This window comes from Streptomyces sp. NPDC048383, assembly GCF_040651775.1.
Lineage (GTDB): Bacteria > Actinomycetota > Actinomycetes > Streptomycetales > Streptomycetaceae > Streptomyces.
Window position 1 is genome coordinate 1 of sequence record NZ_JBEZKS010000053.1, and the last position, 56,480, is coordinate 56,480.

The 56,480-nt window shown below is 71.3% G+C and carries 55 protein-coding genes and 1 pseudogene; 24 read left to right on the forward strand and 32 right to left on the reverse strand.

Annotation, left to right across the window (positions count from 1 at the left end):
- Positions 1 to 185 (forward strand): annotated as a pseudogene (locus AB0D46_RS29380) (2-oxoacid:ferredoxin oxidoreductase subunit beta); the annotation flags it as partial.
- 76 nt (positions 186 to 261) lie between these two features.
- On the opposite strand, the gene AB0D46_RS29385 reads toward AB0D46_RS29380, so the two are convergent.
- Complete coding sequence (locus AB0D46_RS29385; protein ID WP_362881892.1) at positions 262 to 711, reverse strand: helix-turn-helix domain-containing protein; 450 nt, start codon at positions 709 to 711, stop codon at positions 262 to 264.
- 92 nt (positions 712 to 803) lie between these two features.
- On the opposite strand from AB0D46_RS29385, the gene AB0D46_RS29390 reads away from it, so the two are divergent.
- The 3 genes from AB0D46_RS29390 (at position 804) to AB0D46_RS29400 (ending at position 4,384) form a co-directional block, all read left to right on the forward strand.
- Positions 804 to 1,658 carry an SDR family oxidoreductase gene (locus AB0D46_RS29390; protein WP_362881894.1) on the forward strand — a complete coding sequence of 285 codons (855 nt, stop codon included), beginning with the start codon at positions 804 to 806 and terminating at the stop codon, positions 1,656 to 1,658.
- A 161-nt stretch (positions 1,659 to 1,819) separates the two neighbouring features.
- Positions 1,820 to 2,860, forward strand: a complete 1,041-nt coding sequence (gene rarD / locus AB0D46_RS29395) for an EamA family transporter RarD (RefSeq protein WP_362881896.1) — start codon at positions 1,820 to 1,822, stop codon at positions 2,858 to 2,860.
- 207 nt (positions 2,861 to 3,067) lie between these two features.
- Complete coding sequence (locus AB0D46_RS29400) at positions 3,068 to 4,384, forward strand: M28 family metallopeptidase (RefSeq protein ID WP_362881897.1); 1,317 nt, start codon at positions 3,068 to 3,070, stop codon at positions 4,382 to 4,384.
- A 40-nt stretch (positions 4,385 to 4,424) separates the two neighbouring features.
- On the opposite strand, the gene AB0D46_RS29405 is transcribed toward AB0D46_RS29400, so the two are convergent.
- From AB0D46_RS29405 to AB0D46_RS29420, 4 genes are all read right to left on the reverse strand, one after another.
- Positions 4,425 to 4,841: a hypothetical protein gene (locus tag AB0D46_RS29405; protein ID WP_362881899.1), complete on the reverse strand. Its 417-nt coding sequence runs from the start codon at positions 4,839 to 4,841 to the stop codon at positions 4,425 to 4,427.
- Positions 4,838 to 5,041 carry a hypothetical protein gene (locus AB0D46_RS29410; protein ID WP_362881901.1) on the reverse strand — a complete coding sequence of 68 codons (204 nt, stop codon included), beginning with the start codon at positions 5,039 to 5,041 and terminating at the stop codon, positions 4,838 to 4,840. The genes AB0D46_RS29405 and AB0D46_RS29410 overlap by 4 nt, the downstream gene beginning before the upstream one ends.
- Positions 5,042 to 5,161: 120 nt before the next feature.
- Positions 5,162 to 6,352, reverse strand: a complete 1,191-nt coding sequence (locus AB0D46_RS29415; protein WP_362881903.1) for a DUF2092 domain-containing protein — start codon at positions 6,350 to 6,352, stop codon at positions 5,162 to 5,164.
- A 248-nt stretch (positions 6,353 to 6,600) separates the two neighbouring features.
- Positions 6,601 to 7,611: a polyprenyl synthetase family protein gene (locus AB0D46_RS29420; RefSeq protein ID WP_362881905.1), complete on the reverse strand. Its 1,011-nt coding sequence runs from the start codon at positions 7,609 to 7,611 to the stop codon at positions 6,601 to 6,603.
- 211 nt (positions 7,612 to 7,822) lie between these two features.
- Here AB0D46_RS29420 and AB0D46_RS29425 point away from each other — a divergent pair, with 211 nt between their 5' ends.
- Positions 7,823 to 9,316: a peptide MFS transporter gene (locus AB0D46_RS29425; RefSeq protein WP_362881965.1), complete on the forward strand. Its 1,494-nt coding sequence runs from the start codon at positions 7,823 to 7,825 to the stop codon at positions 9,314 to 9,316.
- A gap of 39 nt (positions 9,317 to 9,355) precedes the next feature.
- Positions 9,356 to 11,362, forward strand: coding sequence for a CocE/NonD family hydrolase (locus AB0D46_RS29430; RefSeq protein WP_362881906.1), 2,007 nt, complete (start codon positions 9,356 to 9,358; stop codon positions 11,360 to 11,362).
- A gap of 48 nt (positions 11,363 to 11,410) precedes the next feature.
- Here AB0D46_RS29430 and AB0D46_RS29435 read toward each other — a convergent pair whose 3' ends face one another.
- On the reverse strand, positions 11,411 to 11,605 hold the full coding sequence (locus tag AB0D46_RS29435; RefSeq protein WP_362881908.1) for a DUF397 domain-containing protein: 195 nt from the start codon (positions 11,603 to 11,605) through the stop codon (positions 11,411 to 11,413).
- Positions 11,602 to 12,438: a helix-turn-helix transcriptional regulator gene (locus tag AB0D46_RS29440; protein ID WP_362881909.1), complete on the reverse strand. Its 837-nt coding sequence runs from the start codon at positions 12,436 to 12,438 to the stop codon at positions 11,602 to 11,604. Before AB0D46_RS29440 ends, AB0D46_RS29435 begins: the two co-directional genes overlap by 4 nt.
- Before the next feature lie 108 nt (positions 12,439 to 12,546).
- Between AB0D46_RS29440 and AB0D46_RS29445 the strand changes: the two genes are divergently transcribed.
- The 3 genes from AB0D46_RS29445 to AB0D46_RS29455 are packed head-to-tail and all read left to right on the forward strand — an operon-like array spanning position 12,547 to position 13,477.
- The gene (locus tag AB0D46_RS29445) at positions 12,547 to 12,786 is read left to right on the forward strand and encodes a hypothetical protein (protein ID WP_362881911.1); all 240 of its coding nucleotides are present in this window, start codon (positions 12,547 to 12,549) and stop codon (positions 12,784 to 12,786) included.
- Entirely contained in the window at positions 12,783 to 13,094 is a 312-nt protein-coding gene (locus AB0D46_RS29450) for a hypothetical protein (protein ID WP_362881913.1), read from the forward strand. The genes AB0D46_RS29445 and AB0D46_RS29450 overlap by 4 nt, the downstream gene beginning before the upstream one ends.
- Positions 13,091 to 13,477 carry a hypothetical protein gene (locus AB0D46_RS29455; protein WP_362881914.1) on the forward strand — a complete coding sequence of 129 codons (387 nt, stop codon included), beginning with the start codon at positions 13,091 to 13,093 and terminating at the stop codon, positions 13,475 to 13,477. The genes AB0D46_RS29450 and AB0D46_RS29455 overlap by 4 nt, the downstream gene beginning before the upstream one ends.
- Positions 13,478 to 14,160: 683 nt before the next feature.
- Here AB0D46_RS29455 and AB0D46_RS29460 read toward each other — a convergent pair.
- Positions 14,161 to 14,967, reverse strand: coding sequence for an HAD family hydrolase (locus AB0D46_RS29460; RefSeq protein ID WP_362881916.1), 807 nt, complete (start codon positions 14,965 to 14,967; stop codon positions 14,161 to 14,163).
- Positions 14,968 to 15,108: 141 nt separating this feature from the next.
- On the opposite strand from AB0D46_RS29460, the gene fahA reads away from it, so the two are divergent.
- The 3 genes from fahA (at position 15,109) to AB0D46_RS29475 (ending at position 17,864) form a co-directional block, all read left to right on the forward strand.
- Positions 15,109 to 16,332: a fumarylacetoacetase gene (gene fahA / locus AB0D46_RS29465; protein WP_362881918.1), complete on the forward strand. Its 1,224-nt coding sequence runs from the start codon at positions 15,109 to 15,111 to the stop codon at positions 16,330 to 16,332.
- 193 nt (positions 16,333 to 16,525) lie between these two features.
- A complete protein-coding gene (locus AB0D46_RS29470; RefSeq protein ID WP_362881920.1) occupies positions 16,526 to 17,122 on the forward strand; it encodes a hypothetical protein in 597 nt (198 codons plus the stop codon).
- Positions 17,123 to 17,243: 121 nt separating this feature from the next.
- Positions 17,244 to 17,864, forward strand: a complete 621-nt coding sequence (locus tag AB0D46_RS29475; RefSeq protein WP_362881921.1) for a Uma2 family endonuclease — start codon at positions 17,244 to 17,246, stop codon at positions 17,862 to 17,864.
- Positions 17,865 to 17,917: 53 nt separating this feature from the next.
- Here AB0D46_RS29475 and nuoN read toward each other — a convergent pair whose 3' ends face one another.
- Genes nuoN through AB0D46_RS29545 form a run of 14 tightly spaced genes read right to left on the reverse strand, consistent with a single transcriptional unit; the run spans position 17,918 to position 33,809 of the window.
- Positions 17,918 to 19,564, reverse strand: a complete 1,647-nt coding sequence (gene nuoN, locus AB0D46_RS29480; RefSeq protein WP_362881923.1) for an NADH-quinone oxidoreductase subunit NuoN — start codon at positions 19,562 to 19,564, stop codon at positions 17,918 to 17,920.
- Entirely contained in the window at positions 19,561 to 21,156 is a 1,596-nt protein-coding gene (locus AB0D46_RS29485; RefSeq protein ID WP_362881925.1) for an NADH-quinone oxidoreductase subunit M, read from the reverse strand. The genes nuoN and AB0D46_RS29485 overlap by 4 nt, the downstream gene beginning before the upstream one ends.
- A gap of 1 nt (position 21,157) precedes the next feature.
- Complete coding sequence (nuoL, locus tag AB0D46_RS29490) at positions 21,158 to 23,077, reverse strand: NADH-quinone oxidoreductase subunit L (RefSeq protein WP_362881926.1); 1,920 nt, start codon at positions 23,075 to 23,077, stop codon at positions 21,158 to 21,160.
- A 14-nt stretch (positions 23,078 to 23,091) separates the two neighbouring features.
- Entirely contained in the window at positions 23,092 to 23,391 is a 300-nt protein-coding gene (gene nuoK / locus AB0D46_RS29495) for an NADH-quinone oxidoreductase subunit NuoK (protein WP_362881928.1), read from the reverse strand.
- Positions 23,388 to 24,215, reverse strand: a complete 828-nt coding sequence (locus AB0D46_RS29500) for an NADH-quinone oxidoreductase subunit J (RefSeq protein WP_362881929.1) — start codon at positions 24,213 to 24,215, stop codon at positions 23,388 to 23,390. The genes nuoK and AB0D46_RS29500 overlap by 4 nt, the downstream gene beginning before the upstream one ends.
- Positions 24,212 to 24,799, reverse strand: a complete 588-nt coding sequence (nuoI, locus tag AB0D46_RS29505; RefSeq protein ID WP_362881931.1) for an NADH-quinone oxidoreductase subunit NuoI — start codon at positions 24,797 to 24,799, stop codon at positions 24,212 to 24,214. Before nuoI ends, AB0D46_RS29500 begins: the two co-directional genes overlap by 4 nt.
- Complete coding sequence (nuoH, locus tag AB0D46_RS29510) at positions 24,792 to 26,177, reverse strand: NADH-quinone oxidoreductase subunit NuoH (protein WP_362881932.1); 1,386 nt, start codon at positions 26,175 to 26,177, stop codon at positions 24,792 to 24,794. Before nuoH ends, nuoI begins: the two co-directional genes overlap by 8 nt.
- The gene (locus AB0D46_RS29515; RefSeq protein ID WP_362881933.1) at positions 26,174 to 28,684 is read right to left on the reverse strand and encodes an NADH-quinone oxidoreductase subunit G; all 2,511 of its coding nucleotides are present in this window, start codon (positions 28,682 to 28,684) and stop codon (positions 26,174 to 26,176) included. The genes nuoH and AB0D46_RS29515 overlap by 4 nt, the downstream gene beginning before the upstream one ends.
- A complete protein-coding gene (nuoF, locus tag AB0D46_RS29520) occupies positions 28,681 to 30,060 on the reverse strand; it encodes an NADH-quinone oxidoreductase subunit NuoF (protein ID WP_362881935.1) in 1,380 nt (459 codons plus the stop codon). The genes AB0D46_RS29515 and nuoF overlap by 4 nt, the downstream gene beginning before the upstream one ends.
- Complete coding sequence (gene nuoE, locus AB0D46_RS29525; RefSeq protein ID WP_362881937.1) at positions 30,060 to 30,833, reverse strand: NADH-quinone oxidoreductase subunit NuoE; 774 nt, start codon at positions 30,831 to 30,833, stop codon at positions 30,060 to 30,062. The genes nuoF and nuoE overlap by 1 nt, the downstream gene beginning before the upstream one ends.
- Complete coding sequence (locus AB0D46_RS29530) at positions 30,830 to 32,152, reverse strand: NADH-quinone oxidoreductase subunit D (RefSeq protein ID WP_362881938.1); 1,323 nt, start codon at positions 32,150 to 32,152, stop codon at positions 30,830 to 30,832. The genes nuoE and AB0D46_RS29530 overlap by 4 nt, the downstream gene beginning before the upstream one ends.
- Positions 32,152 to 32,883, reverse strand: a complete 732-nt coding sequence (locus tag AB0D46_RS29535; protein ID WP_362881939.1) for an NADH-quinone oxidoreductase subunit C — start codon at positions 32,881 to 32,883, stop codon at positions 32,152 to 32,154. The genes AB0D46_RS29530 and AB0D46_RS29535 overlap by 1 nt, the downstream gene beginning before the upstream one ends.
- Entirely contained in the window at positions 32,880 to 33,434 is a 555-nt protein-coding gene (locus AB0D46_RS29540; protein WP_266381642.1) for an NADH-quinone oxidoreductase subunit B, read from the reverse strand. Before AB0D46_RS29540 ends, AB0D46_RS29535 begins: the two co-directional genes overlap by 4 nt.
- 15 nt (positions 33,435 to 33,449) lie before the next feature.
- Positions 33,450 to 33,809, reverse strand: coding sequence for an NADH-quinone oxidoreductase subunit A (locus tag AB0D46_RS29545; protein WP_030773548.1), 360 nt, complete (start codon positions 33,807 to 33,809; stop codon positions 33,450 to 33,452).
- Between the two features lie 849 nt (positions 33,810 to 34,658).
- Here AB0D46_RS29545 and AB0D46_RS29550 point away from each other — a divergent pair.
- Complete coding sequence (locus tag AB0D46_RS29550; RefSeq protein WP_362881940.1) at positions 34,659 to 35,573, forward strand: NlpC/P60 family protein; 915 nt, start codon at positions 34,659 to 34,661, stop codon at positions 35,571 to 35,573.
- A gap of 209 nt (positions 35,574 to 35,782) precedes the next feature.
- Complete coding sequence (locus tag AB0D46_RS29555) at positions 35,783 to 36,046, forward strand: hypothetical protein (protein WP_362881941.1); 264 nt, start codon at positions 35,783 to 35,785, stop codon at positions 36,044 to 36,046.
- Between the two features lie 43 nt (positions 36,047 to 36,089).
- Here the strand turns inward: AB0D46_RS29555 and AB0D46_RS29560 are convergent, their stop codons facing one another.
- A complete protein-coding gene (locus AB0D46_RS29560) occupies positions 36,090 to 36,377 on the reverse strand; it encodes a hypothetical protein (protein WP_362881942.1) in 288 nt (95 codons plus the stop codon).
- Positions 36,374 to 36,958, reverse strand: coding sequence for an ATP-binding protein (locus tag AB0D46_RS29565; protein ID WP_362881943.1), 585 nt, complete (start codon positions 36,956 to 36,958; stop codon positions 36,374 to 36,376). Before AB0D46_RS29565 ends, AB0D46_RS29560 begins: the two co-directional genes overlap by 4 nt.
- A 256-nt stretch (positions 36,959 to 37,214) precedes the next feature.
- Between AB0D46_RS29565 and AB0D46_RS29570 the strand changes: the two genes are divergently transcribed.
- From AB0D46_RS29570 to AB0D46_RS29585, 4 genes are all read left to right on the forward strand, one after another.
- Complete coding sequence (locus tag AB0D46_RS29570) at positions 37,215 to 38,066, forward strand: helix-turn-helix transcriptional regulator (protein ID WP_362881966.1); 852 nt, start codon at positions 37,215 to 37,217, stop codon at positions 38,064 to 38,066.
- Between the two features lie 12 nt (positions 38,067 to 38,078).
- Positions 38,079 to 38,288, forward strand: coding sequence for a DUF397 domain-containing protein (locus AB0D46_RS29575; RefSeq protein WP_362881944.1), 210 nt, complete (start codon positions 38,079 to 38,081; stop codon positions 38,286 to 38,288).
- A gap of 302 nt (positions 38,289 to 38,590) precedes the next feature.
- The gene (locus AB0D46_RS29580) at positions 38,591 to 39,040 is read left to right on the forward strand and encodes a hypothetical protein (RefSeq protein WP_362881945.1); all 450 of its coding nucleotides are present in this window, start codon (positions 38,591 to 38,593) and stop codon (positions 39,038 to 39,040) included.
- Between the two features lie 69 nt (positions 39,041 to 39,109).
- On the forward strand, positions 39,110 to 39,619 hold the full coding sequence (locus tag AB0D46_RS29585; protein WP_362881946.1) for a DNA-binding protein: 510 nt from the start codon (positions 39,110 to 39,112) through the stop codon (positions 39,617 to 39,619).
- Here the strand turns inward: AB0D46_RS29585 and AB0D46_RS29590 are convergent, their stop codons facing one another.
- Positions 39,620 to 40,903, reverse strand: a complete 1,284-nt coding sequence (locus AB0D46_RS29590) for a geranylgeranyl reductase family protein (protein ID WP_362881947.1) — start codon at positions 40,901 to 40,903, stop codon at positions 39,620 to 39,622.
- Positions 40,904 to 41,001: 98 nt separating this feature from the next.
- Between AB0D46_RS29590 and AB0D46_RS29595 the strand changes: the two genes are divergently transcribed.
- Positions 41,002 to 41,532, forward strand: a complete 531-nt coding sequence (locus tag AB0D46_RS29595; protein WP_362881948.1) for a GNAT family N-acetyltransferase — start codon at positions 41,002 to 41,004, stop codon at positions 41,530 to 41,532.
- A gap of 231 nt (positions 41,533 to 41,763) precedes the next feature.
- Here the strand turns inward: AB0D46_RS29595 and AB0D46_RS29600 are convergent, their stop codons facing one another.
- Both AB0D46_RS29600 and AB0D46_RS29605 read right to left on the reverse strand, forming a co-directional pair.
- The gene (locus tag AB0D46_RS29600) at positions 41,764 to 42,708 is read right to left on the reverse strand and encodes a glutaminase (protein ID WP_362881949.1); all 945 of its coding nucleotides are present in this window, start codon (positions 42,706 to 42,708) and stop codon (positions 41,764 to 41,766) included.
- 6 nt (positions 42,709 to 42,714) lie between these two features.
- Positions 42,715 to 43,407 (reverse strand): demethylmenaquinone methyltransferase, encoded by a 693-nt coding sequence (locus AB0D46_RS29605; RefSeq protein ID WP_362881950.1) that lies wholly within the window; start codon positions 43,405 to 43,407, stop codon positions 42,715 to 42,717.
- A 244-nt stretch (positions 43,408 to 43,651) separates the two neighbouring features.
- On the opposite strand from AB0D46_RS29605, the gene AB0D46_RS29610 reads away from it, so the two are divergent.
- Together AB0D46_RS29610 and AB0D46_RS29615 are read left to right on the forward strand one after the other, a co-directional pair.
- On the forward strand, positions 43,652 to 44,569 hold the full coding sequence (locus AB0D46_RS29610) for a DUF3152 domain-containing protein (protein ID WP_362881951.1): 918 nt from the start codon (positions 43,652 to 43,654) through the stop codon (positions 44,567 to 44,569).
- Between the two features lie 101 nt (positions 44,570 to 44,670).
- Positions 44,671 to 45,012, forward strand: a complete 342-nt coding sequence (locus tag AB0D46_RS29615) for a helix-turn-helix transcriptional regulator (protein WP_362881952.1) — start codon at positions 44,671 to 44,673, stop codon at positions 45,010 to 45,012.
- On the opposite strand, the gene AB0D46_RS29620 is transcribed toward AB0D46_RS29615, so the two are convergent.
- The 4 genes from AB0D46_RS29620 to AB0D46_RS29635 all read right to left on the reverse strand — a co-directional run bounded on the left by AB0D46_RS29620 (position 44,978) and on the right by AB0D46_RS29635 (position 49,827).
- The gene (locus AB0D46_RS29620; RefSeq protein ID WP_362881953.1) at positions 44,978 to 45,622 is read right to left on the reverse strand and encodes a hypothetical protein; all 645 of its coding nucleotides are present in this window, start codon (positions 45,620 to 45,622) and stop codon (positions 44,978 to 44,980) included. The genes AB0D46_RS29615 and AB0D46_RS29620 overlap by 35 nt on opposite strands.
- Before the next feature lie 19 nt (positions 45,623 to 45,641).
- Positions 45,642 to 46,841, reverse strand: coding sequence for a cyclic dehypoxanthinyl futalosine synthase (gene mqnC / locus AB0D46_RS29625; protein ID WP_362881954.1), 1,200 nt, complete (start codon positions 46,839 to 46,841; stop codon positions 45,642 to 45,644).
- Positions 46,842 to 46,947: 106 nt separating this feature from the next.
- A complete protein-coding gene (locus AB0D46_RS29630) occupies positions 46,948 to 48,735 on the reverse strand; it encodes a serine/threonine-protein kinase (protein ID WP_362881967.1) in 1,788 nt (595 codons plus the stop codon).
- Positions 48,736 to 48,963: 228 nt separating this feature from the next.
- Positions 48,964 to 49,827 carry a menaquinone biosynthesis protein gene (locus AB0D46_RS29635; RefSeq protein WP_362881955.1) on the reverse strand — a complete coding sequence of 288 codons (864 nt, stop codon included), beginning with the start codon at positions 49,825 to 49,827 and terminating at the stop codon, positions 48,964 to 48,966.
- A 237-nt stretch (positions 49,828 to 50,064) separates the two neighbouring features.
- Between AB0D46_RS29635 and AB0D46_RS29640 the strand changes: the two genes are divergently transcribed.
- A complete protein-coding gene (locus AB0D46_RS29640) occupies positions 50,065 to 50,268 on the forward strand; it encodes a cold-shock protein (RefSeq protein WP_015610594.1) in 204 nt (67 codons plus the stop codon).
- A 182-nt stretch (positions 50,269 to 50,450) separates the two neighbouring features.
- On the opposite strand, the gene AB0D46_RS29645 is transcribed toward AB0D46_RS29640, so the two are convergent.
- Complete coding sequence (locus AB0D46_RS29645; protein WP_362881956.1) at positions 50,451 to 52,238, reverse strand: lytic transglycosylase domain-containing protein; 1,788 nt, start codon at positions 52,236 to 52,238, stop codon at positions 50,451 to 50,453.
- A 440-nt stretch (positions 52,239 to 52,678) separates the two neighbouring features.
- On the opposite strand from AB0D46_RS29645, the gene AB0D46_RS29650 reads away from it, so the two are divergent.
- Entirely contained in the window at positions 52,679 to 53,461 is a 783-nt protein-coding gene (locus AB0D46_RS29650; RefSeq protein WP_362881957.1) for an SDR family oxidoreductase, read from the forward strand.
- 40 nt (positions 53,462 to 53,501) lie between these two features.
- On the forward strand, positions 53,502 to 56,093 hold the full coding sequence (locus tag AB0D46_RS29655) for a bifunctional FO biosynthesis protein CofGH (RefSeq protein WP_362881958.1): 2,592 nt from the start codon (positions 53,502 to 53,504) through the stop codon (positions 56,091 to 56,093).
- Positions 56,094 to 56,480 lie beyond the last annotated feature (387 nt).

Below are 56,480 nucleotides of genomic sequence, written 5' to 3' on the forward strand. Positions count from 1 at the left end.
CCCTCTCCCGCCTCGCCGACCCCGACACCCTCCACCACACCCCCATCGGCGTCCTGCGCAGCGTCGAACGCCCCGTCTACGACACCCTCATGGCCGAGCAGTTGGAGACCGCCGTCGACCAGCGGGGCAAGGGCGATCTGGCGACGCTGCTGGCGGGCGCCGACACCTGGACCGTCACCGACTAGGCATCGGACGGCGTCATCCGGCCGGCCTGGTACCGGCCGCGAACCGGCAGCGAGGCACGACGAGGCCCGGAACCCGTTACGACGGGGGCCGGGCCTCGTCGCGTGCGGCCCGGGCCGCGTCCTGCGCGGCACGGCCCTCGTCCTGCGCCGCGCGGGCGGCGTCGTAGGCCGCGCGGGCGCCCTGGACCTCGGCCGTGCGGCGTTCCGTCCAGCGCGCCAGGGCCCACACCTGCTCGGCGGCCTCGCGGCCCAGTTCCGTGAGGGTGTAGTCGACGTGCGGCGGGATCACCGGGTGCGCGTGGCGCAGGACGAAGCCGTCGCGCTCCAGCGTCCGCAGGGTCTGGGCGAGCATCTTCTCGCTGACGCCGCCCACTTCCCGGCGCAGTTCGCTGAAGCGGTGGGAGCGCTCGATCAGGGCGGCGAGGACGAGCACGCCCCACCGGCTGGTGACGTGCTCCAGGATCCCGCGCGAGGGGCACATCGGGGCCCGGATGTCGGCGGGCTTACCGGGGCTACTTACTTCCATGCCAGTACCTTACTTTCAAGTGGGTACTTTCCAATAGTTAGCGCTCTCCGTAGGATGGTGTCATCCACCTGGTCATCGCACTGGAGCGCATCATGAGCATCGTCGTCACCGGAGCCACCGGATCCCTGGGCCGCCTCGTCATCGAGGAGCTGCTGAACCTGGTCCCCGCCGAGCGGGTGGCCGCCGTCGTGCGCGACGAGGCGAAGGCCGCCGACCTCGCCGCGCGGGGCGTCGAGGTACGGGTCGCCGACTACGACGACCCCGCGAGCCTGGCCCCTGCCTTCCGGGCCGGCGACCGGGTGCTGTTGATCTCCGGCAGCGAGGTCGGCCGGCGCGTCCCGCAGCACACCGCCGTGATCAAGGCCGCCGAGGCGGCCGGGGTCGCCCAGCTGGCGTACACCGGGATCCTCGGCGGCCCCGAGGCCGACTTCGACCTGGCGGCCGAGCACAAGGTCACCGAGCAGGCGATCCTCGACTCCGGGCTCCCCCACACCTTCCTGCGCAACGGCTGGTACCACGAGAACTACACCGCCCAGCTGCCCGGCGTCCTGGCGCACGGCGCCGTCGTCGGCAGCGCCGGCGAGGGCCGGATCGCCTCCGCGGCGCGGGCCGACTACGCGGCTGCCGCCGCGACCGTCCTGACCGGCGACGGGCACCTGAACCGGGTCTACGAGCTCTCCGGCGACACCGCGTGGGGCCTGGCCGAGTACGCCGCCGAGGTCGCCCGGCAGGCCGGCAAGGAAGTCGCGTACGCCTCGGTGACCGCCGACGAGCACCTGGCGATCCTGACCGGCGCCGGCGTGCCCGAGGGGTTCGCCGCGATCCTGGTCGACGTCGACGCGGCCATCGCGCGCGGCCGGCTGGCCGGTACGAGCGGAGACCTGGCCCGGCTGATCGGCCGGCCGACCACTCCGCTCGCCGCCGCGGTCACCGCCGCCCTGGCCTGATCCGGATCACCCACCGCGACCGGCCGGGGCGACCCGGCCGACCGGTCGTCCCACCCACCGAGATGTCATGAGTATCTCGCTCGAACGGGCATGACATCGGACGCCTGCGGCGCTACGGTCATTGCGTTGTGAGATTGGCCGGAAGTAGCACTGGAGGACCCGTGAAGGCCGAGAACGAGCAGCGCACGGGATTGCTCTCCGGATTCGGCGCGTACGGGCTGTGGGGGCTCGTACCCCTCTTCTGGCCCCTGCTCAAGCCCTCGGGCGCGATCGAGATCCTGGCCCACCGGATGGTGTGGTCCCTGGCCGTCGTCGGGATCGCGCTGCTGGCGCTGCGCCGCTGGAGCTGGATCCGTGAGCTGGCCCGGCAGCCCCGCAAGCTCGGGCTGACGGCGCTCGCCGCGTCCGTGATCAGCGTGAACTGGGGCCTGTACATCTGGGCGGTGAACAACGGGCAGGTCGTCGAGGCCAGCCTCGGCTACTTCATCAACCCGCTGGTCACCATCGCGATCGGCGTACTGGTGCTCGGGGAGCGGCTGCGCCGGGCCCAGTGGGTGGCCGTCGCCATCGGGTTCGCGGCCGTGGTGGTGCTCGCCGTGGGGTACGGGCGGCCGCCGTGGATCTCGCTGATCCTGGCCTTCTCCTTCGCCGCGTACGGACTGATCAAGAAGAAGCTCGACATGGGCGGCCTGGAGTCACTGACGGCGGAGACGGCCCTGCTGTTCCCGCCGGCCCTCGCCTACCTGCTGTGGCTGGCGGTCCAGGGCGACTCGACGTTCGCCACGGAGGGCCTCGGGCACTCCCTGCTGCTGGCCGCGACGGGCCTGGTCACCGCGATCCCGCTGGTGCTCTTCGGGGCGGCCGCGATCCGGGTGCCGCTGTCCACCCTCGGGCTGCTCCAGTACATGGCCCCGGTGTTCCAGTTCGGGCTCGGCGTCCTGTACTTCCACGAGGCGATGCCGCCCGAGCGTTGGGCGGGCTTCTCCCTGGTGTGGGCCGCCCTCGCGATCCTGACCTGGGACGCGCTGCGCACTTCCCGCAGGTCGCGGGCCCGACTCGCCGCCGCCGCGGCGACCGCGCTCGGTGCGGGCCCGCAGGAACTCCCGCAGGCGAGCGCCCGGGAGGCCGCCCGCGAGACCCCCGACGCGGCCCTCACCGACGGGCCCGCCGCTCCTCCCGCACAGACCCGCGAACCGGCGTAACACCGCCCCCTTTCGCCCACCCGATCCCCGGTACGGAACATCTGTACCGGGGATCGTCCGTTTTCCGAACCGCCCTGACCGGATTGTGGTCTTGACGGATTGTCATGCTCTCGCTGAACATCAGGCTCGCACTGACGCACTACAAGCTCACCTGCTCTATCCCCGCACGTTCCGTCTCATCCCCATACGGAATCCCGGAGCCCCCACATGAGCCTGTCCGTCTCCCGGCGCCTCGCCGCCGTGGCCGCGATCGCGGTCACCGGTCTGCTGGGCGCCACCGCCCCCGTCGCGCTCGCCGCACCCACGGCGGTCGCCGCGGCCCCCACCCCGCCCGACATCCCGCTGGCCAACGTCAAGGCCCATCTCACGCAGCTGTCGACGATCGCCGCGAACAACGGTGGCAACCGCGCGCACGGCCGGGCCGGCTACAAGGCCTCGATCGACTACGTGAAGGCCAAGCTGGACGCGGCCGGGTTCACCACCACGCTCCAGACCTTCACCTCCAGCGGTGCCACCGGCTACAACCTGATCGCCGACTGGCCGGGCGGTGACCCCAACTCGGTGCTGATGTCCGGCGCGCACCTGGACTCGGTGACCTCGGGCGCGGGCATCAACGACAACGGCTCGGGCAGCGCGGCGGTCCTGGAGACCGCTCTCGCCGTGTCGCGGGCGGGCCTCCAGCCGACGAAGCACCTGCGCTTCGGCTGGTGGGGCGCGGAGGAGCTGGGCCTGGTCGGCTCGAAGTACTACGTCAACAACCTGCCGACCGCCGAGCGCGCCAAGTTCGCCGGGTACCTGAACTTCGACATGATCGGCTCGCCGAACCCGGGCTACTTCGTCTACGACGACGACCCGACCATCGAGCAGACGTTCAAGAACTACTACGCCGGTCTCGGCGTCCCGACGGAGATCGAGACCGAGGGCGACGGCCGCTCGGACCACGCGTCCTTCAAGAACGTCGGCATACCCGTCGGCGGTCTGTTCAGCGGTGCCAGCAACAGCAAGTCCTCGGCGCAGGCGCAGAAGTGGGGCGGCACCGCCGGTCAGTCCTTCGACCGCTGCTACCACTCCTCCTGCGACAACACCGCGAACATCAACGACACCGCCCTGGACCGCAACGCGGACGCCATCGCCTACGCGATCTGGAACCTCGGGGCGTCCACCCCGGTCCCGCCGGGCCAGTCCTTCGAGAACACGACGGACGTGAACATCCCGGACTCCCCCGCCGCCGGGGTCAACTCCCCGATCACGGTGTCCGGCGTCACGGGCAACGCGCCCGCCACCACCAAGGTCGACGTGAACATCGTCCACACCTACCGCGGTGACCTCCAGATCGACCTGATCGCCCCCGACGGGACGGCGTACCGGCTGAAGAACTCCGGCTCGGACTCCGCCGACAACGTCATCGCCTCGTACACGGTGAACGCGTCGAGCGAGGTGGCGAACGGCGTCTGGAAGCTCCAGGTCAAGGACGTGGCGGCGCAGGACGTCGGCTACATCAACAGCTGGAAGATCACCTTCTAGTGACGGGTCCGGCGTCGCTCCGTACGGGGCGGCGCCGGCCTCACTCGTCCTCGGGTCCCGACCGGAGCGAAGCGGACAACGGTTCCTGGATCCGGGCGCGCAACTCCTCGGCGACGGCCGCGATGTCGGCGCGGCCGAGCTTCGCGGCCTCCACGAGGTCGCCGAGCTCCTCCGGCGTCGGAAGTTGTCTGGCCCCGGCCACCCGCAGGTACGAGCGGGTGGCCGCGGCCGCGTAGAACTCGTTCATCGGGGATTCCAGCGCGGGACAGACGGCCAGCGTGTGCAGGAACGCGGCGGCCCGCCAGGCGGTGTCGGGGGCCGGCTGTTCGGGCACCAGCACCAGGTCGTTCTGGTGCCGGGCGACGGCGGCGGCCACCCCGGAGGGGTCCCATACGGCGGGATCCGACGGCAGGTGGTGGGCGAGGGCAGTCCAGGCCCACTCCATGGTGATCTTCAATTGCCGAACCGCTCCTGGAAGTAGCCCCAGTGGTCGGCGAACTCCTCGATGCCGGTGAGGAACGTCTTCCGGTCCTCGTCGAGTTCGCGCTCCGTCACCTCGGTGATCAGTGCGGTGACCGTCGTGCCAAGCGCCGCCGCGCGTACCTTGAGGCGCTCGTGGAACTCTTCGTCCAGGCGAATGGTGACGTGTCTCGACATGGCCAACACGGTACAGCGGGTGTGCTGTACGCAGGAGGGGAACGGCAGAAGGGTGGCCCGGGACACAGGTCCCGGGCCACCCTTCGCGTGGTCACCGCGGCTACGCGGCGCCGCTCGCGACTACTTGGCGGCGTCGGCGGCCTTGATCAGCGCGTCCTTGGTGACGGCGCCGACGTAGACCTTGCCGTCGTCCGTGATCAGGGCGTTGACCAGGCGGGTCGACAGGACCCGGCCCTCGCCGAACTTCCCGGTGACCTTGTCACCGAGGGAGTTCAGGAACTGCTGCGCCTCCTTGGGGGCGTTCTTGTCCTTCTCCAGCTCCTTGAGGCCCTGGCCGGCGCCGGTGTCGATGCGGGCGACGGTGGCCCAGCCCTCGCCGAGGACCTTCACGTCCCCGTTGCCGCCGCCGGTCAGCGCGTCGAGCCCGGGGAAGGACTCCAGGGCCTTGAGGTCCTTGCCGTGCTCCTTGCCCTCGCCCTCCAGGCCCTCGGTCACCTTGGCGCCCTTGGGCGGGGTGAACGCGAAGGTGTCGGCGGCGGGCTTGGCGAAGTCGACCTTGGTGAAGCCCGCGTCGACGATCGGCTTGCCGCCCTGGCTGGAGAGCAGCTGGACGCGCAGCGGGACGCCGTTCTTGGCGTCGACCGCGATCTGCACCGAGCCGACCGTGGAGCCGCTCTGCTTGGGCTTGAGGACCAGCTGGTAGGCGTCCCGCCCGGCGACCTGCGCCGTGTCACCGACGCTGATGGCCGTGGTCGGGCCGGCGGCCTTGAGGATCTCCTGGGCCATCTGCTGCGGGGAGCCCGGCATCCGGTCGGGCGTCCCGTGCTCGGTGCCCTTGCCGGCGCCCTCGGGGTTCTTCTCGTGGAAGACCTCGTTGGACTTCGAGTCGTAGCCCCAGACGTCGGCGCCGTTGTGGATCAGGCTGTACTCGTCCTTCCCGTCGAGGAAGGTGAGCTTCTGGCGGTCCGGGCCGTCCGCGGCGACGCGGAAGGTGTGCGAGCCGTTCGCCAGCTGCGCGATCTTGTCCTCCGGGTTGGCCGAGCCGCCGGTGACGCCACCGCCGCCGAGGAGGCCGGAGGCGATCTTCGGCAGGCCCAGGTCGGTGGTCAGCCGCGCGGTGCCGGAGAGCTGCTCGACGTCGGACGCGGCGACCTTCTCGATCAGCTGCTGCGCCGTGACGTCGGGAAGATCGGGTCCGCCGGCGTTGGCGAAGGCGGGGACCATCGCGACGGTCGCCACCGCGATGCCCACCACCGCGACCGGTACGGCGTACCGTGCGGCCTTCCGCGAGGTCTTCGTGTTCGCTGCCATGTCAGTGCCCTGCCCTCTGTGTCGTCGGCGGCGACCCCCGTGTCGCCGCGCTCACCCGGTCCGCTGGGGTTCGATGTCTCCATCTGACCAAATCGCGGCCCCCGGGGCGTCAGCCCCCGGAGCCAACTCCGCGTACGACCGTGGGATGACACCGCGGCGGCCCGCCTCCCCCGACCCGTAGGGGTCGCCCGGGGGGAGGCAGTCATTTCGCCGGCGTGGGGCGCGGGGCACCCCGGGGCGGGACGGCGTCAGCCGGCGCGGTGGACCACCGCGTCGCACAGTTCCTCCAGCGCGGACTTCGCGAAGCACTCCGGCAGCGGGGCCAGGGTGGCGCGCGCGTCCTCCGCGTAGCGGATGGTGTCGCGGCGGGCCCGCTCCAGCGCGGGGTGGACCCGCAGCCGGGCCAGGACCTCGGCGTGCCGGGCGTCGTCCGTGAGGTCGCCGTCGAGCAGCGTGACGAGTTCCAGGTCCTCGGGGCGGCCGTCGCGCTCGGCCATCTCGCGCAGCCGCAGCACGGGCAGGGTGGGGATGCCCTCGCGCAGGTCGGTGCCGGGGGTCTTGCCGGACTCGTGGGAGTCGGAGGCGATGTCGAGGACGTCGTCGGCGAGCTGGAAGGCGGTGCCGAGCCGCTCGCCGTACTGGGTCAGGATGTTGACGACGGCCTCGTCGGCGCCGGCCATCAGCGCGCCGAACCGGCCGGAGACCGCGATCAGCGAGCCGGTCTTGCCGGCGATGACGTCGAGGTAGTGCGCGACCGGGTCGCGCCCGTCGCGCGGGCCGGCCGTCTCCAGGATCTGGCCGGTGACGAGCCGCTCGAAGGCCTCGGCCTGGATGCGGACGGCCTCCGGCCCGAGGTCGGCCAGGATGTGGGAGGCGCGGGCGAAGAGGAAGTCACCCGTCAGGACGGCGACGGAGTTGCCCCAGCGGGCGTTGGCGCTCTCCACGCCGCGGCGCACGTCGGCCTCGTCCATGACGTCGTCGTGGTAGAGCGTGGCCAGGTGCGTGAGCTCCACGACCACCGCGGACGGCACGATCCCGGGGGCGTAGGGATCGCCGAAGCGGGACGCGAGCATCACCAGCAGTGGGCGGAAGCGCTTGCCCCCGGCCTTCACCAGGTGTTGCGCGGCCTCGGTGATGAAGGGGACTTCGCTCTTGGTGGCCTCCAGCAGACCCGCCTCGACGGCGGCCAGTCCGGCCTGGACATCGGTCTCAAGAGCCTGGTCCCGCACGCTCAGTCCGAACGGCCCGACGACGGTCACGAGGGGTACTCCTGTCTGCTGACGATCACCTTGACGATCACATGGATTGTCGATGTGTCGCTGCCATCACTCAAGCCAGCGTATCCGGTCCGTTTTCGATCACCCAGAGCGCCTGTCCGGCCGCCACGCGCGCAGCGCCCGATACACCCCGGTATGTTCAGTGGAAGTCGAAACGACCGGAGAATCTGTGGTGTCCAGAACCATGACCGATATGGACGGGCCCGACCCGGAGGCGGACCAGCCGCCGCCCGGTGACGACCACGCCTTCCTGGGGCATCCCAGGGGCCTGGCCACCCTGTCCGGGCTGGAAGTCTGGGAGCGGTTCTCCTTCCTCGGCATGCAGGCCATCCTCGTCCTCTACTTCGCGGACGCGGTGGCGAGCGGCGGCCTGGGCATGGACCCGGGCAGCGCGGCGTCCGTCGCGGCGGCGTACGGGACCATGGTCTACCTCGTCTCGGTGGCCGGCGGGTGGCTCGCCGACCGGATCCTCGGTTCCTACCGGGCGGTGCTCTACGGCGGCGTCCTGATCGCCTGCGGGCATTACGCCATGGCCGTGCCCACCGCCGCGATGACCTGGGTCGGACTCGGCCTGATCAGCGCCGGCACCGGCCTGCTCAAGCCCAACGTGGCCAGCATGGTCGGCAAGCTGTACCGCACGGACGACGAACGGCGCGACGCCGGGTTCGCCCTCTACTACATGGGCATCAACATCGGCGCCTTCGCCGGCCCGCTGATCACCGCCTGGCTCGGCGAGCGCGAGGGCTGGCACTGGGGCTTCTCCGCCGCCGCCATCGGCATGACCGCCGGGCTCGTCCAGTACGTGCTGGGACGCCGCCATCTGGCCGGACGGAAACACTCGGCCGAGTACGCCCTCGCCCCCGACGCGATGCGCGCCGCCATCCGGAAGATCGTCGGCGGTTGCCTCGCGTTCGCCGTCATCGCCACCCTCCTGGCCGCCATCGGCTGGTTGACGATGGCCCGTTTCGTCGACGTCCTGACCCTCGTCTCGGTGATCGCGCCGATCGTCTACTTCGCGGTCATGTTCCGCAGCCCCCGCGTCACGGCCGAGGAACGCGGCCGGCTGCGCCCGTACGTGGTGCTCTTCCTGGCCTCGGTCGCCTTCAACTTCATCCTCTTCCAGGCCTACTCGACGATGATGCTGCTGGCCTCGACCAACGCCCGCACCACCATCCTCGGCTTCGACTTCCCCGCCGGCTGGTACGCCTCCGCGCTCGGCGCCTTCGAGGTGGCGCTGGCGCCCGTGGTGGCCGCGCTGTGGGTCCGGATGGGCCGCCGCCAGCCGCACGCCTCCAACAAGATCGCCATCGGGGTGATCCTGGGCGGCCTGTCCTTCCTGCTGATGGTCGTCCCCACCTCGGGCCACGCCGACGAGACGTACAAGATGGCCGCCTGGTGGATCGTCGGCTCGTACCTGCTGCTCGGCCTCGGCGACGTGCTGTTGGAGACCTCCGGCATGTCCGCCACCACGAAGCTCGCCCCCAAGGCGTACGCGAGCCAGACCATGGCCCTGTGGTTCCTCTCGCTGGCCCTGGCCAACGGCATCCAGGCCCAGGTCGTGAAGCTCTACGACCGGGTCTCCCACCCCGTCTACTTCGGCGTCAACGGCGCCATCGCCGTCGCGGCGGGCCTGGTCGTGGTCGCGCTGGCGCCCTGGCTGCGCCGCACCATGCACCCCGTCCACTGAGGCACCGCACCCCGTCCACCGAAAGGGGCCCGACCACCGATGATCATCCGTACCGAGTTCCCGTACGGGACCACCCACGAGGACGTCCGGATCCCGCTGCCGGACGGGGTGGAGCTGTACGCGCGGATCTGGCGCCCGGTGACGGACGAGCCCGTCCCCGCCCTGCTGGAGTACCTCCCCTACCGGCTCACCGACTGGACCGCGCCCCGCGACCGCCAGCGCCACCCCTGGTACGCCGGGCACGGCTACGCCTCGGTCCGCGTCGACGTGCGCGGCCACGGGTGCAGCGGCGGCCTGCCGGGCGACGAGTACGACGCGCGGGAGCTCGCCGACGGGGTCGCCGTGGTGGAGTGGCTGGCGGCGCAGCCCTGGTGCACGGGCGCGGTCGGCATGTTCGGGATCTCCTGGGGCGGCTTCAACAGCCTCCAGATCGCGGCGCTGGCCCCGCCGGCCCTGAAGGCGGTGGTCACCGTCTGCTCGACCGACGACCGCTACGACAACGACGTGCACTACATGGGCGGCTCCGTGCTGGCCGTGGACATGCACGCCTGGGCGGCGACCATGCTGGCCTTCGCCGCCCGGCCGCCGGACCCGCTGTTCGTCGGCGACGGCTGGCGCGAGCAGTGGCTGGACCGGCTCACCGCCGTCGAGCCGCTCGTCCACACCTGGCTGGCCCACCAGACCCGCGACGACTACTGGCGCCACGGCAGCGTCTGCGAGGACTACGGGGCCGTGAAGGCCGCCGTGCTGGCCGTCGGCGGCTGGCACGACCCGTACCGGGACACCGTCCTGCGGCTCGTCGAGCACCTCCCGACCGGGCGCGTACGGGGCCTCATCGGTCCCTGGTCGCACCAGTACCCGGACCGCGGGCTGCCGCCGGGCCCGGCGATCGGCTTCCTCCAGGAGACCCTGCGCTGGTGGGACCACTGGCTGCGCGGCGACGACAACGGCGTCATGGACGAACCCCTGCTGCGCGCCTGGATCAGCGACTCGCACCCGCCGGCGACCGTCTACGAGCGGCTGCCGGGCCGCTGGGTGGGCGAACGGGCCTGGCCGTCCCCGACGGTCGTCCCCGTCTCGTACGGGCTCCAGGGCCCCCCTGTGGTCGTCGCCTCGCCACAGCACACCGGGCTGGACGCGGGCCGCTTCTTCCCCTTCGGCAACGACGCCGACCTGCCGCCGGACCAGCGCGAGGAGGACGCCAAGTCGGCCTGCTTCGAGTTCCCCGTCGGGGCGGGCGAACCGGTGGAGATCCTCGGCCGGCCGTCGGTGACGCTGCGGCTGCGCATGGAGGTCCCGTACGGGCAGGTCGTGGCCCGGCTGTGCGACGTCGCCCCCGACGGCTCCTCGACGCTGGTCACCCGGGGCGCGCTGAACCTGTCGGCGCGCCACGGCCGGGACCGGGCGGCGCCGTGGCGGCCGGGCGCGACCGAGGACGTCACCTTCGAACTGAACGGCATCGGGCACGCGTTCCCGCCCGGGCACCGGATCCGGCTCGCGGTGTCCTCCGCGTACTGGCCCTGGATCTGGCCGCGGGCCGGCTCGGAGGCCGGCTGGACCCTCGACCCGGCGGGCAGCACCCTGGAACTCCCCGTCCGACCGCCCTCCCCGCGCGCGGACGAGACGATCGTCTTCGAGGCCCCGGAACAGGCCGCGCCCCTCGCGGTGGCCTACCCGGACACCCTGGAGGGCCCGCGCCCGGAACGCCTGGTCGTACGGGACGTCGCGGCCGGCACCTGGCGCCTGGAGGTGGACCCCCGCTACGGGGGCACCCGGGTGTACCCGGACGGCCTGGAGTTCAGCGAGGACGCGCGGGAGGTGTACGAGATCCAGGAGTCGGACCCGCTGTCGGCCCGCACCCGCTCGGAGTGGAACATCCGACTGCGCCGGCCGGAACTGGGCTGGGACGCACGGGTGGAGACCCGCTCGGAGATCTCCTGCGACGAGGGCGGCTTCCTGACGTCCAACGAGGTGGTCTGCAGGGAGGGCGACGAGGTCGTCTTCCACCGCACCTGGGAACGCCGCCTCCCGCGCGCGGCGGGCTGACGGATCGGACCCCGGGGGCGGCGCACGCCTCCGGGGCCGGACCGACGCTCAGACCGCCTTGACGCCGTCCACGAAGGTGGCGAACGCGGTGGCGGTGAAGCCGAGCACGGGGCTGTCGTCACGCTTGGAGTCCCGGACGGGAACCACACCCCGAGAGGCGACGAGGTTCGTGGCGACCTCGACACACTGGCCGCCGTTGTCGCTGTAGGAGGACGTGAACCAGCGGGGGGATTCGGTCATCACGAGGTGCCCTTTCGTAGCTGATCGATCATGGCCACAGAAGCCGCCTGCGTGGGTGCTTCGGCCTGGAGTTGATGGTAGGCCGTCAGCATGGGCACTACCGAGTTGTTGTCCCGCTCCAGATGGCCCCGTTGAGCAGATTCCGCGTAGGACATGATCGAGCGATCCGGCAGCGTTAGCACGGTGACGGGCAGGTTGAACGGACGCCGCTCTCCCAACTCGAACGGGACGACCTGGAGCACCGTGTTCGGCAGTTCGGCGAATTCCAGCAGTCGCGTGAACTGGTCCCGCATCAGGGCGGCTCCGCCGAGGGGCCGACGGATACAGCTCTCGTCGAGCATCGCGAGGATCAGCGGCGGAGGAGTGCGCAGCAATACCGTCTGTCGGTCCGCGACGACGGCGATCCGCTCGGCCGCGTGATCGGCAGTGATGGCCCCTCGTTTGACGGCACTCTCGGCGAGCACCGTCGCGTACTCCGGCGTCTGGAGCAGTCCAGGTATGACGCCCACCTCGTACAGGCGGATTTCCACCGCGCGGCTCTCGTAGCCCAGGAACTCCGGGAAGCCCTCCAGCAGTACGCCGTGCCGGATCTCGCGCCACTCGCGCTCGAACGACTTTTCGCCCTGGCCGGTGCCGAAGACCTCGTCGGCACTGCGCGAGAACCGCAAGGTCGGCACTTTCCGTCCGGTTTCGACCGCTGACACGTGCGTACTGGAGTACCCGAGCCGCCCGCCCAGGAACTCCTGCGTCCAACCACGCTCCTCCCGCCAGCTGCGCACACGCGCGCCGAAGGCGGCCTGCGGTCCGCGTTCGGGATTCAACTCCTTGCGGTTCAAGGGCCCCTGACCAATCTTCCGTTCCAATTCGACAAGTTGAAGCCTCCCCTGGCCCGGGTCATCCTGAACCCGTTGGGTAGCGAATTGGCTACGGAGAGGAACGGTGTCATGTGTGAAACACAACCGCCTCAACCCCCGTCCCCCGGCACGCTCGTGGTGGACACCGCGCAGGGTGACCGCGTCGGGGAGTTCCGCGGGGTCGCCGGCCCGTACTGGGCCCTGCGGCCCGTGCACGGCGGGGCCGAGTGGGAGGCGGAGCCGCAGCACGTGCGGCCCGCCGAGCCCATGGAGCGCCTGCGCGCCGAGAACGCGCGGCGCAACGCACAGAGCGCGAAGGGGTTGCTTTGAGCGCCCCGCCGCCCGAAGGGGACGGCACCGGGGCCGAGTTGCGGCGCATGGAGTCGGACCCGGCCTACCGGGCGCTGTTCCTCACGCTGCTGGACGCGGCGCTGGTCCGTCGGGACGCGGAGCGCGGCGCGTTCGCGCTGGGCGCCCTGGCGGCGGCCGAGCGGCTGCGGGGCCTGGTCCGGCCCGATCCCGACCCGGCGGTCCGCCGGGCCCGCGCCGACCGGCGGACCGCGGTGGCCGTGACGGTCGGGGCGATCGCCTGGACCTGCTGCGTGGCCGGCATCGTCGCCCGGGGGTGGCTCGCGTGAGCGGCGGGCCGACGCCTCCCCCGCGCCCGGTGTGCGCCGCGTCCGGCGCCCTCTCGGCGGCGCACCTGGAAGCGCTGGCGCGCCTCCTGCCCGCGCGGGCCCTCCGGGAGGTCCTCGCGGCCGGCCCCGAGCTGCGTTGCGCCTTGGAGCGCCACGCCGGCCCGCACCTGGACGTCGTCCACGACCCCGCCTCCGGCGACACCCTGTGGGCCCGCTGGTCCGACGCGAACGGGCCCGACGCGGAACCCGACGCCGTCCTCCCCCTCCCGGACTGCCCGGCGACCACCGGCCCCATCGCCTGCGCCCACCCCCTCGGCCACCCCGGCGGCCACAGCCGGAACCTCACGGCCCCCGCGCCCGCAGGCTCGTCGATGCCGACATAGCGTCATGTGCAGACGACGGTTCATGCACGAACCGTTCGAGCACCCAGCGATCCCCTGACCGACGCCGAGAAGAACGATCTGGACGAGCCCTCAGTGCTGTCCCGCCAACGCCTACCGGGCGGGCGATCCGGACTCGCAGGAGAGGACCGAAGCCGCATGAGTACCGCGCCCCAGCCGTCGGCCACCCCTCAGCCTCCCACTCAGCCCGAGGCGATCCGCGCCACCCTCGCCCGGGTCGCCCCTCATCTCCTCGCCGACTTCGACCGCGACCGGGCGGCCAGCACCGCCCGCGCCCGTACCGAGGTGTCCGCCGCTCCCCTGCGCACCTTCACCGAGGCATGGGCCGTCGAGGTCGCCATCGCCCGGCATCCCGAGACCGCTGCCCGGCTTCGCGCGTTGGAGGCCCGTGCCGGAGAGGTGACCGACCTCGGCGAGGCCCGGGACATCGCCGCCGAGATCAGCCTCATCCGTCGTGCGGCCTCGGCGTCGACCCGGCCGAACTCGGCGATCCCACGCCCGGTACGGCCCGTCGGCACATGCTCGGTTCCGGAGGATGGTTCGAGACCCAGCCCTCCCCCGGATGAGGCCGCGCCTCCTCGCGGTGGTCCTCGTCGTGCTACCGCCGCACCTGCTCTGACACCCGCCCGCCGGAGGCGCACCGCCCCCACGGAGCCGGGGCCCCGTCAGGCGTACAGCCGCTCCAGGACCACCGCGATGCCGTCTTCCTCATTCGAGAGGGTGACCTCGTCGGCGACGGCGAGGAGTTCGCGGTGGGAGTTGGCCATGGCGACCCCGTGGGCCGCCCACGCGAACATCGGGACGTCGTTCGGCATGTCGCCGAAGGCGATCGTGCACGAGCCCGGGATGCCGAGCACCTCGGCGGCGCGGGCCAGGCCGGCGGCCTTGTCCACGTCCAGGGGCTGGAGTTCCACGGTGTGCTCCCCGGCCATGGTGACGTTCACCAGGTCGCCGACGACCGAGCGCGCGACCCGGGTCAGTTCGTCGTCGTCGAGCCGGGGGTGCTGGAGGAGGACCTTGTTGATCGGGGCCGACCACAGGTCGGCGCGGCGCGGTACCCGGACGGTCGGCAGGTGCGGGTGCCACATCCGGTAGCCGGGCCCTATCAGCATCTCCGCGTCGAGACCTTCCTGGTTCACCGCCGCCCAGACCTCGCCGATCTCCGCCTCGATCTTGCCGAGGGCGACCTCGGCGAGCCCCCGGTCCATGGAGACGGAGTGCAGCAGGATGCCGCGCGCCGTGTCGTACACCTGCGCGCCTTGCCCGCACACCGCGAGCCCCTGGTATCCGAGGTCGTCCAGGACGTGTCGAACCTGGGGAACGGGCCGTCCGGTGACGACGATGTGCTGGGCGCCGACGGCCCGGGCCGTCGCGAGAGCCTTGTGGGAGCGGGCCGAGACGGTGTCTCCGGCGCACAGCAGAGTCCCGTCCAGGTCGGTGGCGATCAAGGCGGGGGGGAGAGCGGAAGTCACGGCGTCAAGGATACGGACCCCGTTGGACAAGTCCTACAAATAGCGCCCGAATCCGGCCTCCCACAGACCCCACCTGGCACGTAACGTGTCAACAAGCCCCCGGGACACCCCCGGCCCGCGTCGAAAGCGAGGCAGCACCCCATGCCCCAGCAGAGCCCCCTCGATGTTCCCGAGGGCGACCCGTTCGGGCCGCACAACCTCCCCTACGGCGTCTTCTCGACCGCCGGGGAGGACCGTCGCCGGATCGGCGTGCGGATCGGCGGGCACGTGCTCGACGCGGGAGCGGCCGCCCTCGCGCTCGGCTCCCCGTACGCCGGACTGCTCGGGCAGTCCTCGCTGAACCCGCTGCTCGCCGCCGGCCGCACCGCCTGGCGCGACGTGCGCCGCGCGCTGACCGCGTGGGTCACCGACCCCGGCCACCGCCCCACCGTGGAGCCGCACCTGCTGCCGCTGGACGCGGTCACGCTGCACCTGCCGTACGAGGTCGCCGACTACGTCGACTTCTACGCGAGCGAGCACCACGCCACCAACGTCGGGCAGATGTTCCGCCCCGACGGGGACGCGCTGACGCCCAACTGGAAGCACCTGCCGATCGGTTACCACGGCCGCTCCGGCACCATCGTGGTCTCCGGCACGGACGTCGTGCGCCCCTCCGGGCAGCGCAAGGCACCCACCGACGCGGCGCCCGTCTTCGGGCCGTCCGTGAAGCTCGACATCGAGGCCGAGGTCGGCTTCGTCGTCGGCGCCCCGTCCGAGCTGGGCCGGCCGGTGCCGCTGGCCGACTTCGAGGACCACGTCTTCGGGCTGTTCCTGCTCAACGACTGGTCGGCGCGCGACGTACAGGCCTGGGAGTACGTCCCCCTCGGTCCGTTCCTCGGCAAGTCGTTCGCCACCTCCGTCTCCGCCTGGGTGACCCCCCTGGAGGCCCTGGACGCGGCCCGCGTCGCCCCGCCCGCCCGGGACTTCCCGCTGCTGCCCTACCTCGACGACGCCGACAGCGACCGCCCCGGCGGCTTCGACCTGCACATCGCGGTCTCCATCAACGGGCAGGAGGTGGCCCGGCCGCCGTTCGCGACGATGTACTGGACCGCCGCCCAGCAGCTCGCCCACATGACCGTCAACGGCGCCTCCCTGCGCACCGGCGACGTGTTCGGCTCCGGCACCGTCAGCGGTCCCGAGGTCGACCAGCGCGGCTCCCTGCTGGAACTCACCTGGAACGGCCGCGACGCCATCGAGCTGGCCGACGGCAAGCGCACCTTCCTGGAGGACGGCGACACCGTCACCCTGACCGCCTGGGCGCCCGGCGCCGACGGCACCCGCGTCGGCCTCGGCGAAGTCACCGGCCGGATCGTGGGATCCCGCTAGTCCGTCCGCCGGCGCCGGTCCGGGGACGGGGCGGCGCCCCGCCACGCCGTCCCATCGCCAGTGCGCGGAAGTCCGCGTACGCCGGACGGGCCCTCTGGCTCACCCGTCCGGCCCGCCCGCGTGGCGGGCCGGCCCGGGGCCCGCGCATGCTGCTCGGACAGGCCGAAGTCCCCGCAGCGCAGGAGGCCCTGCCATGCTCGTGTCCACCCGTACCCTGGCCCTCGCCGCCGCCGCGGCGGTGGCGCTCGCCCTCGCCCCGACGGCCTCGGCCGTGGAGGGTCCGGCGCCGGACCCCCGCAACAAGAAGGCGATGCGCGACATGGCCACGGCCATCGCGGTGACCGCCAAGTACGTGGACGAGCGGCAGGCCGTCAAGGACGGGTACGTGAAGCACGGCGAGTGCATGAACAACCCGTTCGGCGTCGGCTCCATGGGCTTCCACTACGTCAAGGACGCCTACTGGGGCTCGACGGACCCCAGCAAGCCCACCGCGCTCGTGTACAGCGCCGAGACGGACAAGCACGGGCGGCGCAAGCTCCAGGCGGTGGAGTGGATGGTCACCGACCGGGACCAGGACCTGAAGACGGCCGACGACCGGCCGTCGATGTTCGGCCTCCCCTTCGACGGCCCGATGCCGGGCCACTGGGCGGGCATGCCGAAGCACTACGACCTGCACATGTGGGCGTACAAGCACAACCCGGCGGGTCGCTTCCACAACTGGAACACCGCCCTGACGTGCCCGAAGAAGACCCCGGCCGCGGGCGGCTCCGGACACGCGCACGGGCGCTAGCCCGCGCCGGCCGATGCCGTCAAGTGCCGCCCGCATATGACTCATCCGAAAGGACGGTGTTCCGCGGATTCCCGGCGATACGCTGGTCGCACTCGCAAGACTCCGCCTCATGGGAGCACTGATGAGCGTCGAATCCGCAGCGCCGCAGCCTGAACCGGAGCCAGGGCCTTGCTGGCCGATCCCGCCGGCAGGCGGCTGGACCGCGGACGACCTGGACACGCTTCCGAATCTGCCTCCGCACACGGAGCTGATCGACGGGAGCCTGATCTTCGTGAGTCCGCAGACCCGCTTTCACTGGCGCGCGGTCAGTTTCCTCGAAAGTCGGCTGCGATCCGCAACCCCGGAAGGCCTGGAGGTCATTCGGGAGTTCACCATCGACATCGATCGTCACAATCGGCCCGAACCGGATGTGATCGTCGTACCGGAGGAGCCCTACGAGGATCTGGATCAGACCCGTCTTCCTGCGGAATCCGTTCGGCTCGCCATCGAAGTCGTGTCCCCCGAATCGGTCTCCCGTGATCGCGAGACCAAGCCGTTGAAGTACGCCCGGGCAGGGATCCTCCACTTCTGGCGCGTGGAGAACAAGGACGGCCGGGCCGTGGTCTACGTCTACGAACTCGATCCCGCCACCCAGAAATACGTCGCCACCGGGATCTTCCACGACCGGCTGAAGGTCTCCGTCCCCTTCCCCGTCGATCTGGATCTCACCGCCATCACGCCGAAGCGCAAGCGCCCCGAGTAAGCCGCAGGGCCCGACCCCCGAAGGGGGCCGGGCCCTGCGCCGTACCGGACCGGTCAGCGGACGAACGTGCTCGCCTGCCCCGCCAGGTCCAGGAAGTACTGCGGGGCCAGGCCCAGGACGAGGGTGACGGCGACGCCGACCGCGATGGTCGTCATCGTCAGCGGCGAGGGCACCGCCACCGTCGGGCCGTCCGCCTTCGGCTCACTGAAGAACATGAGCACGATCACCCGTACGTAGAAGAACGCGGCGATCGCCGACGAGATGACGCCGACCACGACCAGCGCCCCGGCCCCGCCCTCGGCCGCCGCCTTGAACACCGCGAACTTGCCGGTGAACCCGGAGGTCAGCGGGATGCCCGCGAAGGCCAGCAGGAACACCGCGAAGACGGCCGCTGTGAGCGGCGAGCGCCGCCCCAGCCCCGCCCACTTCGACAGGTGGGTGGCCTCGCCCCCCGCGTCGCGCACCAGCGTGACCACCGCGAAGGCGCCGATCGTCACGAAGGAGTAGGCGCCCAGGTAGAAGAGGACCGACTGCACGCCCTCCGCCGAGGTGGCGATCACACCGGCGAGGATGAACCCCGCGTGCGCGATCGAGGAGTACGCCAGGAGCCGCTTCACGTCGGTCTGCGTCACCGCGATGACCGCGCCGGCCAGCATCGTGACGATCGCGACGCCCCACATCACCGGCCGCCAGTCCCAGCGCAGGCCCGGCAGGACCACGTACAGCAGGCGCAGCAGCGCGCCGAACGCGGCGACCTTCGTCGCGGCGGCCATGAAGCCGGTGACCGGGGTCGGGGCGCCCTGGTAGACGTCCGGGGTCCACATGTGGAAGGGGACCGCGCCGACCTTGAACAGCAGGCCCATCAGGATCAGCGCGCCGCCGATCAGCAGCAGCGCGTCGTTGCCCATGGTGGCGGCCAGCGCCGGGTCGGTCCTGGCGACCGTGCCGTCCACCACGTCCGCGATGACCGCGTACGAGACGGAGCCGGAGTACCCGTACAGCAGGGCGATGCCGAACAGCAGGAACGCCGAGGAGAAGGCGCCGAGCAGGAAGTACTTGACGGCCGCCTCCTGCGACATCAGCCGCTGGCGGCGGGCGACGGCGCAGAGCAGGTACAGCGGGAGGGAGAAGACCTCCAGCGCGATGAACAGCGTCAGCAGGTCGTTGGCCGCCGGGAAGATCAGCATGCCGGCGACCGCGAACATGGCCAGCGGGAACACCTCGGTGGTGGTGAACCCGGCCTTGACGGCGGCCTTCTCGCTCTCGCTGCCCGGTACGGACGCGGCTTGCGCGGCGAAGGAGTCCACCCGGTTGCCGTGGACCTCCGGGTCCAGGCGCCGCTCGGCGAAGGTGAACATCGCCACGATCGAGGCGAGCAGGATGGTGCCCTGGAGGAACAGGGCCGGGCCGTCCACCGCGACGGCGCCCATGGCCGCGATCTGCGCCTTGCCGCTCCCGTACCCGCCGGCGGCGAGGCCGACGACCGCGGCGAAGGCCGAGGCGAGCGCGGCGACGGCGAGGAACACCTGGACGTAGTAGCGGGACCTGCGGGGGACGAACGCCTCGACGAGGACGCCGAGGACGGCCGCGCCCACCACGATGAGCGTGGGCGCGAGTTGCGCGTACTCGATGTGCGGGGCCGGGATCCGGTCGATCGGTTCCGCGGCCAGGGCCCAAAGGCCTGTAGCTGACGTGCTCACTTGGCCGCCTCCACCTCGGGCTCGGGGTCGGTCTGCTGTACGTCCGACATGGTGTGCTCGACCGCCGGGTTGACGATCTCGGTCAGGGGCTTGGGGTAGACGCCCAGGCCGATCAGCAGCGCGATCAGCGGGGCGACCACCAGCACCTCCCGCAGGCGCAGGTCCGGCATGGTGCGGACCTCCTCCTTCACGGGGCCGGTCATCGTGCGCTGGTACAGCACCAGCGTGTACAGCGCGGCGAGCACGATGCCGACGGTCGCGATGATGCCGACGACCGGGTAGCGGGCGAACGTGCCGACCAGGACCAGGAACTCGCTGACGAACGGTGCGAGTCCGGGCAGCGACAGGGTGGCCAGGCCACCGATCAGGAAGGTGCCGGCCAGGACCGGGGCCACCTTCTGCACGCCGCCGTAGTCGGCGATGAGCCGCGAGCCGCGCCGCGAGATCAGGAAGCCGGCGACCAGCATCAGCGCCGCCGTCGAGATGCCGTGGTTGACCATGTACAGCGTCGCGCCGGACTGTCCCTGGGAGGTCATCGCGAAGATGCCCATGATGATGAACCCGAAGTGGGAGATCGACGCGTAGGCGACCAGCCGCTTGATGTCGCGCTGCCCGACCGCGACCAACGCCCCGTAGACGATGCTGATCAGGGCCAGGACGAGGATCACCGGCGTGGCCCACTTGCTGGCGTCGGGGAACAGCCCGAGGCAGAAGCGGAGCATCGCGAAGGTGCCGACCTTGTCGACGACCGCGGTGATCAGGACGGCGACCGGGGCGGTGGCCTCGCCCATCGCGTTGGGCAGCCAGGTGTGCAGCGGCCACAGCGGGGCCTTCACCGCGAAGGCGAAGAAGAAGCCGAGGAACAGCAGCCGTTCGGTGTTGGTCGCCATGTCCAGGGTGCCCGCGGCGCGGGCGGCGGTGATCTCCTGGAGCGAGAAGTTCCCGGCGACGACGTACAGCCCGATGACGGCGGCCAGCATGATGAGCCCGCCGGCCAGGTTGTAGAGGAGGAACTTGACCGCCGCGTACGAGCGCTGCGCGGCCGCGTTCTCGTCGGACCCGGAGTGTGCCCGGTCGCCGAAGCCGCCGATGAGGAAGTACATCGGGATGAGCATGGCTTCGAAGAAGATGTAGAAGAGGAAGACGTCGGTCGCGGCGAAGGAGATGATCACCATCGCCTCGACCATGAGGATCAGGGCGAAGAAGCCCTGGGTCGGCCGCCAGCGGGAGCCCGCAGCGAAGCTGCTGTTGGCCGCTTCGGTTTCCAGAGGGTCGGCGTCGTTCCAGCCGGCCGCGATCACGAAGGGGATGAGCAGCGCGGTGAGCGCGATCAGCGCCACCCCGATGCCGTCGACGCCGAGTTCGTAGCGGACGCCGAAGTCGGCGATCCAGGAACGGGACTCGGTGAGCTGGTAGCGGTCACCGCTCGGGTCGAAGCGGACCGCGACGAGCACGGCCAGCGCCAGGGTCGCCAGCGAGAACAGCAGCGCGAGCCACTTGGCGGCGGTCCGGCGGGCGGCCGGTACGGCCGCCGTCAGGATCGCGCCGACCGCGGGGACCGCGGCCGTCACCGTCAGAAGCGGGAAATTCATCTCACACCGCCCTCATCAGCAGGGTCGCGGCGATGAGGATCGCCGTGCCCCCGAACATCGAGACCGCGTAGCTGCGGACGTAGCCGTTCTGCAGCTTGCGCAGCCGGCCCGAGAGCCCGCCGACCGAGGCGGCCGTGCCGTTGACCACTCCGTCGACCACGCTGTGGTCGAGGTAGACGAGCGAGCGGGTCAGGTGCTCGCCGCCGCGGACGAGGACGACGTGGTTGAAGTCGTCCTGGAACAGGTCCCGGCGGGCCGCCCGGGTGAGGAGCGAGCCGCGCGGGGCGACGACCGGGACGGGCTTCTTGCCGTACATGGCCCAGGCGATGCCGACGCCGATGACGAGGACGACCATGGTGGCGGCCGTCACCGTCAGGGCGCTGACCGGCGGGTGGCCGTGCTCGTAGCCGGTGACGGGCTCCAGCCAGTTCAGGAAGCGGTCGCCGATCTCGAAGAACCCACCGGCGAAGACCGACCCGAAGGCGAGCACGATCATCGGGATGGTCATGGACTTCGGGGACTCGTGCGGGTGCGGCGCGTGGCCGGAGCCCGCGGCGGAGCCGCTGTCCGACACGGTGGGTTGCCAGCGCTTCTCGCCGAAGAAGGTGAGGAGCATGACGCGGGTCATGTAGAAGGCGGTGATGCCCGCGCCCAGCAGGGTCACGCCGCCGAGGATCCAGCCCTGGGTGCCGCCCTTCGCGAAGGCCGCCTCGATGATCATGTCCTTGGAGAAGAAGCCGGACAGACCCGGGAATCCGATGATGGCGAGGTAGCCGAGTCCGAAGGTCACGAAGGTGATCGGCATGTACTTCCGAAGGCCGCCGTACTTGCGCATGTCGACCTCGTCGTTCATCCCGTGCATCACGGAACCGGCGCCGAGGAAGAGGCCCGCCTTGAAGAAGCCGTGCGTCACCAGGTGCATGATCGCGAAGACGTAGCCGATGGGGCCGAGGCCCGCGGCGAGGATCATGTACCCGATCTGCGACATCGTGGAGCCCGCGAGGGCCTTCTTGATGTCGTCCTTCGCGCAACCGACGATCGCACCGAAGAGCAGCGTGACCGCTCCGACGACGGTGACGACGAGCTGGGCGTCGGGCGCCCCGTTGAAGATGGCCCCGGAGCGGACGATCAGGTAGACGCCCGCGGTGACCATGGTGGCCGCGTGGATGAGGGCCGAGACCGGGGTCGGGCCCTCCATCGCGTCACCGAGCCAGGACTGGAGCGGCACCTGCGCCGACTTGCCGCAGGCGGCGAGCAGCAGCATCAGGCCGATCGCGGTGAGCGTGCCCTCGGACGTCTCGCCGACGGAGCCGAGGACCGGTCCGAAGGCGAACGTCCCGAAGGTGGTGAACATCAGCATGATCGCGATGGACAGGCCGATGTCGCCGACGCGGTTGACGAGGAAGGCCTTCTTCGCGGCGGTGGCCGCGCTGGGCTTGTGCTGCCAGAAGCCGATCAGGAGGTAGGAGGCGAGGCCCACGCCCTCCCAGCCGAAGTACAGCAGCAGGTAGTTGTCGGCGATGACCAGCAGCAGCATGGCCGCGACGAACAGGTTGAGGTAGCCGAAGAAGCGGCGGCGGCGCTCGTCGTGCTCCATGTACCCGATCGAGTACACGTGGATGAGCGTGCCCACCCCGGAGATCAGCAGGACGAAGGTCATCGACAGCTGGTCCAGCTGGAAGGCCATGTCCGCCTGGAAGCCCTCCACCGGGATCCAGCTGAACAGCCGCTGGTGCAGGGTCCGGTCGTCGGCGCCGCGCCCCAGCATGTCGGCGAAGAGGGCGACGCCGATGCCGAAGGAGACGGCGGCGAGCAGGGTACCGAGCCAGTGACCGACCCCGTCGAGCCGGCGGCCGCCGCAGAGCAGCACCACCGCCCCGAGCAGGGGCGCCGCCACCAGCAGCGCAATCAGATTCTCCACTGTGTGAACGCCCCTTACAGCTTCATCAGGCCGGCGTCGTCGACCGAGGCCGAGTGGCGGGTACGGAACAACGACACGATGATCGCGAGGCCCACCACGACCTCGGCGGCGGCCACGACCATCGTGAAGAAGGCGATGATCTGGCCGTCGAGGTTGCCGTGCATCCGGGAGAAGGCCACGAACGCGAGGTTGCAGGCGTTGAGCATCAGCTCGACGCACATGAACAGCACGATCGCGTTCTTCCGGATGAGGACTCCGGCCGCGCCGATGGTGAACAGCAGGGCGGCCAGGTACAGGTAGTTGACCGGATTCACTTCGATGCCTCCTCACGGCCGAGGCGGTCCGCGGACGCCTGCTCCAGCGCCTTCAGGTCGTTGAGCGCCTCGCCGGACACGTCGCGGATCTGGCCGCGGGCCCGGAGCGTCTTGTTGACGGTCAGCTCGGACGGGGTGCCGTCGGGCAGCAGACCGGGCACGTCCACGGCGTTGTGCCGGGCGTACACGCCGGGCGCCGGCAGCGGCGGGAGCTGCACCCCGTCGCGTACGCGCTTCTCGGCCAGCTCGCGCTGCGTGGCGGCCCGCTCGGTGCGTTCGCGGTGGGTGAGCACCATCGCGCCGACGGTCGCGGTGATCAGCAGGGCGCCGGTGAGCTCGAAGGCGAAGACGTACTTGGTGAAGATCAGCGTGGCCAGGCCCTCGACGTGGCCGCCGGAGTTGATCCGGCCGAGCCCGTTGAAGTGGCTGAGCCCGGCCTGGCCGATGCCGGCGATCAGCAGGGTGCCGAAGCCGAGTCCGCACAGGACGGCGAGCCAGCGCTGGCCCTTGATGGTCTCCTTCAGCGAGTCGGCAGCGGTGACGCCGACGAGCATGACCACGAAGAGGAACAGCATCATGATCGCGCCGGTGTAGACGACGACCTGGACGACGCCCAGGAAGTACGCCCCGTTGGCGAGGTAGAAGACCGCGAGGATGATCATCGTCCCGGCGAGGCTGAGCGCGCTGTGCACGGCCTTCTTCATGAGGATCGTGGCGAGCGCGCCGATGACGGCGACGGTGCCGAGGATCCAGAACTGGACCGCCTCGCCCGTGGAGGTCAGCGACCCGGCGGCGAGGTTGGCCGCGTCCAGGGCGGTGCTCATGCCTCCACCCCCTCGGCGGGTTCGGCGACCTCGCCCTTGGAGACGGCCGTCTGCCGGACCGTGCCCGGGGCGGCTTCCGTCACCAGCCCCCGGTAGTAGTCCTGCTCGTCGGTCCCGGGGAACACCGAGTGCGGGGCCTCGACCATGGTCTCGGTCAGGCCGGCGAGGAGCTGGTCCTTGGTGTAGATCAGCGACTCACGGCTGGAGTCCGCCAGTTCGAACTCGTTCGTCATGGTCAGCGCCCGGGTCGGGCACGCCTCGACGCACAGCCCGCACAGGATGCAGCGGGCGTAGTTGATCTGGTAGACGCGGCCGTACCGCTCGCCCGGGGAGTAGCGCTCCTCCTCGGAGTTGTCCGCGCCCTCCACGTAGATCGCGTCGGCGGGACAGGCCCAGGCGCACAGCTCGCACCCGATGCACTTCTCCAGACCGTCGGGGTGGCGGTTGAGCTGGTGCCGTCCGTGGAAGCGTGGAGCGGTGGTCTTCTGCTGCTCCGGGTACTGCTCGGTGAGGCGCTTCTTGAACATGGCCTTGAAGGTCACGCCGAAGCCGGCCACCGGGTTCTGCCACTTCTCGTCAGACATTTCCCGCACCCTCCTCTCGGTCGCTGTCGGTGGTCGTCGCGCCGCTGACGATCAGCTCCCGCTCGCTGCGGGACCGTCGGCGCGGTACGGGGGCCAGGTGCTGGCCGGGCTTGGGCGGTACGGGGAACCCGCCCGCCAACGGGTCGAAGGGCTCGGCCGCGGCGTCCTCGTCGGCCTGCGCGACGGCGGCCTTCTCGCGTTTGTCCCGGAACATGTCGGCGACGAAGGACAGCAGCAGGATCGCGACGACGGCTCCGCCGACGTACAGGACGATCTCGCTGAAGTCGTAGGCCTCGTTGCGCAGCGCCCGGACGGTCGCGACCAGCATCAGCCACACCACGGAGACCGGGATGAGGACCTTCCAGCCGAGCTTCATCAGCTGGTCGTAGCGGACGCGGGGCAGGGTGCCGCGCAGCCAGATGAAGAAGAACAGCAGCAGCTGCACCTTGAGGACGAACCAGAGCATCGGCCACCAGCCGTGGTTCGCGCCCTCCCAGTAGGTGGAGATCGGCGCCGGGGCCCGCCAACCGCCCAGGAACAGGGTGACGGAGACCGCCGAGACGGTGACCATGTTGACGTACTCGGCCAGCATGAACAGCGCGAACTTGATCGACGAGTACTCGGTGTTGAAGCCGCCGACCAGGTCGCCCTCGGACTCCGGCATGTCGAAGGGGGCGCGGTTCGTCTCGCCGACCATCGTGATGACGTAGATGATGAAGGACACCGGCAGCAGGATGATGAACCAGCGGTCGGCCTGGGCCTCCACGATCGCCGAGGTCGACATCGACCCGGAGTAGAGGAACACCGAGGCGAAGGCCGCGCCCATCGCGATCTCGTAGGAGATCATCTGCGCGCAGGACCGCAGTCCGCCGAGCAGCGGGTAGGTCGAGCCCGAGGACCAGCCGGCGAGGACGATGCCGTAGATGCCGACCGAGGCCACCGCGAGGATGTAGAGCATCGCGATGGGCAGGTCGGTCAGCTGCATCGTGGTGCGCTGGCCGAAGATCGAGACCTCGTTGCCCGCGGGGCCGAAGGGGATCACCGCGATGGCCATGAAGGCCGGGATCGCCGCGATGATCGGGGCCAGGACGTACACCACCTTGTCGGCCCGCTTGACGATGACGTCTTCCTTCAGCATCAGCTTGATGCCGTCGGCGAGCGACTGGAGCATGCCCCAGGGGCCGTGCCGGTTGGGGCCGATGCGCAGCTGCATCCAGGCGACGACCTTGCGTTCCCACACGATGGAGAACAGCACGGTCACCATCAGGAAGGCGAAGCAGAACACCGCTTTGATGACGACGAGCCACCAGACGTCCCTGCCGAACAGCGACAGGTCCTCCGCGGCCAGCTGTACGAGGTCACCGGGTACCGCGTTCACGCGCCCACCTCCGCGGGGGTGTCACCGCTGGCGGCGGCCGGGACCGCCGGTCCGATGCGTACGAGGGTGCCGGGGCGGGCTCCGGTGTCGGAGTACACGCCGGAACCGGTGGAGTTCAGCGGCAGCCACACCACCCGGTCGGGCATGTCGGTGATCCGCAGCGGGAGTTCCACCGAGCCGGCCGGGCCGGTCACCGCGAGGACGTCGCCGTCCTTGACGCCGGTCTCGGCGGCGGTGGCGGCCGACAGGCGCGCCGGTGCCTCGTGCCGGGTGCCGGCGAGGGCGTCGTCGCCCTCCTGGAGCCGACCGAGGTCCAGCAGCAGCCGGTGGCCGGCGAGGACCGCCTCCCCGGCGGCGGGCCGGGGCAGCGGCACCCGGTCCGTGGACTGCTCGGCGGCGAGCTCGCCCTCCCAGGGGCCGAGCCGCTCCAGTTCCCGGCGTACGGCGTGCACGTCGGGCAGGGCGATCGGCCGGTCCGCGGCGTCGGCGAGCATGTGCAGCACGCGGGCGTCGGCGGGGGCGAGGCGGCGGGTCATCTGGTCGGGCTTGAGGGCGGCCTCGAAGGGCCGCACCCGGCCTTCCCAGTTGATGAACGAGCCGGCCTTCTCGGCGACCGCGGCGACGGGCAGGACCACGTCGGCGTGGTCGGTGACCTCGCCGGGCCGCAGTTCCAGGGAGACGACGAAGGCCTCCTTGAGGGCGGTCCGCGCGCGGGCCGGGTCCGGCAGGTCGGCGACCTCGACGCCCCCGACGAGCAGCGCGGACAGTTCGCCGGTCGCGGCGCCGTCCACGATCTGGCCGGTGTCGCGGCCGTGGCGGTGCGGGAGTTCGTCCAGCCCCCAGGCGGTCGCGACCTCGTCGCGGGCCCGCGGGTCGGTGGCGGGGCGGCCACCGGGCAGCAGCGACGGCAGGGCGCCCGCCTCGACGGCGGCCCGTTCCCCGGCCCGGCGCGGGATCCACACCAGGCGGGCGCCGGTCGCGTTGGCCGCCCGTACGGCGGCGGTCAGCGCGCCGGGCACGCCCGCGAGGCGCTCCCCGACGACGATGACCGCGCCGGGCCGGCGCAGCGCGTCGGCGGCGTCCGACCCGCCGGCCTCCAGGCCGCTGCGGGTGGCGAGCGCGTCCAGCCACTCGGGTTCGGTGCCGGGGGCGGCGGCCAGCAGGATGCCGCCCGCCTTGGCCAGGCCCCGGCTGGCGAACGGCGCCAGCGCGAAGGTCTGCTGCTTGTGCTTGCGGTGCGCCTTGCGCAGCCGCAGGAAGACGCCGGGGGCCTCCTCCTCGGCCTCGATGCCGGCGAGCAGCACGGTCGGCGCGGCTTCCAGCGAGGTGTGGGTGACGCCGGTGCCGTCGAGGTCCTTGCCGGTGCCGGCGACGGAGGCGGCCAGGAAGTCGGCCTCCTCGGCGCTGTGCACGCGGGCCCGGAAGTCGATGTCGTTGGTGTCGAGGACGACCCGGGCGAACTTGGCGTACGCGTAGGCGTCCTCGACGGTGAGCCGGCCGCCGGTCAGTACGCCGGTCCGACCGCGCGCGGCGGCCAAACCGTTCGCGGCGGCCTCCAGGGCCTCGGGCCAGCTCGCCGGGGCGAGGACGCCGTCGGCGCCGCGCACCAGCGGGGTGGTCAGCCGGTCCGGGCGCTGCGCGTAGCGGAACCCGAAGCGGCCCTTGTCGCAGACCCACTCCTCGTTGACTTCGGGGTCCTCGGCGGCGAGGCGCCGCAGGACCTTGCCGCGCCGGTGGTCGGTGCGGGTCGCGCAGCCGCCCGCGCAGTGCTCGCACACGCTCGGGGAGGAGACGAGGTCGAAGGGGCGGGAGCGGAACCGGTAGGCGGCCGAGGTCAGCGCGCCGACGGGGCAGATCTGGATGGTGTTGCCGGAGAAGTACGACTGGAAGGGGTCGCCCTCGCCGATGCCGACCTGCTGGAGCGCGCCGCGCTCGACCAGCTCGATCATCGGGTCGCCGGCGATCTCGTTGGAGAAGCGGGTGCAGCGCGCGCACAGCACGCACCGCTCGCGGTCCAGGAGCACCTGCGTGGAGATCGGTACGGGCTTCTCGTAGGTCCGCTTGTGGCCCTCGAAGCGGGATTCGGAGTTGCCGTGCGACATGGCCTGGTTCTGCAGGGGGCATTCGCCGCCCTTGTCGCAGACGGGGCAGTCCAGCGGGTGGTTGATGAGCAGCAGCTCCATCACCCCGCGCTGGGCCTTGTCGGCGACCGGCGAGGTCAGCTGGGTCTTGACGACCATGCCGTCGGTGCAGGTGATGGTGCAGGAGGCCATCGGCTTGCGCTGGCCCTCCACCTCGACGATGCACTGGCGGCAGGCGCCGGCCGGGGAGAGGAGGGGGTGGTCGCAGAACCGGGGGATCTCGATGCCGAGCTGTTCGGCGGCCCGGATGACGAGGGTCCCCTTGGGCACCGACAGCTCGACGCCGTCGATGGTCAGGGAGACCGTGTCCTCGGGGGCCTTGTGCACCTCGCCGCCACCGGCGGGGGCGTTTGTGGTGACGGTCACGCGTTCACCTCCGTGTCAGCCCAGAGGGTCGACTTGCTGGGGTCGAAGGGGCAGCCCTTGCCCGTGATGTGCTGCTCGTACTCCTCGCGGAAGTACTTGAGCGAGGAGAAGATCGGGCTGGCGGCGCCGTCGCCGAGCGCGCAGAACGACTTGCCGTTGATGTTGTCGGCGATGTCGTTGAGCTTGTCGAGGTCGGACATGACGCCCTTGCCGGCCTCGATGTCGCGCAGCAACTGGACGAGCCAGTAGGTGCCCTCCCGGCAGGGGGTGCACTTGCCGCAGGACTCGTGGGCGTAGAACTCGGTCCAGCGGGTGACGGCGCGCACGACGCAGGTCGTCTCGTCGAAGCACTGGAGGGCCTTGGTGCCGAGCATCGAGCCGGCCGCGCCGACGCCCTCGTAGTCCAGCGGGACGTCGAGGTGTTCGTCGGTGAACATCGGGGTGGAGGAGCCGCCCGGGGTCCAGAACTTCAGCCGGTGCCCGGCGCGCATCCCGCCGCTCATGTCGAGGAGCTGGCGCAGGGTGATGCCGAGCGGGGCCTCGTACTGGCCGGGGCCGCTGACGTGCCCGGACAGCGAGTACAGGGTGAAGCCGGGGGACTTCTCGGTCCCCATCGACTTGAACCAGTCCTTGCCCTTGTTCAGGATCGCGGGAACCGAGGCGATGGACTCGACGTTGTTCACGACGGTGGGGCAGGCGTAGAGCCCCTCCACCGCCGGGAAGGGGGGCCGCAGTCGGGGCTGCCCGCGCCGGCCTTCGAGGGAGTCGAGCAGCGCCGTCTCCTCGCCGCAGATGTACGCGCCCGCGCCCGCGTGCACCGTGATGTCGAGGTCGAGCCCGCTTCCGAGGATGGCCTTGCCGAGGTAGCCGGCCTCGTACGCCTCGCGCACGGCCTCGTGCAGGCGCCGCAGGACCGGCACGGTCTCGCCGCGCAGGTAGATGAAGGCGTGCTGCGACCGGATCGCGTAGCAGGCGATGATCATTCCCTCGATGAGGGAGTGCGGGTTGGCGAAGAGGAGGGGGATGTCCTTGCAGGTTCCCGGCTCCGACTCGTCCGCGTTCACCACGAGGTAGTGCGGCTTGCCGTCGCCCTGCGGGATGAACTGCCACTTCATGCCGGTGGGGAAGCCCGCGCCGCCGCGTCCGCGCAGGCCCGAGTCCTTCACGTAGGCGATGAGGTCGTCGGGGGTCATGGCGAGGGCCTTGCGCAGGCCCTCGTAGCCCTCGTGGCGCCGGTAGGTCTCCAGCGTCCACGACCGGGGGTCGTCCCAGAACGCCGACAGGACGGGGGCGAGGAGCTTCTCCGGGCTCGTGCCTCCCCCGGCCTCCGGCCGGGAGGTGCCCCCGAGACTTTCATTCGGTGTGGACACGGACATCACGCCCCTCCCTCGGTGCCGGTGCCGGGCTCGCCGCGCGTCTCACCGCGCGGGTGGACGATCGAGGCGTGCGGGCTCTCGCCGCGCGCGATCCGCAGGCCGATCAGCGAGGCGGGGCCCGCGCCGCCGCTCGCCTCGACCGCGCCCGCGCGCTCGTCGGGGAAGCCGGCCAGGATCCGGGCCGTCTCCTTGTACGTGCACAGCGGCGCGCCCCGGGTCGGTTCGACCGGCCGCCCGGCGCGCAGGTCGTCGACCATGGCCTTGGCGGAGTCGGGGGTCTGGTTGTCGAAGAACTCCCAGTTGACCATCACCACGGGGGCGTAGTCGCAGGCCGCGTTGCACTCGATGTGCTCCAGCGTGACCTTCCCGTCGGGGGTGGTCCCGTTGTTGCCGACGCCGAGGTGTTCCTTGAGCTCGTCGAAGATGGCGTCGCCGCCCATGACGGCGCACAGGGTGTTCGTACAGACGCCGACCTGGTAGTCCCCGGAGGGGCCGCGCCGGTACATCGTGTAGAAGGTGGAGACCGCGGTGACCTCGGCGGTGGTCAGGCCCAGCACCTCGGCGCAGAAGCGGATGCCGGTGCGCGAGACGTACCCCTCCTCGGACTGCGTGAGGTGCAGCAGGGGCAGCAGCGCGGAGCGGCTGTCGGGGTAGCGGGCGATGACCTCCTTCGCGTCCGCTTCGAGCCGGGCGCGTACGTCGGCCGGGTAGTCGGGGGCGGGGAGCTGGGGCATCCCCAGCTGGATGCCTTGCGTTTCACGACGGGCTGTCATCGGTCGACGCCTCCCATCACGGGGTCGATGGAGGCGACGGCGACGATGACGTCGGCGATCTGACCGCCCTCGCACATCGCTGCCATGGCCTGCAGGTTGGTGAAGGACGGGTCGCGGAAGTGGACCCGGTAGGGGCGGGTGCCGCCGTCGGAGACGACGTGGACGCCGAGCTCGCCCTTGGGGGACTCGACGGCCGCGTAGGCCTGTCCGGCGGGGACCCGGAAGCCCTCGGTCACCAGCTTGAAGTGGTGGATGAGGGCCTCCATGGAGGTGCCCATGATGTTCTTGATGTGGTCGAGCGAGTTGCCGAGGCCGTCGGGGCCCATGGCGAGCTGGGCGGGCCAGGCGATCTTCTTGTCGGCGACCATGACCGGGCCGGGCTCCAGCCGGTCCAGGCACTGCTCGACGATCCGCAGCGACTGGCGCATCTCCTCCAGGCGGATCAGGAACCGCCCGTAGGAGTCGCAGCTCTCGGTGGTCGGTACGTCGAACTCGTAGTTCTCGTAGCCGCAGTACGGGTCGGACTTGCGCAGGTCGTGCGGCAGTCCGGCGGAGCGCAGCACGGGACCGGTGGCGCCGAGCGCCATGCAGCCGGTGAGGTCGAGGTAGCCGACGTCCTGCATGCGGGCCTTGAAGATGGGGTTGCCGGTGGCGAGCTTGTCGTACTCCGGCAGGTTCTTCTTCATGGTCTTCACGAAGTCGCGCAGCTGGTCGACGGCGCCCGGGGGCAGGTCCTGGGCGAGGCCGCCGGGGCGGACGAACGCGTGGTTCATGCGCAGGCCGGTGATCAGCTCGAAGACGTCGAGGATCAGTTCGCGGTCCCGGAACCCGTAGATCATGATCGTGGTCGCGCCCAGCTCCATGCCGCCGGTGGCGATGCACACCAGGTGGGAGGAGAGCCGGTTGAGTTCCATGAGCAGGACGCGGATGACGGTCGCGCGGTCCGGGATCTGCTCGGTGATCCCGAGCAGCTTCTCGACGCCGAGGCAGTACGCCGTCTCGTTGAAGAACGGCGTCAGGTAGTCCATGCGCGTCACGAAGGTGGTGCCCTGCGTCCAGTTCCGGAATTCGAGGTTCTTCTCGATGCCGGTGTGGAGGTAGCCGATGCCGCAGCGGGCCTCGGTGACGGTCTCGCCGTCGATCTCCAGGATCAGGCGGAGCACGCCGTGGGTGGACGGGTGCTGGGGACCCATGTTGACGACGATCCGCTCGTCGTCCGCGCGGGCCGCCGACTGGACGACCTCGTCCCAGTCGCCGCCCGTGACGGTGTAGACGGTGCCTTCCGTGGTCTCCCGGGAGGAGGCGTGGTTCGTGGACATCAGCTGTACGACCTCCGCTGGTCGGGAGCCGGGATCTGGGCGCCCTTGTACTCGATGGCGATGCCGCCGAGCGGGTAGTCCTTGCGCTGGGGGAAGCCCTGCCAGTCGTCCGGCATCATGATCCGGGTGAGGGCCGGGTGGCCGTCGAAGACCAGCCCGAAGAAGTCGTACGCCTCGCGCTCGTGCCAGTCGTTCGTCGGGTAGACCGAGACGATCGAGGGGACGCGGGGGTCGGCGTCCGGGGCGGACACCTCCAGGCGCACGATCCGGCCGTGGGTGAGCGAGCGCAGGTGGTAGACGGCGTGCAGTTCGCGGCCCTTGTCGCCGGGGAAGTGCACGCCGCTGACACCGGTGCAGAGCTCGAAGCGCAACGCCGGGTCGTCGCGCAGGGTGGCGGCCACCCGCGGCAGGTGCTCGCGCGCGATGTGGAGGGTCAGCTCCGCCCGGTCCACGACGACCTTCTCGATCACGTGGGCGGGCACCAGGTCCTGCTCCTCCAGGGCCCCTTCGAGCTCGTCGACGACCTCGTCGAAGTACGAGCCGTACGGGCGGGCGCTCTCGCCGGGCAGGGCGACGGTCCGGACCAGGCCGCTGTAGCCGCTGGTGTCACCGCCGTTCGTGGCGCCGAACATGCCCTTGCGGACGCCGATCACCTCGGGGCCCGCAAGGGTCTCCCGGCCGCGCGGCGCGGGAACGTTGTTGCCGTTCTCGACGGCTGGGTCGTCGCTCACCGAAGGAGCCCCTTCATCTCGATGGTGGGGAGCGCCTTGAGGGCCGCCTCCTCCGCCTCGCGCGCCGCCTCTTCCCGGTTCACGCCGAGCTTGCCGCCCTGGATCTTCTGGTGGAGCTTGAGGATCGCGTCCAGCAGCATCTCGGGGCGGGGCGGGCAGCCGGGGAGGTAGATGTCCACCGGCACGATGTGGTCGACGCCCTGGACGATCGCGTAGTTGTTGAACATTCCGCCCGAAGAGGCGCAAACGCCCATGGAGATGACCCACTTGGGAGCGGGCATCTGGTCGTACACCTGCCGCAGCACCGGCGCCATCTTCTGGCTGACCCGCCCGGCGACGATCATCAGGTCCGCCTGCCGCGGTGAACCGCGGAAGACCTCCATGCCGAAGCGGGCCAGGTCGTAGCGGCCCGCTCCGGTGGTCATCATCTCGATCGCGCAGCACGCGAGGCCGAAGGTGGCCGGGAAGACGGATGACTTGCGCACCCAGCCCGCGGCCTGTTCGACGGTGGTCAGCAGGAAGCCGCTCGGCAGCTTCTCTTCCAGTCCCATGGAGTATTCAGCCCCTCAGTCCCATTCCAGGCCGCCGCGGCGCCAGACGTAGGCGTAGGCGACGAAGACGGTGAGCACGAAGAGCAACATCTCGACGAGCCCGAAGATCCCCAGGGCGTCGAAGGTGACGGCCCAGGGGTAGAGGAAGACAACTTCGATGTCGAAGACGATGAAGAGCATCGCCGTCAGGTAGTACTTGATGGGGAAGCGACCGCCGCCGGCGGGCATCGGTGTGGGTTCGATGCCGCACTCGTAGGCTTCGAGCTTTGCCCGGTTGTACCGTTTTGGGCCGATCAGCGTGGCCATGACCACGGAGAAGATCGCAAACCCTGCGCCGAGGGCGCCGAGCACGAGGATGGGCGCGTACGCATTCACGCTCCTCGCTCCTTCCAGTCGTCCTTGACCGTTGGACCGCCGCCGGCGCCGCGTGTCCCGCCTCGCGAAGATCGCCCCCAAGTTGGGGCGGGAGCATGTGAGGCAGTTCACAAGCCGGACTGCTGCGCATCTTATGCCTGCCGGTCTGTGATCTGCGACACGGGTAACAAGACCGAGTTTGTGATCTCCACCACCTAACGAACGATCATGAAGCCCGCCGAGCGGTGATCTTCATACGCAAGGCGTCCGCATGATCACCAAAGGTGACATTGGAGCCCGTCACCGCAGGTGGGGCGGGGGTCGCCCTATCAAATGGTGGCCCCTGCAAGCAAATTGGCGGTGGTGCCGGGTGGGTGGTAAAGGAAACCGCGTCGCTCGACCGGGGGAAGCCGGTGGGACCGGAGTGGACGCGGGCCGACGCCAGGGGCGATCGGGGGGATGGGAGGGCCGCGCGCGGGTACCGGGGAGGGTCGGTGGCCGGAAGTCGACGGCGGGATGAAAGGGGAGCGGATGCTGTGCATCCGTTCACTAACCGCACGGCAGGCTCACAGTCGGATCACGGACCGGCCACGACGCCCGTGAAGCCTGAGGTTACTGTGACCTGTGTCACATGAAAATCAGGCCGCCGAAAGAGGGCTTGGCCATCTGTGCACGTCGATGGTAGGCCCTGGATAAATTCGGACCAAACACTGAAAACCCATGATCACAGGCTTGTGAAAGGGTGTCCGATAAGCCCGTTACGGCGTCAATAAGGCCCGCGACGCGCCCGGTTAATGCCCGTCAGGGACAACTGTGGCGCAGACCACGTTTCTTGAAGCGAGTGCCCACCCCCTGATAGCGGTTGTTCTCATGTCCCACACCGCTCACATACCCAGCCACCGGAAGCCGCGCCGCAGCGCCTCGAAGCTCGCGGTCCGCGCCGGAGTTGCCGGTGGCGTTCTCAGCACCCTGGCCCTGGCCGGGACCGCGAGCGCGACCCCGTCCGCGGACCCCGTGGCCGAGACGACGATGGAAATGCCCGTCCTCGACCTGAACCTCGGCGCCGAGGTGTCCTCCGCGGTCACCACGGCCGCCGAGACCACCCGCGTCGCGGCCGTCGAGGCCGCCGTGGAAGGCGAGCTGAACGCCCAGGAGGAGACCGCCCGTACGGGCGCCGCCGCCGAGGCGAAGCAGGCCAAGGAGACCGCCCAGCAGGCCGCCGAGAAGAAGGCCAAGGAGGAGGCGGACCGCAAGGCCGACGCCGAGCGCGCCGCCCGCGACTCCGAGCGCGACACCCTCCAGACCGCCTCGGGCTCCAACACCTCCGCCGACGGGGGCTCCACCGCGACCCCCTCCAAGAGCACCGGCTCGACCAATGGTTCGGGCAGCGGCTCGGGCCAGGGCTCCGGCACCGTCACGGCACCCGTCAAGGGCTCCGCGTCCGCCATCCTCAACTTCGCCCGCGCGCAGCTCGGCAAGGCGTACGTCATGGGCGGCACCGGCCCGTCCTCGTTCGACTGCTCCGGCCTCGTCCAGGCCGCGTACAAGCAGGCCGGCATCTCCCTGCCGCGCACCTCCCAGGCGCAGTCCACCGCCGGCCGCTCGGTGTCCCTGAGCGCCCTGCAGCCGGGCGACATCGTCTACTGGGGCTCCAAGGGCAGCGCGTACCACGTCGCCGTGTACTCCGGCGGCGGCAAGTTCATCGGTGCGCAGAACCCCAACACCGGGATCGTCGAGCGCCCCATGAACTACGACATGCCCACGGGCGCCGTCCGCGTCCTCTGACCGGACCGCTCGTCACGAAGGGCCGTCGCTCCCCCGCTCGGGGGCGGAGCAACGGCCCTTCGTCGTGCCCGGGCGCGCATGCGGGGTGTGTTCCGGAGTGGCGTCGTTCGCGCGCGACCCGACTTCGGATGCCGCGCGGGCCCTGCGAAGATGGAGGGCGGTACGCCCGGCCCGTGCGGGCCGGTCCGACCCCTGGAGGTGGTGGTGGCGTGAACACCGAGCCGTACGACGCCCATGGCGCCGGCGACCCCGGCGCCGCAGCGGCCGCCACCGGACTCGCCCTCCTCGCGGCGGGCGGTTGGCTGCTGACCACCACCCGTCCCTGGAACACGCCGGGCCACCCGTTCGTCCTGGGCCTCGAATGGACCGCCTCGGCGGCCCTGCTCCTGACCGGCCTCCTCCTCCTGGCCCACGGCATACGCGCGGTACACGGCGCCCCGCCCCCACCGACGAACCCCGGCGCGGAAGCCTGAGGCCCCGAGCCCGACGGTTCGCCGGCTCCGGCCGGCCTCGGCCTCAGTCGGGTTCCGGCAGGTGGTGCCACTCCCCCGCCGTCACCCCGGTTCCCCGGGTCGGCTGTTCGAGCCACGCCTGCCAACGGCGGTACTCGGCCGGTTCCGGCTCGGCCCGGAAGGCCACGCGTAGGGCCGTGCCGGAGCAGTGGCAGGTGTACGCCGACGGGGACGTCCTGGCGCGGGGCCGTGAGGGCATCGACATCCTGATCGCGATCAACGCGAGCACGGCGAGCACCAGCGACAGGGCGTTCATGCCCCAGAAGGCACGATCGGCGGCGGCGAGGTTCATCCCACCCCCTCCAGCCCCTCGGCCCGCCGTTCAGCCGGCCGTTCAGCCGGCCGTTCAGCCACCCGTTCAGCCGGCCCTTCGACCGGCCCTTCGAGCGGCCCGTCGGGCGGCCCCTCGGGCGACCCTTCGGCGGGCCCTTCGGCGAGGCTGAACCAGACGACCTTGTCGCGCCCGCGCCCCGGCATCACGTCCCACCGCTCGGCGAACGCGGCGATCAAGTGGAGCCCCCGCCCGCTCTCCTGGCCGGCCGGCGCGTGGGGCAGTTCGCCGGGCAGCGGCAGAGTCGTGTCGACGGCGTCGTCCCGCACGAACACGAACACACGCCCGTCGGTCACCAGGACCTCGACCGCGAGCACGGCGGAACGCGTGTGAAGGTGCGCGTTCGTCACGGCCTCCGAGGTGCAGAGCCGAGCCGCCTCGGCCAGCCGGCGCCGGCCGAGCGTCTCCAGCAGACAGGCCACCCACTCCCGGGCGAGCCCCACCGTCCGCGCCTCGTTGGGCCCACTGAACTTGTACCGCCGCGACGGCACCGACGGCCGGTCCGGCGATAAGGCGCTCGAACGCGCCTGGATGTCATTCATGATCACTCCCTGTCTCCCAACGCGGTTGAACGCAGCGTCGACCGGAACGCGTGGCGATGGCCGCTCGCCGATTGACTGCACGCCAAAGCAGGAGCCAGCGGCTGCACTTCGCACTCAACTGCCGCAGACGCGACGCTGTGGAGAACCGTAGCGCGCCCGCATCACACTTGATGCCATTTCTACTCACAATTGCTACGACGTGGACCAGTCGAAACCGACGGGCGACACTGGAACCCAACACGGGAGAAGGATGCTGATGCCCAACCGCAAAGCCCCAACCGCGCGGCAGCAGCGGCTCGGCGCAGAGCTGCGCAAGATGCGGGAACACGCCGGACTGACGCCCGCGCACGCTGTACAGCTCGTGGGTTCCGACCGAACGGCGATCTCCAACATCGAATCCGGCCGATCCGGCGTCAGCGGCGAGCGGGTAAGGACGTGGGCCGGCCACTACGGCTGTTCCGACACCGCGTACATCGACGCCCTCGCGGACATGGCCGAGGAGCGCGGGCAGGGTTGGTGGGACGACTACGCGGGCGTCCTGTCGCCCGGCGCCCTGGATCTGGCCGAACTGGAAGCCCGTTCCCACGCGCTGCGGGCCGTTCAGATCATGCACATGCCCGGCTTGCTCCAGACCGAGGAGTACGCCCGCGCCGTATTCGAGCAGGCGGTGCCCACACTCAGCCCCACCAACCTCCGCCGGCAGCTCTCGTACCGCTTGAAGCGTCGAGACGTGCTCGACAGCCCCAACGCACCGATGTGCACGTTCCTGATTCACGAGGCCGCGCTGCGGCTGGAGTTCGGCGGCGCGAAAGTGGCCAGGGCGCAGCTCGATCGATTGCTGGAGGAGTCGGAGCGGGACAACGTGAGGGTGCGAGTCATTCCGTTCGAGGCAGGCGGGTTTCCCAATGCGGGGTCGTCGACCCTGTACGCGTCGGGGCCCGTCCCCCAGCTCGACACGGTGCAGACCGATACCGCACACGGACCTGCGTTCCTCGACGCCGAGACGCGCCTCGACAACTATCGAGCGATCCTTGACCGGACCGAACAGCGCTCTCTCGACCCCGACCGGTCAAGGGACTTTATTCACAAAAGAGCACAACAAGTATGAAGGCGTAGGACTGTGGACATTCAATGGGAGAAGTCTCTTTACAGCACGGACGCGGAAGGCAGCAACTGCCTGGAGGTCGCCGAAGGAGAGGGCGACGACGAGATTCTGCTGCGGGAGAGTGACGACCCTGCGGCGATCATCCGAACGACTCGCGCGAAACTGCAAGCGTTCCTCGACGGTGCTCGCGCTGGACAGTTCGACAAGTACGGCACCGGCGCCTGATCAGGCCGATCCACAGCGGCCCTCGCATCAGCGGGGGCCGCTTCACTTTCCCTCAGTACCTCACGTATTGGCATATGCCGAATCACTCATTAGACGTCAAACAGTTGATGCGCCGTAGACGCACACGTTAACTTCGATGAGCGAGGCGGGGATGCCGGGCGACTTGAGACGCTCTGGCCCACGCTGCGCGAACTCCCCTCAGTCCTACGCCTTCTGTGGGGAGCTGGCCGCTCTCGCGCCCTGCCGCTCGTCACGGCATCGCGAGGGAGCGGCCACCCACGGAGCGGCAGGAAGGGGCACCCGTGCTCGTCCAACTCCCGGCACCCACGCACGAGCTCAGCAGTCCGCACCAGCACCTCGACCACAACGCGACCGTCCACCCCGGCATCGCCATCGAGCGCGTCCGCTACGACCCCGACGGCGGGCCGGTCGAGGTCCGAGCCCCCGTAAAGGTCGTCGCAAACGCCCTGGCCGCGGTCCGGGCCATCCGCGTCGACATCCGCGACGCGCACGTCTTCCCCATGACGCACTACGAAACGACCCGCGCACTCGAACGGGTCGACGCCGGCGGCCGGCTGCAAGCCGTCGCCGCCCTGCACCGCGGCGAGACAACCGGCTTCACGATCACCCTGCGGGACGGAACCTGCGCCGAATGGCGACTGCGACCCGTCGTACACATCCCACTGGCCCCCGCGCCTTCCGCGGACCGCGGGTCCCCCTGTGCCCGGCGAACGGGCCAGGCGTGCCCGTAGGAGCACTTCGCCCACCGGACACATCACCCCCGGACGGCGATCCAAGCCGCGGCGGCGGGCGGAGCAGGAGTGGTAAGCAAGCGCCTCAAGATCAGGGCGAAGAGCGAGGGCACGCTCGTCCTGGACGCCCCAGGGCTTTCACTGCACGTCTACGGTGACGAGGGGATGCGTGCACGTATCGAAGTCGCTCAGCAGAGCGGCCGACGCGTGGCGCTGTCCGCACTGACGCCCTTGCAGGTGCGCCGCACCGGGGAGGCCGCCAAGCGACTCCGGTTCCTACTGTCCCGGTCCGACGTGAAACCGGTCAACGACGCGGTGACGGACGCCGCAGCGAAGCTGCTGGACACCTCGGGCCTCGACGGGCACGAATGCCTGGTGGACGCACTCGTGGTGGCCACGGCCGCGCTCTGCCCGCCCCCGGTACTTCTCGTCACGTCCGACAAGTCGCACATCCCGGCGCTGTGCAAGGCCGCCGAGGAACTTCCCGGCTCACCGAAGGTGAAGATCGTCAACGTCGGAAGGTCGCACGCCGCGAGCCTGGCCGCTCAGGTCCCTACCGAGCGGCCAGGCCTTGAATGATCAGGCCTTCGGCGCGACCTTGCTCAGGCCGTTGATGATGCGGTCCATCGCGTCGCCGCCCGTCGGGTCGGTCAGGTTGGCCAGCATCTTCAGCGTGAACTTCATCAGTACGGGGTGGGTCAGGCCGCGCTGCGTGGCCAGTTTCATCACCTTCGGGTTGCCGATCAGCTTCACGAAGGCGCGGCCCAGCGTGTAGTAGCCGCCGTACGTCTCCTTCAGCACCTTCGGGTAGCTGTGCAGCGTCAGTTCGCGCAGCGACGGCGTCGCGCGGGAATGGGCCTGGACGATGACGTCGGCGGCGATCTGGCCGGATTCCATCGCGTAGGCGATGCCCTCGCCGTTGAACGGGTTGACGAGGCCGCCCGCGTCACCGACCAGCAGCAGGCCCTTCGTGTAGTGCGGCTGCCGGTTGAAGGCCATGGGCAGGGCCGCGCCGCGGATCGGCTGCGTCATGTTCTCCGGGGTGTAGCCCCAGTCCTCCGGCATGGACGCGCACCACGCCTTGAGCACCTCGCGCCAGTCCAGCTCCTTGAACGCGGAGGAGGAGTTGAGGATGCCGAGGCCGACGTTGGACGTACCGTCGCCCATGCCGAAGATCCAGCCGTAGCCGGGCAGCAGCCGGTCCTGCGGACCGCGCCGGTCCCACAGCTCCAGCCAGGACTCCAGGTAGTCGTCGTCGTGCCGGGGCGAGGTGAAGTACGTACGGACCGCCACGCCCATCGGGCGGTCCTCGCGCCGGTGCAGGCCCATCGCGAGGGAGAGCCGCGAGGAGTTGCCGTCGGCGGCGACGACCAGCGGCGCGTGGAAGGTGACCGGGGTCTTCTCCTCGCCCAGCTTCGCCTGCACGCCCGTGATGTGGCCGGTGCGCGGGTCGCGGACGGGTTCGCCGACGTTGCAGCGCTCGTACAGGCGGGCGCCGGCCTTCTGCGCCTGGCGGGCCAGGGTCTCGTCGAAGTCGTCGCGCTTGCGGACGAGTCCGTAGTCCGGGTAGGAGGCGAGTTCCGGCCAGTCCAGCTGGAGGCGCTGTCCGCCGCCGATGATGCGCAGGCCCTTGTTGCGGAGCCAGCCCGCCTCTTCCGAGATGTCGATGCCCATCGACACCAGTTGCTTGGTGGCCCGCGGGGTCAGACCGTCGCCGCAGACCTTCTCGCGCGGGAACGCCGTCTTCTCCAGCAGCAGGACGTCCAGTCCGGCCTTGGCGAGGTAGTAGGCGGTGGTGGAGCCGGCCGGACCGGCGCCGACGACGATCACATCCGCGGAGTGTTCGGAGAGGGGCTCGGTCACTGCGGGGTCTCCCGAAGGCTCGATATAGGGTGCCAGGCGGCACCGGACACGTGCAGTCTAAGCAGCGAGAGAGATCACGATCCGAAGGGCTGCCCCCTATGACCACCTCGCCGACCCGGCCCCTCCCCGACGTACGCCTGCGCGTACCCACCCACGAGGACGCCCACGCCTGGCACGGGGTCTTCGACGACCCGGACGTGATGGAGTTCCTCGGCGGACCCGCCGAGCTGTCCTCGTACGTCGAGATCACCGCGCGGCAGCGGATGCACGACGCGCAGCTCGGCCACTGCCTGTGGACGTTGCTGGACGCGGACGGCGAGGTCATCGGCTTCACCGGGGCGCAGCCGTGGCCGGCGGAGAAGGCGTGGGGGCCGGTCGGTGAGATCGAGATCGGGTGGCGGCTCGGGCGCTCCGCGTGGGGGCGGGGGTACGCGTACGCGGCCGCGTTGGCCGCGTTGGAGCGGGTGCGGGGGGTGGGGGTGCCGCGGGTGGTGGCGATGATCGACGATGCGAACGCGCGGTCGATCGCGGTTGCGGAGCGGTTGGGGATGACGCTCGCGGAGCGGTTTCCCTTGCCGGGTGGTGTGCGGTACGGGCGGCGCTACGAGATGGTCTTCGACGCCGGGTGAGGGTGGCGCGGGGGCCGGGGGTGCGCGGGGGTCGGGGGTGCCGCTGCGCGGGGGTCGGGGGTGCCGCTGCGCGGGGCCGTTCCCCGACCCGCCCTTTCTCCGTTTCCCGGGCTCCGCCCGGACCCGAGGGGCCGGGGGCTCCGCCCCCGAACCCCTTCCGGGGCTCCGCCCCGTACCCCGCGCCTCAAACGCCGGCGGGGCTGAGTAGGGCCGCTCCGTGCGAGGGGCGTGTCAGAAGACGGACAGGCCCGTCAGGGTCGTGAAGCGGTCCAGGGCGGCGACGCCCGCTACCGAGTTGCCCTGGGGGTCCAGGCCCGGGCTCCAGACGGCCAGGGTGCACAGGCCCGGGACGACCGCGACGATGCCGCCGCCGACGCCGCTCTTGCCGGGCAGGCCGACCCGGTAGGCGAACTCGCCCGCCGCGTCGTACGTCCCGCAGGTCAGCATCACCGCGTTGATCTGCTTCGCCTCGCTGCGCGTCAGCAGTCGGGAGCCGTCCGCGCGCAGCCCGTGCCGGGCCAGGAAGCGGCCGGCCAGGGCGAGGTCGGCGCAGCTCATCTCGATGGAGCACTGCCAGAAGTAGTGGTCCAGCAGCGTCGGTACCGGGTTGTCGATGTTCCCGTACGAGGCCATGAAGTGGGCGACGGCCGCGTTGCGGTCGCCGTGTTCCTGCTCGGACGCCGCCACCTCCGCGTCGAAGCCGAGGCCCGGGTTGCCGCTCTCCTGGCGCAGGAACTCCAGCAGTTCGCTGCTCGCGTCGCCGGTCAGGCTCTGCAACCGGTCGGTGACGACGAGCGCGCCCGCGTTGATGAACGGGTTGCGCGGGATGCCGCTCTCGTACTCCAGCTGCACGAGCGAGTTGAACGGGTTGCCGGACGGCTCCCGCCCCACCCGCTCCCACAGGCTGTCGCCGCCCTCGGCCAGGGCCAGGGCCAGCGAGAACACCTTGGTGATCGACTGGGCGGAGAACGGGGTCCGCCAGTCGCCGACCCCGTGGACGTTGCCGTCGAGGTCGGCGAGCGCCATGCCGAAGCTGCGGGGTTCCACCGTCGCCAGCGCCGGAATGTACTCGGCGGGGGTACCGCTGCCGACGAGCGGGGCGACGTCCGCGGCGACCTGCTCCAGCAGCGCCGCCCAGTCGTAGGAGGCGGTCTCCACCACGGTGTGCTCAACCACGCTCTGCTACGCCTTGGTGCCGCGGTGCAGGGCGACGATGCCGCCCGTAAGGTTGCGCCAGGCGACCTTGCCCCAGCCGGCCTTCTGCAGCAGCGCGGCCAGCGCCGGCTGGTCGGGCCACTCGCGGACGGACTCGGCGAGGTACACGTACGCGTCCGGGTTCGAGGAAACGACGCGGGCCACCGGCGGCAGCGCCCGCATCAGGTACTCCATGTACACGGTCCGGAACGGCGCCCACGTCGGCTGCGAGAACTCGCAGATCACGACCTGGCCGCCGGGCTTGGTCACCCGGTACAGCTCGCGCAGCGCGGCGTCGGTGTCCTGGACGTTGCGCAGCCCGAAGGAGATCGTCACCGAGTCGAAGACGTCGTCCTTGAACGGCAGCTTCGTCGCGTCGCCCGCGGTCAGCGGCAGCCAGGAGTGCTTCTTCTTGCCCTCGCGGAGCATGCCGAGGGAGAAGTCGCAGGGGACGACGTACGCGCCGGTCGCGGCGAAGGGCAACGAGGACGTGGCGGTGCCGGCGGCCAGGTCGAGGACCTTCTGTCCGGGACGGGCGGCGACCGCCTTCGCGACCTCCTTGCGCCAGAGCCGGGCCTGGCCGAGGGAGATGACGTCGTTGGTGAGGTCGTAGTTCGCCGCCACACCGTCGAACATGGAGGCGACTTCGTGCGGCTGCTTGTCCAGGGAAGCCCTAGTCACTGGCGTTGGCCCCTCGCTGTGCGGATCGACAGATACGCAGCCATCCTCTCAGGCCGTCCGCCACGGCCCCGCCCACGGCCCCGCCCACGCCCCCGCCGGCGCCCCCGCGGCGGCCCGGGACTGGCCCCGAGGACAGTTGTGGTGCGGCGTGCGGGTGGGTTGACTGGGCGCGGGCTCCCACGGCACCGACGGTCCGGCAGGGCACGGGCACACTGGGTGCCCTCTCCTAGCAAAGGGCTCACGCATGCCGGCAGGCCGCTCGACCGGTCGTCCCCGAAGTGGTTCGCGCGCGCTGCGCCGGGCCGAACGCCGCAGACGGCTGCGCCGTACGGTCCTCGGAACGACGGCGCTGATCGCTCTCACGGTGACCGCGTACACCTTCTCCCCCGGCAACCCCGAGGTCGCCACCGTCGCCGACGGGCGGGGGGCCGGGCCCGCCCCGAGCGCCCCGGCGGACGCCGGAACCGGCGCCCCCGCGGCCGCCTCCCCCGCGCCCCGGCACAGCCGCCGCGCGACGGCGGAGCCGTCCAAGGGCCGCTCGGCGTCCCCGTCGGCGCCACCCGCCTCCCCGAAGGCGTCCGCGAGCCCGTCCGCACCCGCGTCGGGCCCGGGGGTGTTCACGGCCTCCACCGTCACGGGGCAGCCGCAGGGCAAAGGAACCGTACGGAGCTGGCGGGTGGAGGTCGAGCAGGGCAGCGGCGTCGACGCGAACGCCGCCGCCCGCGGCATCGAGGCGGTCCTCGGGGATCCGCGCGGCTGGATCCACGACCCGGCGTACGGTTTCCGGCTGGCCGGGCCCGGTCAGCCGGTGGACTTCACCGTGAAGATCGCCACCCCGTCGACCACCGACCGGCTGTGCGAGGTGGTCACGCCCGAGCTGGTCGGCGAGACCAACTGCCGGGCCGGGCACACCGTCGTGGTCAACCTCAAGCGCTGGCAGGAGGGGTCCCCGCAGTTCAGCGGCACGGTGGAGGAGTACCGGGCGCTGATCGTGAACCACGAGGTGGGTCACGAACTCGGTCGGGAACACGAGACCTGCCCCGGGGCCGGGCAGCCGGCGCCCGCGATGATGCAGCAGATCAAGGGGCTGCTCGGCTGTACGTCCAACGCGTGGCCGTTCGACGTCGCGGGAACCTACCTGGCCGGTCCGCGCGTCCCCTGACACAGGAGTGTCCGGGGGGTCGGGACTCCGGGGGCTCGGGGCCGGGCGCACGGGTGCACCGGTGTCCGGGTTCCGGGGTTCCGCGGTGAGGAGCGGGAACCGTGCGCGTCGTCAGCTTCAGCGTCCCCGCCTGGTTCCCGTCGTACGGGGCCGGGCCGGCGCCCCGGGTGCGGCTGACGGACCAGGAGTCGACGGTGTTCCTGCTACTGGCGACCGGCGCCTCCAACGCTGAACTCGCCGCCGAACTGCGGCTGTCGGTCAGCACCGTGAAGTTCCACGTGGGCAACATACGGGTCAAGCTCGGCGGGGTCAGCCGCCTCCAGGCCTGCCTGCTGGCCGCCCTCGCCCGCGACGGGCACCGGCTCCAGGAGCCGGACGACGACACCCCGCCCGGTGACGGAATCCCGCTCAGCGACGCCGGTGCAGCAGACGCCCACCGATGACGGTGGCCACGCAGGTGCCCGCGCCGAGCGCGGGCAGCTCCGCCGGGGACGCCACCGCGAACACCGCGAACCGGGCCGGCGCGCCGACCGCGAGCACCCCGTGGAAGGCCTCCTCGGCGTTGTCCCGCCCGGCGAACGGGTCCAGCGCCGGCCGTCCCTCGTAGGGGACCGGCGGCACCACGGCGAGGCCCGAGCGGACCACCGCCGTGCGCACCGGGCCGACGGTGAACCGCCCCGCGACCGCCACCACCCCGCGCGCCAGCAGCTTCTGCGTACCGCGCCGGGCACTGTTGCCCCAGCGGGCCTCGGTCATCCCCAGGGCGTCGAGGGCGCCCGGCCCGCTGATCGGGTCCGCGCCGAGCTCGGCGATCTCGTAGGGGTCGTCCGGGTAGTACGTCCGCTCCAGCAGCTCGTCCGCGCCGCGCGCCAGCAACCCCGGCGTCAGCACGCCGGGCCAGCGGCGCACCCGGGCGTGCGGGGCGTCGGCGACGAGCTCCTCGTACGGGCCCGCGCGAACGATCCGCTCGCCGTCGACGAGGACGGCGCCGCCCTCCAGCGGCGTCGATCCCGGTCCGGCGAGGAGGAGTTCGGCGGTGTGCAGCGTCAGCATCGGGCGTCGGTCCCCGCCGTCAGTTCGAGGAGATGAGCTTCAGCTCGGGGTGCGCGGTGCCGCCCTCGATGGCGATGGAGGAGATGTGCGAGGCGACGCGGTCGTCGACCGGGTCGTTCGCCGGGTCGTCGTGCACCAGGAGGTGCTCGTACGTCGTCGCGCGCTGCGCCGGCGTGCGGCCGGCCTTGCGGATCAGGTCGATGATCTCCTGCCGGTTCGAGCGGTGCTTGGCACCGGCCGAGGAGACGACGTTCTCCTCCAGCATGATCGAACCGAGGTCGTCCGCGCCGTAGTGCAGGGACAGCTGCCCCGCCTCCTTGCCGACGGTGAGCCAGGAGCCCTGGATGTGGGCGACGTTGTCGAGGAACAGCCGCGCGATGGCGATCATGCGCAGGTACTCGAAGACGGTCGCCTGGGTACGGCCCTTGAGGTGGTTGTTCTCGGGCTGGTAGGTGTACGGGATGAACGCGCGGAAGCCGCCGGTGCGGTCCTGCGTGTCCCGGATCATCGCGATGTGCTCGATGCGTTCGGCGTTGGTCTCGCCGGTGCCCATCAACATCGTGGAGGTGGACTCCACGCCCAGCCGGTGGGCGATCTCCATGATCTCCAGCCAGCGCTCGCCGGACTCCTTGAGCGGGGCGATCGCCTTGCGGGGCCGGGCGGGCAGCAGTTCGGCGCCGGCGCCCGCGAAGGAGTCCAGGCCCGCGGCGTGGATCCGCTGGATGGCCTCCTCCGCCGAGACGCCCGAGATCCGGGCCATGTGCTCGACCTCGGACGCGCCGAGGGAGTGGATGACCAGCTGCGGGAATTCCTTCTTGATGGCCCCGAAGTGGTGCTCGTAGTACTCGACGCCGTAGTCCGGGTGGTGCCCGCCCTGGAACATGATCTGGGTGCCGCCGAGCTCCACGGTCTCCGCGCAACGGCGCAGGATGTCGTCGAGGTCCCGGGACCAGCCCTTCTTCTTGTCCTTCGGCGCCGCGTAGAAGGCACAGAACTTGCACGCCGTGACGCACACGTTGGTGTAGTTGATGTTGCGCTCGATGATGTACGTCGCGATGTGCTCCGTACCGGCGTAGCGCAGCCGGCGCGCGGCGTCGGCGGCCTGGCCGAGCGCGTGCAGCGGGGCGTGCCGGTAGAGGTCGAGGGCCTCTTCCCGGGTGATCCGGCCCCCTGCGGCGGCACGGTCGAGGACAGACTGGAGAACGGCCTGGTCGGTCACCGGTGCGTCACCTTTCGGCGGTGTGTCAAGGGTCCGGACCGATCCAGCGTACGCCAGGGCCGCCGCGCGCCTTCCAGGGGCCGGGCGGGGTTCACCCCCCGGCCGGTCAGGGGCTGCGCGTGAGGTCGCCCTCCGGGTTGCCGGCGGGCCGGTCGCCCGACGCGTAGTGCAGCGTCCCGTTCGCGTTGAGGGTGAAGCGTTCGTCGGCCGAGCCGTTGGAGCAGATGCCGGGGGCCGGGTTCGGGCCGCCCGAGGTGTCCAGGACGAGCGAGCGGTCGGTCGCCGACTTCAGCTTCCAGTCGCCGCTGCAATCGGTGCCGAGGAGGTCGATGACCGACTTGTCCCGGGCGACGACCTCGCCCACCTTGCCGCCCTCGATGGTGATCTCGAACGCGCTCGGCACGCCCATGCGGGCGGTCGTGACCGTCCCCTTCCAGGTCCCGGTCAGCTCCTTCGGGACGTCGCCCCGCGTCCCCTTCGGCGCGGCCGAGCCACCCCCGGACGGGTCGGGCGAAGGGGCGCCGGCCGGTGGTGACGCCGCCGGGTCGGTGTCCGCCGGCGCGGACTCCGAGGGGTGCGGACCGCTGCTCGCGGCGTCCCGGCCCGCACCGCCGCCGGGGAACAACCCCATCCCGTACAGCCCGCCGGACACCGCCGCCAGGACGGCCGCCGCCGCGAGGACGACGGTGCAGCTGAAGCGCCGCCCGGCCGCGGTCACCGTGACCCGGCGCCCGTCCGGAGCCGGCCGCGGACCCGCCGCAGCGCCGCCGGTCCCGCCGCCGCCCGCCTCCGACGGGGCCGGGTGCGGCCCGCCGCCCGCGCCGAAGGACCCGTACGGGCCCGCCTGCGCGGAGTACGGGGAACCGGCCGCGCCCCCGGGGCCGGGGAGCCCGCCCCCGTACGAGGGGTCCGGCGCTCCGAAGCCGGCGGCCGGCCCGGAGGAGGCCGACGTCCACGGCACCGGCCCCGAAACGGCCTCCGGCCCGACTCCGCCGCCGCCCGCCGGGTCGGCGTCCAGGTCCAGCAGGGCGACGGCCGCCCGGCTCGCCTCCTCCACCAACGGCGCCGGCAACCACCCCGGGGCGCCCGACGCGCCGCCCAGGGCCACCACCAACTCCTCCGGGGCCGGCCGCTCGGACGCCGTCTTGGCCAGGCAGGACTCGATCAGCGCGCGCAGCCCACCGGCCGGGACGCCGTCGAGCTCCGGCGGCTCGTGCACCACCTTGTAGAGGAGCGTCGCCGAGTTGTCGCCACTGAAGGGCGGCCGGCCGGTCGCCGCGAAGGCCAGGACCGCGCCCAGCGAGAACACGTCCGCCGCGGCCGTGACGCCCTTGCCGAGGATCTGTTCCGGCGACATGTAGCCCGGCGAACCGACGGACACCCCGGTGGAGGTCAGCGAGGCCGTGCCGTCGGTGGCCCGCGCGATGCCGAAGTCGATCAGCCGGGGCCCGTCCAGGGTCAGCATCACGTTCGACGGCTTCACGTCCCGGTGGACGAGGCCCAGCGCGTGCACCGCGACCAGGGCCCGCGCCAACCCCGCGCCGACCGCCCGCACCGCCGGCCCGGGCAGCGGCCCGTGCCCCGCGACGGCCCGGTCCAGGGAGGGACCCGCCACGTACCCCGTCGCCACCCACGGCACCGCCGCGTCGGGGTCGGCGTCCAGCACCGGCGCCGTCCACTCCCCGCCGACCCGGCGCGCGGCCTCCACCTCGCGGCGGAACCGGGCCCGGAACTCCTCGTCCGAGGCGAAGTGCGGGTGCACGATCTTCACCGCCACGGTCCGGCCGCCCGCGCTGCGCCCCAGGTAGACGCGGCCCATGCCGCCCGCACCGAGCCGGCCGAGCAGCCGGTACGCCCCGATCGTCCGCGGTTCACCGGCTTCGAGCGGCTGCATCGCTTCCCCGTCCCCCGCATTGTGTGAGGTCACCCGACCACCCCAGCACCATAGGGCTTCGGCCCCGCCCGCGGTGGGCCGCCGACGGGCCCGCTTCCGAACCCCCGTCATATGCACGCATTCCGCTGCGCCCGCCCGTTTGCGGTACACGAGGGCGAATGGGGAACGAATTCCCGGGAAACCGCGCATTCACTTTTCGGAAGCGGAACGGCCGCGGGGATAACCCGCTCAGTGTTTCGGAGCGGCCACGTTCAGGAGCTCCACGGCGACGTCCGAGGAGTACCCGGTCGTGGGGCCCGTACGGCGCGCGAATTCACGGACGCCGGCCAGTTGTTCCGGGCCGAAACGGAAGTCGAGCGTGGTGAAGTAGCGCTCCAGCAGCTCGGCGTCGAAGGCCTCCCAGCGGGCGGCCTGCTTGGCGACCTTCGCCACCTCCGCCAGGGAGACGTCCCGGGAGGCGAGGAAGGCCTCGTGGACCTTGGCGACGACCTCCGGCTCGCGGGCCAGGTAGTCCTTGCGGGCGGCCCAGACGGCGAAGACGAACGGCAGTCCGGTCCAGTCCTTCCACATCTGCCCGAGGTCGTGGACGGCCAGCCCGAGCCGGGGCGCGTCGTGCAGCGAGGCGCGCAGCGCGGCGTCCCCGATCAGTACGGCCGCGTCGGCCTCCTGCATCATCACGCCCAGGTCAGGGGGGCAGGAGTAGTAGTCGGGCCGGACGCCGTACTGCTCGGCGAGGAGCAGTTGGGCCAGCCGTACGGAGGTCCGGGAGGTCGATCCGAGGGCGACCCGGGCGCCGTCGAGCCGCTCCAGCGGGACCTGCGAAACGATCACGCAGGACATGACGGGGCCGTCGCAGCCGACCGCGAGGTCGGGGAAGGCGACGAGCTGGTCCGCGTTGCGGAGGTACTCGACGAGGGTGATGGGAGCGATGTCGAGCTCACCCCGGACGAGGCGCTCGCTGAGTTTCTCGGGGGTGTCCTTGGTCAGCTCCAGGTCCAGCAGCGTGCCGGTTCGGGCCAGTCCCCAGTAGAGGGGCAGGCAGTTCAGGAACTGGATGTGGCCGACGCGGGGCCGGCTGCGGTAGACGTCCACATCGCGAGACTAGCCCCCGGGTTCCCGTCAGCGATCGCGCGGGTCTCAAACGTCCGAGTGACGTGATCTTTCCCTCTGGTCTCCGCCGCAGGGTGCATGCTAGGCTCGTCGCAAGTTGCAGTTTGGTTTCCCTTGCAGTACGAAGCCTGCGGAGAATGTGACCCGCAGGCTTTTGTAGTTTTCAGACTTCTTAGCAGGTTCTGGAGCAGGGCGACCCTTTGGCCCATAGGAGGGCTCATGGCTACCGGAACCGTGAAGTGGTTCAACGCTGAAAAGGGCTTCGGCTTCATCGCCCAGGACGGCGGCGGCCCGGATGTCTTCGTCCACTACTCCGCGATCAACGCCTCTGGCTTCCGCTCCCTGGAGGAGAACCAGCAGGTGACCTTCGACGTCACGCAGGGTCCGAAGGGCCCGCAGGCGGAGAACGTTATCCCGGCCTAGTCGCCTGGCCGACCGGATCGCGGTTGGATTAAGCAGTACCCAAGGAGCCCTGCCTCCTCCGTGCGAGCGGAGGAGACAGGGCTCCTGCCTTGTGCCCGGCGGGGCGGGACGCGAAAGCCGCCGGCCGGTCACCTTGGGAACGGTGACCGGCCGGCGGTTCTGTGCGTTCGGACGCGCCCGGATCAGGCCTCGGGGGCCTTGGGGGCCTTGCCGGAGGTGACCGGGGCGGGAGCGGTACCCGTCGCCGGGGTCTCCGGCTTGGTCTCCGGCTTGGTTTCCGGCGTGGTCTCCGCCTTCGCGACGATCGTGATCTCCACGATCAGGAACGTCTTCTCGGGCGTGATCAGGCGCAGGTGGTAGGTGCCCGGGGCCACGTCCGTGGTGAGGAGTTCCGGCAGCGCGACCTTGCCGTCGGCGTCCGCCTCGGGCAGGTCCAGGGTGAACAGCTTCTTGTCCGCCCCGCCCGCGAAGTACGGCCCCTTCGCCGTCTTCGGGTCGACCGGCACCCAGACGCCCGCTTCCTTCACGACCAGGCCCGCGGTGAGCTGCGTACCGGCGACGGGCTCGTCCCCGGCGGCGGCCAGGAACTTCAGGCCCTTGACCGCCGTGCCGGTCTCGACCCGTACCGGGGCCGCGCCGTCGACGCGGGTCAGCACGAGGGGCTTGGCGGTGACCTTGCCGTCCAGGGCCAGGGTGAGCTGGGTCTTGGCGTCGTAGGCCGTCACGCGCAGGGTGAAGGTGCCCGTCTTCGGGCCCGCCGTCAGCTTCGGGGCGGTGGCGATGCCCTGGTCGTCCGTACGGACCACCACGCTGGACTGGTTCAGCGGGGAGAAGCGGGTGCCGCCGGTGGTGTCCGCCTCCACGGCGATGACGACGGCCTGGCCCACGGCCGGCTTGCCGTCGCCGAGCAGCGCCTTGAAGCGGGTGCCCTCACCGAAGACGCTTCCCGTCTCGGCCTCCAGCTTCGCCCCGCCCGCCTGCTCCAGCTTGGCGAGCGTGGCCGGCGCCGGGGTCGGCTTCGTCGGCTCGGTGGGCTTCGTCGGCGTGGTGGGGGTGGTCGGCGTGGTGGGGGTGGTGGGCTTCGTCGGGGTCGTGGGCACGGTCGGCGTCGTCGGACCGGTGGGGGTCGTCGGCGTCGTCGGGAACGTGGGCCGCGGGGTGGGCAGCGTGCCCGTCACCGGCAGGGTCGGGAAGTTGCCGACGGGCGGGTTCGGAACCCCGGCGGCGCCGTTCTGGTACTGCCGCATGTAGCCGAGGACGTTGTTCACGTACTCACGGGAGTTGTTGTAGCTGAGGATCGCCTTGTCGAGCTTGGCCGGGTCCGAGAGGTCCCGGTCGCCCGCGCACAGGTAGAGGCCCGCGCCCAGCGCCGCGTCGTAGATGTTGTTCGCGTCGCGCTTGCCGTCCGCGTTCCCGTCGGCCTTCCAGTCCTTCCAGGTGGACGGGATGAACTGCATCGGGCCGAAGGCGCGGTCGTACTCGGTGTCCGCGTCCCACTCGCCCTTGTCGGTGTCGCTGATCGACGCGTAGCCGTTGCCGTCGAGGCGCGGGCCGCGGATCGGCTTCTCCGTGGAGCCGTCGGACTTGAGCCCGTAGCCGGAGGCGTGCACGGACTCGATGCGGCCGATGCCGGCGAGCAGTTCCCACGGCAGCTTGCAGTTGGGCAGGGCGGCGCCGACCGACACCGCGGCGCGCTGGTAGGCGTCGAGGGCGGTCGCCGGTATGCCGCCGGCTCCGGCGGGAGCGTCGGCCCCGGGCGGCGGCGTCGGGTCGGCGAGGGCGGGCGGCAGGTCGAGCCGCGCGTCGCCACGATCGGTGGCCTGCGGGCTGTCCGGCGTCGGTTCGGACTCCCCGGCGCCCGCTGTCGCCGGGTTGGTGACGACCGCGGCGGTGGTCAGGCTGGCCGCGAGGGCGGCCGTGCACAGGACCTTGCGCGAGGTGTTGACTACATGACGGTGAAGCGGCTTCACAGTGCGGCGATCCCCCCAAGACGGCCGGCTTTCGCTAGCGGCCGGTCGAGCCGTGATTCTTCTGTCTATCAGGTATTCCGACGCGACTCGCCGTCACTCCGGTAGATATGACGCACCATTCGTCTCACCTTCACCGTCCTGTGACCCCTGACGTCCAGGGCGGGCCGCCCGGGGCCTGCCGACCGGCCCGATGAGGCGCACCCGTCCTGCCGGTAACGCCCCAATGGCCCGTTGCGGTACGGCTGGAGGTCCTTTGACCGTCTTGCCGCCCCACGCGCCGACCGATACGGACCCGCGCCCCGGCCCGCCGGCGTCCCCGCGGGCGTGCCCGGCGGCATCCCCGTCGGTGTCCCCGTAGGCGCCCCCGGGGCGCGCCTTCCCATCCGCGCCCCCGCGACCTACCCTGACGACCCGTCAGATCGAGCCGTCAGGGAGCGCGCATGCTGTTGCGAGGGAAGACCGTCATCGTCTCCGGCGTCGGGGCCGGGCTCGGCCACCAAGTGGCCGCGGCCGTCGTGCGCGACGGCGGGAACGCCGTGCTCGGCGCGCGGACCGGGGCGAACCTGGCGAAGGCGGCCGCCGAGATCGACCCCGACGGTCGGCACACCGCCCTGCTGCCCACCGACATCACCGACGAGGCCCAGTGCGAGGCGCTCGTCGCGCTGGCCCGGGAGCGCTTCGGCGGCGTGGACGCCGTGGTGCACGTCGCCGCCTGGGACTCGTACTTCGGGGGCCTGGCGGACGCCGACTTCGGGACCTGGCAGCAGATCCTCGACGTGAACCTCCTCGGCACCCTGCGGATGACCCGGGCCTGCCTGCCCGCGCTGAAGGAGCGGGGCGGCTCCGTCGTCATCATCGGCACCCAGTCCGCCGTCGCCGCCCCCAACGAGGTGCAGCAGGCCGCCTACGCCGCGTCCAAGGGCGCGCTGACCTCCGCGATGTACTCGATGGCCCGCGAGCTCGGCCCGCACCGGATCCGGGTCAACACCGTGCTGCCGGGCTGGATGTGGGGGCCGCCCGTCCAGGCGTTCGTCACCTTCACCGCCCACACCGAGGGGGTTCCCGAGGCCGAGGTGCACGCCCGCCTCACCGAGCGGATGGCGCTGCCCGACCTGGCCACCGACGGGGACGTCGCCGACGCCGCCGCGTTCCTCGCTTCCGACCGTGCGCGGGCGATAACCGGCCAGTCGCTGCTGGTCAACGCCGGTGAACTGATGCGATGACGCCCTTCGTGCATGTACCACCGGATCGTATGCTCGCCCCATGACCACTCCGAGTGACGCTCCGACCGACAACGCGATGCGGCGCGCGCTGCGGCGGGCCCGCGACGGCGTCGCGCTGGACGCGACCGAGGCAGCCGTACTCCTGCGGGCGCGCGGCGGGGCCCTCGAGGACCTCGCCGGCTCCGCGGCCCGGGTCCGGGACGCCGGTCTCGCGGCCGCCGGCCGGCCCGGCGTCATCACGTACTCGCGCAAGGTCTTCATCCCCCTGACCCGCCTGTGCCGCGACAAGTGCCACTACTGCACCTTCGTCACCGTCCCCGGCAAGCTCCGCCGCGCCGGCCACGGCATGTACCTGTCGCCCGACGAGGTCCTCGACATCGCCCGCCAAGGCGCGGCGATGGGCTGCAAGGAAGCCCTCTTCACGCTCGGCGACCGCCCCGAGGACCGCTGGCCCGAAGCCCGTGAGTGGCTCGACGCGCACGGCTACGACGACACCCTCGCCTACGTCCGCGCCATGGCGATCCGGGTCCTGGAGGAGACGGGGCTGCTCCCCCACCTCAACCCCGGCGTCATGACCTGGTCCGAACTCCAGCGCCTCAAGCCCGTCGCCCCGTCGATGGGCATGATGCTGGAGACCACCGCCGGTCGGCTGTGGTCCGAGCCCGGCGGCCCGCACCACGGTTCCCCCGACAAGGACCCGGCCGTGCGGCTGCGGGTGCTGGAGGACGCGGGCCGCTCCAACGTCCCCTTCACCACCGGCGTCCTGATCGGCATCGGGGAGACGTACGAGGAGCGTGCCGAGGCCTTCTTCGAGCTGCGCCGGATCCAGCGCAGCTACCAGGGCATCCAGGAGGTCATCGTCCAGAACTTCCGCGCCAAGCCGGACACCGCCATGCGCGGCATGCCCGACGCGGAGCTGGAGGAGCTGGCCGCCGCCATCGCCGTCGCCCGACACATCCTGGGCCCCGGCGCCCGCATCCAGGCCCCGCCGAACCTGGTGGACGCCGAGTACGCGCTGCTCATCGGCGCGGGCATCGACGACTGGGGCGGGGTGTCCCCCCTGACCCCCGACCACGTCAACCCCGAGCGGCCCTGGCCGCACATCGAGGAGCTGGCCGCCCGGACGGCCGCCGCCGGCTTCGAGCTCCGCGAACGCCTGACCATCTACCCGGAGTTCCTGCGCCGCGGCGAGCCCTGGCTGGACCCCCGGCTGCTGCCGCACGTCCGCGCCCTGGCCGATCCGGACACGGGCATGGCGAACGCGTCCGCGAAGGTCGAGGGGCGTCCCTGGCAGGAGCCCGACGAGGGCTTCGCCGCGTACGGGCGCACCGACCTGCACACCGCCATCGACACCGAGGGCCGCACCGGCGACCGCCGCGAGGACTTCGACCACGTCTACGGCGACTGGGACGCGCTGCGCGAGGCCGCCGCCCCCGGCATGGTGCCCGAGCGCATCGACACCGACGTACGGGCCGCGCTGGCGCGGGCCGCCGACGACCCGACCGCGCTGACCGACGCGCAGGCGCTGGCCCTGCTGCACGCGGACGGCCCGGCCCTGGACGCCCTGTGCCGGGTCGCGGACGACCTGCGCAAGTCGGTGGTGGGCGAGGAGGTCACGTACGTCGTCACCCGGAACATCAACTTCACCAACGTCTGTTACACCGGCTGCCGTTTCTGCGCCTTCGCGCAGCGCCGCACGGACGCCGACGCCTACACCCTGTCGCTGGACCAGGTCGCCGACCGCGCCGCCCAGGCGTGGGACGTGGGCGCGGTCGAGGTGTGCATGCAGGGCGGCATCCACCCCGACCTGCCCGGCACCGCCTACTTCGACATCGCGCGCGCGGTGAAGGAACGCGTCCCCGGCATGCACGTGCACGCCTTCTCCCCGATGGAGGTGGAGAACGGCGCCACCCGCACCGGCATGTCCGTACGGGACTGGCTGACGGCCGCCAAGGAGGCCGGGCTGGACTCCATCCCGGGTACGGCGGCGGAGATCCTGGACGACGAGGTCCGCTGGGTCCTCACCAAGGGCAAGCTGCCGACGGCCGACTGGATCGACGTCATCTCCACGGCGCACGAGCTGGGCATCCGCTCCTCCTCCACGATGATGTACGGCCACGTCGACCAGCCCCGGCACTGGCTCGGCCACTTCCGGACGCTGGTGCGGATCCAGCGGGCGGCCCTGTCCAAGGGGGTGGAGGGCTTCACCGAGTTCGTGACGCTGCCCTTCATCCACACCAACGCGCCCGTCTACCTGGCGGGCATCGCCCGGCCCGGCCCGACCGTCCGCGACAACCGTGCGGTCACGGCGATGGCCCGGCTGTTGCTCCACCCGCACATCACCAACATCCAGACGAGTTGGGTGAAGCTGGGCGCGGACGGCGCGGCCGAGATGCTCCGCTCCGGCGCCAACGACCTGGGCGGGACGCTGATGGAGGAGACCATCTCCCGCATGGCCGGATCCGGTTACGGCTCGTACAAGTCGGTCCGGGACCTGATCGCGGTCGCGGAGGCGGCGGGCCGGCCGGCGAGGGCCCGTACGACCCTCTACGGGGAGGTGCCGCAGGAGCGGCAGGACGCGGCCCGCGCCTCGGACGGCCACCTGCCGGAGCTGCTGCCGGTGCTGGACTGACGGCGCGCGGGAACGACCGGCCCGCGCGGATGGACGCGGGAAGGAGCCCGGCCGTGGGTGGCCGGCCGGGCTGGAGTCGATACCGAGGCCGTCCTTCAGGTAGCGGTCGAAGCTGCCGTACTTCGCCTTGACCTCGCGGCTGGAACCGTTCGCATTCCGGCCGTTCTGCGGTCACTTAAGGGCGAGGTGACGGACTACTTCCGGAATCGACCGAACCTGTCCACTACAGTCACGCCAAAGCCTGGGGGGAAACACAAATGGACACTGCCATGTCGAGAACTGGGGCATCGGCGCCTGCGGGGGCGGCGCCGGAACCCGCGACGATCGACGACGACGGCGCGAGCGGCGCACCGGCCGTACCGCGCGCGCGGGAGGCCTCCGACGCGT

Coding starts and splice junctions, on each gene's coding strand:
- AB0D46_RS29485 (WP_362881925.1), bottom strand. CDS start 21,156: ATGAATTTCCCGCTTCTGACGGTGACGGCCGCGGTCCCCGCGGTCGGC.
- AB0D46_RS29560 (WP_362881942.1), bottom strand. CDS start 36,377: ATGAACCTCGCCGCCGCCGATCGTGCCTTCTGGGGCATGAACGCCCTG.
- fahA (WP_362881918.1), top strand. CDS start 15,109: ATGCCCCAGCAGAGCCCCCTCGATGTTCCCGAGGGCGACCCGTTCGGG.
- AB0D46_RS29410 (WP_362881901.1), bottom strand. CDS start 5,041: ATGTCGAGACACGTCACCATTCGCCTGGACGAAGAGTTCCACGAGCGC.
- AB0D46_RS29445 (WP_362881911.1), top strand. CDS start 12,547: ATGTGTGAAACACAACCGCCTCAACCCCCGTCCCCCGGCACGCTCGTG.
- nuoI (WP_362881931.1), bottom strand. CDS start 24,799: ATGTCTGACGAGAAGTGGCAGAACCCGGTGGCCGGCTTCGGCGTGACC.
- AB0D46_RS29400 (WP_362881897.1), top strand. CDS start 3,068: ATGAGCCTGTCCGTCTCCCGGCGCCTCGCCGCCGTGGCCGCGATCGCG.
- AB0D46_RS29655 (WP_362881958.1), top strand. CDS start 53,502: ATGACCACTCCGAGTGACGCTCCGACCGACAACGCGATGCGGCGCGCG.
- nuoF (WP_362881935.1), bottom strand. CDS start 30,060: ATGTCCGTGTCCACACCGAATGAAAGTCTCGGGGGCACCTCCCGGCCG.
- AB0D46_RS29620 (WP_362881953.1), bottom strand. CDS start 45,622: ATGCTGACGCTGCACACCGCCGAACTCCTCCTCGCCGGACCGGGATCG.
- AB0D46_RS29630 (WP_362881967.1), bottom strand. CDS start 48,735: ATGCAGCCGCTCGAAGCCGGTGAACCGCGGACGATCGGGGCGTACCGG.
- AB0D46_RS29475 (WP_362881921.1), top strand. CDS start 17,244: ATGAGCGTCGAATCCGCAGCGCCGCAGCCTGAACCGGAGCCAGGGCCT.
- AB0D46_RS29550 (WP_362881940.1), top strand. CDS start 34,659: ATGTCCCACACCGCTCACATACCCAGCCACCGGAAGCCGCGCCGCAGC.
- AB0D46_RS29540 (WP_266381642.1), bottom strand. CDS start 33,434: ATGGGACTGGAAGAGAAGCTGCCGAGCGGCTTCCTGCTGACCACCGTC.
- AB0D46_RS29640 (WP_015610594.1), top strand. CDS start 50,065: ATGGCTACCGGAACCGTGAAGTGGTTCAACGCTGAAAAGGGCTTCGGC.
- AB0D46_RS29570 (WP_362881966.1), top strand. CDS start 37,215: ATGCCCAACCGCAAAGCCCCAACCGCGCGGCAGCAGCGGCTCGGCGCA.
- AB0D46_RS29470 (WP_362881920.1), top strand. CDS start 16,526: ATGCTCGTGTCCACCCGTACCCTGGCCCTCGCCGCCGCCGCGGCGGTG.
- AB0D46_RS29530 (WP_362881938.1), bottom strand. CDS start 32,152: ATGTCCACGAACCACGCCTCCTCCCGGGAGACCACGGAAGGCACCGTC.
- AB0D46_RS29385 (WP_362881892.1), bottom strand. CDS start 711: ATGGAAGTAAGTAGCCCCGGTAAGCCCGCCGACATCCGGGCCCCGATG.
- AB0D46_RS29425 (WP_362881965.1), top strand. CDS start 7,823: ATGGACGGGCCCGACCCGGAGGCGGACCAGCCGCCGCCCGGTGACGAC.
- AB0D46_RS29595 (WP_362881948.1), top strand. CDS start 41,002: ATGACCACCTCGCCGACCCGGCCCCTCCCCGACGTACGCCTGCGCGTA.
- AB0D46_RS29565 (WP_362881943.1), bottom strand. CDS start 36,958: ATGAATGACATCCAGGCGCGTTCGAGCGCCTTATCGCCGGACCGGCCG.
- AB0D46_RS29415 (WP_362881903.1), bottom strand. CDS start 6,352: ATGGCAGCGAACACGAAGACCTCGCGGAAGGCCGCACGGTACGCCGTA.
- AB0D46_RS29650 (WP_362881957.1), top strand. CDS start 52,679: ATGCTGTTGCGAGGGAAGACCGTCATCGTCTCCGGCGTCGGGGCCGGG.
- AB0D46_RS29390 (WP_362881894.1), top strand. CDS start 804: ATGAGCATCGTCGTCACCGGAGCCACCGGATCCCTGGGCCGCCTCGTC.
- AB0D46_RS29610 (WP_362881951.1), top strand. CDS start 43,652: ATGCCGGCAGGCCGCTCGACCGGTCGTCCCCGAAGTGGTTCGCGCGCG.
- nuoE (WP_362881937.1), bottom strand. CDS start 30,833: ATGACAGCCCGTCGTGAAACGCAAGGCATCCAGCTGGGGATGCCCCAG.
- AB0D46_RS29500 (WP_362881929.1), bottom strand. CDS start 24,215: ATGAGCACCGCCCTGGACGCGGCCAACCTCGCCGCCGGGTCGCTGACC.
- AB0D46_RS29430 (WP_362881906.1), top strand. CDS start 9,356: ATGATCATCCGTACCGAGTTCCCGTACGGGACCACCCACGAGGACGTC.